52 protein-coding genes and 1 tRNA gene (2 of these 53 only partly in view) are annotated in these 57,671 nt (G+C 69.6%); 15 read left to right on the plus strand and 38 right to left on the minus strand.

All coding sequences use genetic code 11. The features are described from left to right. The 9 genes from LOK44_RS02840 to LOK44_RS02880 all read right to left on the minus strand — a co-directional run. Positions 1-585, minus strand: the 5' portion of a protein-coding gene (locus LOK44_RS02840) for an SDR family oxidoreductase (protein WP_237568550.1). It extends 303 nt beyond the left edge of the window; only the first 585 of its 888 coding nucleotides appear in the window; its start codon is at positions 583-585; its stop codon lies beyond the left edge, outside the window. A 47-nt stretch (positions 586-632) separates the two neighbouring features. Continuing rightward, positions 633-1,871, minus strand: coding sequence for a cysteine--1-D-myo-inosityl 2-amino-2-deoxy-alpha-D-glucopyranoside ligase (gene mshC, locus LOK44_RS02845; protein ID WP_237568551.1), 1,239 nt, complete (start codon positions 1,869-1,871; stop codon positions 633-635). 99 nt (positions 1,872-1,970) lie between these two features. Further along, positions 1,971-2,690, minus strand: a complete 720-nt coding sequence (locus tag LOK44_RS02850; protein WP_237568947.1) for a 3'(2'),5'-bisphosphate nucleotidase CysQ — start codon at positions 2,688-2,690, stop codon at positions 1,971-1,973. A 44-nt stretch (positions 2,691-2,734) separates the two neighbouring features. Continuing rightward, entirely contained in the window at positions 2,735-3,415 is a 681-nt protein-coding gene (locus LOK44_RS02855) for a GNAT family N-acetyltransferase (protein ID WP_237568552.1), read from the minus strand. A 49-nt stretch (positions 3,416-3,464) separates the two neighbouring features. Continuing rightward, positions 3,465-4,292, minus strand: a complete 828-nt coding sequence (locus LOK44_RS02860) for an Rv2133c family protein (protein WP_237568553.1) — start codon at positions 4,290-4,292, stop codon at positions 3,465-3,467. Then, on the minus strand, positions 4,276-4,866 hold the full coding sequence (locus tag LOK44_RS02865) for an Rv2134c family protein (protein WP_237568554.1): 591 nt from the start codon (positions 4,864-4,866) through the stop codon (positions 4,276-4,278). The genes LOK44_RS02860 and LOK44_RS02865 overlap by 17 nt, the downstream gene beginning before the upstream one ends. A gap of 55 nt (positions 4,867-4,921) precedes the next feature. After that, complete coding sequence (locus LOK44_RS02870) at positions 4,922-5,623, minus strand: histidine phosphatase family protein (RefSeq protein ID WP_237568555.1); 702 nt, start codon at positions 5,621-5,623, stop codon at positions 4,922-4,924. 1 nt (position 5,624) lies between these two features. After that, entirely contained in the window at positions 5,625-6,455 is an 831-nt protein-coding gene (locus LOK44_RS02875) for an undecaprenyl-diphosphate phosphatase (protein ID WP_237568948.1), read from the minus strand. A 42-nt stretch (positions 6,456-6,497) separates the two neighbouring features. Continuing rightward, on the minus strand, positions 6,498-6,821 hold the full coding sequence (locus LOK44_RS02880; RefSeq protein ID WP_237568556.1) for a hypothetical protein: 324 nt from the start codon (positions 6,819-6,821) through the stop codon (positions 6,498-6,500). A gap of 121 nt (positions 6,822-6,942) precedes the next feature. Between LOK44_RS02880 and LOK44_RS02885 the strand changes: the two genes are divergently transcribed. The 3 genes from LOK44_RS02885 to LOK44_RS02895 are packed head-to-tail and all read left to right on the plus strand — an operon-like array spanning position 6,943 to position 9,289. After that, positions 6,943-7,971, plus strand: a complete 1,029-nt coding sequence (locus LOK44_RS02885) for a YncE family protein (RefSeq protein ID WP_372481158.1) — start codon at positions 6,943-6,945, stop codon at positions 7,969-7,971. Continuing rightward, complete coding sequence (locus tag LOK44_RS02890) at positions 7,968-8,228, plus strand: DUF5703 family protein (RefSeq protein WP_237568557.1); 261 nt, start codon at positions 7,968-7,970, stop codon at positions 8,226-8,228. Before LOK44_RS02885 ends, LOK44_RS02890 begins: the two co-directional genes overlap by 4 nt. Beyond that, positions 8,228-9,289, plus strand: coding sequence for a quinone-dependent dihydroorotate dehydrogenase (locus LOK44_RS02895; protein ID WP_237568558.1), 1,062 nt, complete (start codon positions 8,228-8,230; stop codon positions 9,287-9,289). The genes LOK44_RS02890 and LOK44_RS02895 overlap by 1 nt, the downstream gene beginning before the upstream one ends. Here LOK44_RS02895 and LOK44_RS02900 read toward each other — a convergent pair. Together LOK44_RS02900 and LOK44_RS02905 are read right to left on the minus strand one after the other, a co-directional pair. Further along, positions 9,286-9,819: a YbhB/YbcL family Raf kinase inhibitor-like protein gene (locus tag LOK44_RS02900; RefSeq protein ID WP_237568559.1), complete on the minus strand. Its 534-nt coding sequence runs from the start codon at positions 9,817-9,819 to the stop codon at positions 9,286-9,288. The genes LOK44_RS02895 and LOK44_RS02900 overlap by 4 nt on opposite strands. Before the next feature lie 26 nt (positions 9,820-9,845). Then, positions 9,846-11,180, minus strand: a complete 1,335-nt coding sequence (locus LOK44_RS02905; RefSeq protein WP_237568560.1) for a M20/M25/M40 family metallo-hydrolase — start codon at positions 11,178-11,180, stop codon at positions 9,846-9,848. A gap of 75 nt (positions 11,181-11,255) precedes the next feature. On the opposite strand from LOK44_RS02905, the gene LOK44_RS02910 reads away from it, so the two are divergent. Continuing rightward, positions 11,256-11,341, plus strand: a tRNA-Leu gene (locus LOK44_RS02910). Here LOK44_RS02910 and LOK44_RS02915 read toward each other — a convergent pair. Further along, positions 11,295-12,587, minus strand: a complete 1,293-nt coding sequence (locus LOK44_RS02915; RefSeq protein WP_308192714.1) for an alpha/beta hydrolase fold domain-containing protein — start codon at positions 12,585-12,587, stop codon at positions 11,295-11,297. The two genes, LOK44_RS02910 and LOK44_RS02915, sit on opposite strands and share 47 nt — an antisense overlap. Here LOK44_RS02915 and LOK44_RS02920 point away from each other — a divergent pair, their 5' ends adjacent. Together LOK44_RS02920 and LOK44_RS02925 are read left to right on the plus strand one after the other, a co-directional pair. Continuing rightward, the gene (locus LOK44_RS02920) at positions 12,588-14,018 is read left to right on the plus strand and encodes an HNH endonuclease signature motif containing protein (RefSeq protein ID WP_237568561.1); all 1,431 of its coding nucleotides are present in this window, start codon (positions 12,588-12,590) and stop codon (positions 14,016-14,018) included. A gap of 78 nt (positions 14,019-14,096) precedes the next feature. Further along, positions 14,097-14,456, plus strand: a complete 360-nt coding sequence (locus LOK44_RS02925; RefSeq protein WP_237568562.1) for a DUF732 domain-containing protein — start codon at positions 14,097-14,099, stop codon at positions 14,454-14,456. A gap of 2 nt (positions 14,457-14,458) precedes the next feature. Here the strand turns inward: LOK44_RS02925 and LOK44_RS02930 are convergent, their stop codons facing one another. Together LOK44_RS02930 and LOK44_RS02935 are read right to left on the minus strand one after the other, a co-directional pair. Beyond that, entirely contained in the window at positions 14,459-18,427 is a 3,969-nt protein-coding gene (locus LOK44_RS02930) for a bifunctional nitrate reductase/sulfite reductase flavoprotein subunit alpha (RefSeq protein WP_237568563.1), read from the minus strand. Beyond that, positions 18,424-19,848, minus strand: a complete 1,425-nt coding sequence (locus tag LOK44_RS02935; protein WP_237568564.1) for a nitrate/nitrite transporter — start codon at positions 19,846-19,848, stop codon at positions 18,424-18,426. The genes LOK44_RS02930 and LOK44_RS02935 overlap by 4 nt, the downstream gene beginning before the upstream one ends. A gap of 162 nt (positions 19,849-20,010) precedes the next feature. Here LOK44_RS02935 and LOK44_RS02940 point away from each other — a divergent pair, with 162 nt between their 5' ends. From LOK44_RS02940 to LOK44_RS02950, 3 genes are read left to right on the plus strand one after another with little or no spacing between them, the layout of a single operon-like run. Further along, a complete protein-coding gene (locus LOK44_RS02940) occupies positions 20,011-20,364 on the plus strand; it encodes a molybdopterin oxidoreductase (protein ID WP_237568565.1) in 354 nt (117 codons plus the stop codon). Further along, positions 20,364-22,826, plus strand: coding sequence for a nitrite reductase large subunit NirB (gene nirB / locus LOK44_RS02945; protein WP_237568566.1), 2,463 nt, complete (start codon positions 20,364-20,366; stop codon positions 22,824-22,826). The genes LOK44_RS02940 and nirB overlap by 1 nt, the downstream gene beginning before the upstream one ends. Next, positions 22,823-23,149: a Rieske (2Fe-2S) protein gene (locus LOK44_RS02950; RefSeq protein WP_237568567.1), complete on the plus strand. Its 327-nt coding sequence runs from the start codon at positions 22,823-22,825 to the stop codon at positions 23,147-23,149. Before nirB ends, LOK44_RS02950 begins: the two co-directional genes overlap by 4 nt. Here LOK44_RS02950 and LOK44_RS02955 read toward each other — a convergent pair. From LOK44_RS02955 to LOK44_RS02980, 6 genes are all read right to left on the minus strand, one after another. After that, positions 23,146-23,922: a DUF1206 domain-containing protein gene (locus LOK44_RS02955; protein WP_237568568.1), complete on the minus strand. Its 777-nt coding sequence runs from the start codon at positions 23,920-23,922 to the stop codon at positions 23,146-23,148. The two genes, LOK44_RS02950 and LOK44_RS02955, sit on opposite strands and share 4 nt — an antisense overlap. Before the next feature lie 109 nt (positions 23,923-24,031). Further along, the gene (locus LOK44_RS02960; RefSeq protein WP_237568569.1) at positions 24,032-26,371 is read right to left on the minus strand and encodes a beta strand repeat-containing protein; all 2,340 of its coding nucleotides are present in this window, start codon (positions 26,369-26,371) and stop codon (positions 24,032-24,034) included. An 844-nt stretch (positions 26,372-27,215) separates the two neighbouring features. Next, the gene (locus tag LOK44_RS02965) at positions 27,216-27,605 is read right to left on the minus strand and encodes a universal stress protein (protein WP_237568570.1); all 390 of its coding nucleotides are present in this window, start codon (positions 27,603-27,605) and stop codon (positions 27,216-27,218) included. Positions 27,606-27,633: 28 nt separating this feature from the next. Beyond that, entirely contained in the window at positions 27,634-29,172 is a 1,539-nt protein-coding gene (locus LOK44_RS02970) for a tripartite tricarboxylate transporter permease (protein ID WP_237568571.1), read from the minus strand. A 1-nt stretch (position 29,173) separates the two neighbouring features. After that, positions 29,174-29,689, minus strand: a complete 516-nt coding sequence (locus tag LOK44_RS02975; protein WP_237568572.1) for a tripartite tricarboxylate transporter TctB family protein — start codon at positions 29,687-29,689, stop codon at positions 29,174-29,176. Then, a complete protein-coding gene (locus tag LOK44_RS02980; RefSeq protein WP_237568950.1) occupies positions 29,686-30,669 on the minus strand; it encodes a Bug family tripartite tricarboxylate transporter substrate binding protein in 984 nt (327 codons plus the stop codon). Before LOK44_RS02980 ends, LOK44_RS02975 begins: the two co-directional genes overlap by 4 nt. 172 nt (positions 30,670-30,841) lie before the next feature. On the opposite strand from LOK44_RS02980, the gene LOK44_RS02985 reads away from it, so the two are divergent. From LOK44_RS02985 to LOK44_RS02995, 3 genes are all read left to right on the plus strand, one after another. Then, positions 30,842-32,416 (plus strand): sensor histidine kinase, encoded by a 1,575-nt coding sequence (locus LOK44_RS02985; RefSeq protein ID WP_237568951.1) that lies wholly within the window; start codon positions 30,842-30,844, stop codon positions 32,414-32,416. Beyond that, on the plus strand, positions 32,409-33,074 hold the full coding sequence (locus LOK44_RS02990) for a response regulator (protein ID WP_237568573.1): 666 nt from the start codon (positions 32,409-32,411) through the stop codon (positions 33,072-33,074). The genes LOK44_RS02985 and LOK44_RS02990 overlap by 8 nt, the downstream gene beginning before the upstream one ends. Positions 33,075-33,313: 239 nt before the next feature. Continuing rightward, positions 33,314-34,459 carry a baeRF3 domain-containing protein gene (locus LOK44_RS02995; RefSeq protein ID WP_237568574.1) on the plus strand — a complete coding sequence of 382 codons (1,146 nt, stop codon included), beginning with the start codon at positions 33,314-33,316 and terminating at the stop codon, positions 34,457-34,459. A 10-nt stretch (positions 34,460-34,469) separates the two neighbouring features. Here LOK44_RS02995 and LOK44_RS03000 read toward each other — a convergent pair whose 3' ends face one another. Then, positions 34,470-36,101 (minus strand): phospholipase D family protein, encoded by a 1,632-nt coding sequence (locus LOK44_RS03000; RefSeq protein WP_249782787.1) that lies wholly within the window; start codon positions 36,099-36,101, stop codon positions 34,470-34,472. 49 nt (positions 36,102-36,150) lie between these two features. Between LOK44_RS03000 and LOK44_RS03005 the strand changes: the two genes are divergently transcribed. Both LOK44_RS03005 and LOK44_RS03010 read left to right on the plus strand, forming a co-directional pair. Beyond that, the gene (locus LOK44_RS03005) at positions 36,151-37,368 is read left to right on the plus strand and encodes a serine hydrolase domain-containing protein (protein WP_237568576.1); all 1,218 of its coding nucleotides are present in this window, start codon (positions 36,151-36,153) and stop codon (positions 37,366-37,368) included. A gap of 9 nt (positions 37,369-37,377) precedes the next feature. Next, positions 37,378-38,091 carry a type 1 glutamine amidotransferase gene (locus LOK44_RS03010; protein ID WP_237568577.1) on the plus strand — a complete coding sequence of 238 codons (714 nt, stop codon included), beginning with the start codon at positions 37,378-37,380 and terminating at the stop codon, positions 38,089-38,091. On the opposite strand, the gene LOK44_RS03015 is transcribed toward LOK44_RS03010, so the two are convergent. Beyond that, entirely contained in the window at positions 38,073-39,425 is a 1,353-nt protein-coding gene (locus LOK44_RS03015) for a TIGR01777 family oxidoreductase (RefSeq protein WP_237568578.1), read from the minus strand. The genes LOK44_RS03010 and LOK44_RS03015 overlap by 19 nt on opposite strands. A 60-nt stretch (positions 39,426-39,485) precedes the next feature. Here LOK44_RS03015 and LOK44_RS03020 point away from each other — a divergent pair, with 60 nt between their 5' ends. Then, the gene (locus LOK44_RS03020) at positions 39,486-40,142 is read left to right on the plus strand and encodes a phosphoribosyltransferase (protein WP_237568952.1); all 657 of its coding nucleotides are present in this window, start codon (positions 39,486-39,488) and stop codon (positions 40,140-40,142) included. On the opposite strand, the gene LOK44_RS03025 is transcribed toward LOK44_RS03020, so the two are convergent. From LOK44_RS03025 to ftsL, 16 genes are all read right to left on the minus strand, one after another. After that, on the minus strand, positions 40,139-40,564 hold the full coding sequence (locus tag LOK44_RS03025; RefSeq protein WP_237568579.1) for a hypothetical protein: 426 nt from the start codon (positions 40,562-40,564) through the stop codon (positions 40,139-40,141). The genes LOK44_RS03020 and LOK44_RS03025 overlap by 4 nt on opposite strands. Positions 40,565-40,580: 16 nt before the next feature. After that, on the minus strand, positions 40,581-41,411 hold the full coding sequence (wag31, locus tag LOK44_RS03030; RefSeq protein WP_163916965.1) for a DivIVA-like cell division protein Wag31: 831 nt from the start codon (positions 41,409-41,411) through the stop codon (positions 40,581-40,583). 179 nt (positions 41,412-41,590) lie between these two features. Next, positions 41,591-41,881: a YggT family protein gene (locus LOK44_RS03035; RefSeq protein WP_163924542.1), complete on the minus strand. Its 291-nt coding sequence runs from the start codon at positions 41,879-41,881 to the stop codon at positions 41,591-41,593. 112 nt (positions 41,882-41,993) lie between these two features. After that, entirely contained in the window at positions 41,994-42,662 is a 669-nt protein-coding gene (locus LOK44_RS03040) for a cell division protein SepF (protein WP_237568580.1), read from the minus strand. Between the two features lie 65 nt (positions 42,663-42,727). Beyond that, positions 42,728-43,480 carry a YggS family pyridoxal phosphate-dependent enzyme gene (locus LOK44_RS03045; RefSeq protein ID WP_237568581.1) on the minus strand — a complete coding sequence of 251 codons (753 nt, stop codon included), beginning with the start codon at positions 43,478-43,480 and terminating at the stop codon, positions 42,728-42,730. Positions 43,481-43,493: 13 nt separating this feature from the next. Beyond that, positions 43,494-44,198 carry a peptidoglycan editing factor PgeF gene (gene pgeF / locus LOK44_RS03050; protein ID WP_237568582.1) on the minus strand — a complete coding sequence of 235 codons (705 nt, stop codon included), beginning with the start codon at positions 44,196-44,198 and terminating at the stop codon, positions 43,494-43,496. Positions 44,199-44,230: 32 nt separating this feature from the next. Next, positions 44,231-45,382 (minus strand): cell division protein FtsZ, encoded by a 1,152-nt coding sequence (gene ftsZ / locus LOK44_RS03055; RefSeq protein ID WP_237568583.1) that lies wholly within the window; start codon positions 45,380-45,382, stop codon positions 44,231-44,233. A 200-nt stretch (positions 45,383-45,582) separates the two neighbouring features. Then, complete coding sequence (locus tag LOK44_RS03060; protein WP_237568584.1) at positions 45,583-46,494, minus strand: cell division protein FtsQ/DivIB; 912 nt, start codon at positions 46,492-46,494, stop codon at positions 45,583-45,585. Continuing rightward, a complete protein-coding gene (gene murC / locus LOK44_RS03065) occupies positions 46,491-47,912 on the minus strand; it encodes a UDP-N-acetylmuramate--L-alanine ligase (RefSeq protein ID WP_237568585.1) in 1,422 nt (473 codons plus the stop codon). The genes LOK44_RS03060 and murC overlap by 4 nt, the downstream gene beginning before the upstream one ends. Then, positions 47,909-49,057: an undecaprenyldiphospho-muramoylpentapeptide beta-N-acetylglucosaminyltransferase gene (murG, locus tag LOK44_RS03070; RefSeq protein WP_237568953.1), complete on the minus strand. Its 1,149-nt coding sequence runs from the start codon at positions 49,055-49,057 to the stop codon at positions 47,909-47,911. Before murG ends, murC begins: the two co-directional genes overlap by 4 nt. Positions 49,058-49,104: 47 nt before the next feature. Then, positions 49,105-50,694 (minus strand): putative lipid II flippase FtsW, encoded by a 1,590-nt coding sequence (ftsW, locus tag LOK44_RS03075; RefSeq protein WP_237568586.1) that lies wholly within the window; start codon positions 50,692-50,694, stop codon positions 49,105-49,107. Between the two features lie 144 nt (positions 50,695-50,838). Continuing rightward, a complete protein-coding gene (mraY, locus tag LOK44_RS03080; protein WP_237568587.1) occupies positions 50,839-51,918 on the minus strand; it encodes a phospho-N-acetylmuramoyl-pentapeptide-transferase in 1,080 nt (359 codons plus the stop codon). Beyond that, the gene (locus tag LOK44_RS03085; RefSeq protein ID WP_237568588.1) at positions 51,915-53,423 is read right to left on the minus strand and encodes a UDP-N-acetylmuramoyl-tripeptide--D-alanyl-D-alanine ligase; all 1,509 of its coding nucleotides are present in this window, start codon (positions 53,421-53,423) and stop codon (positions 51,915-51,917) included. Before LOK44_RS03085 ends, mraY begins: the two co-directional genes overlap by 4 nt. Then, positions 53,420-54,976 carry a UDP-N-acetylmuramoyl-L-alanyl-D-glutamate--2,6-diaminopimelate ligase gene (locus tag LOK44_RS03090; protein WP_237568589.1) on the minus strand — a complete coding sequence of 519 codons (1,557 nt, stop codon included), beginning with the start codon at positions 54,974-54,976 and terminating at the stop codon, positions 53,420-53,422. The genes LOK44_RS03085 and LOK44_RS03090 overlap by 4 nt, the downstream gene beginning before the upstream one ends. 42 nt (positions 54,977-55,018) lie before the next feature. Next, positions 55,019-56,929 (minus strand): peptidoglycan D,D-transpeptidase FtsI family protein, encoded by a 1,911-nt coding sequence (locus tag LOK44_RS03095; RefSeq protein ID WP_237568590.1) that lies wholly within the window; start codon positions 56,927-56,929, stop codon positions 55,019-55,021. Continuing rightward, a protein-coding gene (gene ftsL, locus LOK44_RS03100; RefSeq protein WP_237568591.1) for a cell division protein FtsL crosses the window boundary here: on the minus strand, positions 56,926-57,671 show its 3' portion. Its footprint extends 241 nt past the window's final position; 746 of the gene's 987 nt are visible here — the last part of the coding sequence; its start codon lies off the right edge, out of view; the stop codon is at positions 56,926-56,928. The genes LOK44_RS03095 and ftsL overlap by 4 nt, the downstream gene beginning before the upstream one ends.

The raw sequence follows: 57,671 nt of genomic DNA on the forward strand, positions 1-57,671 counted from the left end.
GTCGCGGACCATCGCGGTGTCGATCCACGACATGTGGGCCGAGCCGACGTCGACGCCGCGGTAGGCGACCTCGAGCCGCAGGGCGTTGGCGAATTGCTCGACGGCCGCCTTGGACGCGTTGTACGGCGCCAGGCCGGGCGCCGCGGCGAACGCGGCGAGCGACGAGACGATCAGCACGTAGCCGCGCCGGTCGATGATCGACGGCAGGGTCGCCCGGACCGTGTGGAAGACGCCGAGCACGTTGATGTCCATCAGCCGCTTGAACGCCTCGGGGTCGACCTGCAGCACCGACCCGTAGCTGGCGATGCCCGCGTTGGCCACCACCACGTCGATGCCACCGAACTTTGCGATCGCCGCGTCGGCCGCGGCCTGCATCGCCGCCAGGTCGCGCACGTCGGCCACGACGGTCAGCACGCGCTCGTTGCCGAGCGCGGTGGCGGTGCGCGCAAGCTGCCGCTCGTCGACGTCGGTCAGGACCACCGTGGCGCCCCTGGCGTGCAATCCGTGCGCCACCTCGGCGCCCACACCCGCTGCTCCACCGGTGATCAGGACTACGCGACCGCTTACGGAGTGACTTCTGGACATGACGCGAAGGGTACGACACCGGCGCACCGCGCCGGCGGGCGATGCGCCTACAGAGCAACCCCGAGCAACGCGTCGACGGCTGTCGCCACCAGCCGCGGGGCATCGGTGTCGTGACCGCCGTAGGTGAGCGCATCGGTGGCCCACGCGTCCAACGCGGCAAGCGCTTTGGGGGTGTCGAGGTCGTCCGCGAGGTACCGGCGCACCCTGGCGATGACATCGCTGGCTTCGGGTCCCGCCGGCAACGCCGTCGCCTCCCGCCACCGACCCAGCCTGGTCCGGGCGTCGTCGAGCACGGCGTCGGTCCAGAACCGGTCGGTGCGGTAGTGCCCGGCGAACAATCCGAGCCGAATGGCCGACGGTTCCACGCCGTCGGCGCGCAGCCGGGAAGCGAGCACCAGGTTGCCGCGGCTCTTGCTCATCTTGTGGCCGTCCCAGCCGATCATGCCGGCGTGAACGTAGTGCCTGGCGAATCTCCGTTCGCCCGTTGCCGATTCGGCGTGCGCGGCGGAGAACTCGTGGTGCGGGAAGATCAGGTCGCTGCCGCCGCCCTGAACGTCGAGGCCGGTACCGATGCGGGTGAGCGCGATCGCCGCGCACTCCACGTGCCAACCCGGCCGCCCGGGCCCGAACGGTGACGGCCAACTCGGCTCGTCAGGGCGCTCCGCACGCCACAGCAGGGCATCGAGCGGATCGGCCTTGCCCGCCCGGTCGGGGTCACCGCCGCGCTCGCCGAAGAGGCGCAGCATGGTGTCGCGGTCGTAGCCCGACTCGTAGCCGAACTGGACCGTGGCGTCGGCGTGGAAGTAGACGTCCGGGTACTGCGGGTCGTCGACGACGTAGGCGGCGCCCGAGGCGATCAGCTTCTCCACGAGTTCGATGACCTCGTCGATCGCGTCGGTGGCTGCCACATAGTCCTGTGGGGGCAGTACCCGCAGTGCGGACATGTCGTCGCGGAACAGCTGGGTCTCCCTGGCGCCGAGGTCGCGCCAGTCGATGCCGTCGCGCGCGGCTCGCTCGAACAGCGGGTCGTCGACGTCGGTGACGTTCTGCACGTAGTGCACCCGGCGACCGGAGTCCAGCCACTGCCGGTAGACCAGGTCGAACGTCAGGTAGGTGGCGGCATGGCCCAGGTGGGTGGCGTCGTACGGGGTGATGCCGCAGACGTACATCGACGCCGTCTCGCCCGTGGACACCGGACGGACCTGCCGGTCGGCACTGTCGTACAGCCGCAGCTCCGGGCCCCGTCCGGGCAGCTCCGGAATGACGGGCGCCGACCACGATTGCATGGCTCCGACTCTAGAGACGATTTCGGGCTCCTCACGTACGGGGGTGTGCTTGAAGAGGGACACCGGAGCCGCCGATTCCATTCCCGGAGGGGTCCACGTCTAGTAGATCGAGCGGATCCCCTCGAGCAGGATCTCGGCGAACTCGGGCCTGCACATCAGCAGGTCCGGAAGGTACGGGTCGGGACGGTTGTAGAGCAGCGGGGACCCGTCGATGCGCGAGGCGTGCAGGCCCGCGGCAGCCACGACGCCTGCCGGCGCGGCCGAATCCCATTCCCACTGCCCGCCCGCGTGGATGTAGGCGTCGACGTCGCCCCGCACGACGGCCATCGCCTTCGCCCCCGCCGAGCCGATGCCGATCAGCTCGATGTCGAGGACGTCGCGCAGCCACCACAGCACGGTCGGTGGCCGGTTGCGGCTGGTGGCGACGCGGATCGGGCCGGGCCTGCGCGGCGGCGGGCCGGTCACCGTGTCCGTGCGGTAGACCTCGCCGCTGGCGGGCAGTCCGACGACGGCGTCGGTGATGCCGCCGTCGCGGCCGCCGTCCGGTGCGCCGCTGCGCTGCCACAGCGCGATGTGCACGGCCCAGTCCACCCGGCCGGGCATCGAGAACTCACGCGTGCCGTCGACCGGGTCGACGATCCACACCCGGTCGGACCGTAGCCGCGCCGGATCGTCGGCCGCCTCCTCGGACAGGATGGCGTCGGCGGGCCGGGCCGCGCGCAACCGGTCCAGGATGAACGTGTTGGCCCGCCGATCGCCGATGTCGCCGAGTTCGTAGGGATCGTAGAACCCGACTTCCTCGCGAAGGTCCACCAGCATCGCGCCGACGTCCTTCGCCACCTGCGCGGCAAGCGCCGCGTCCGTCACGCCGGCGGTGTCGACTGCGGCGTGGCGGCCGGGGCGCGCACCACCATGGCGACGGCCGGGAAGTAGGCCGCCATCTCCGAGCGCGAGCGACGCAGGGCGGCGGTGCCGAAACCGCGGTGCCGGTGGTCGGGGTGAACCCAGATGCGCACGTTGCACTCGCCGTCGACCAGCTCACCGAAGACCATGCCGACCTTCTGGGAGCCCTCCTCGGCGACGAACCAGACCGCTTCCTCGGCGTGCACGCGGCTGACCGCGGAGCGGATCTCGTCGTCGAGGTTGCCTGCCGGGGCGCCCGACCCGTCACCGCTGGCACCGACGTCCTCGGTGCGCGCCGCGAACACGTCTCGGTCCTGTTCGGGGGAGAACGGACGCAGGGTCAGGCCCTCCCCCGAGCTGGCGGGCCGCTCGGCGAAGGTGAACGTGAGCTGCTTGTTGAGGTCGTCCAATTCCTGGGCGATGCGCCTGCGCGAATCCCGGGTGAGGCGGTCGAACTGCATCGCCATCACCGCCTCGCCGCCCAGCTGCGACGTGCCGAGCAGCTTGGCGATGGCCTCGACCGCTGAGGCCTTGTCGTCTGCCTCGACGATCACGTCGAGCACTTCGTGCCTGAGGTCGAGCGCCTTCTGCAGGGCATCGGTGATCTCGCGGCGGGCGGCGGCCCGGTCATGATCGGTCATGACCGCCAGCGTAGAACACGTAGAGGCGTCGAGAGCGGGGTTGCGCCCGTCAGAAGGCGGGCCACGGGATGGGCCGGTGCCGGTCGGGCGTCGGCATCACCGGATCATCAAGCAGCAGAACGGCTCTGGCGTACAGGGCATCGATCTCGCGGTTGGTGATGTGACCGCTGAGCGCGTCGGCGAGGTCGCCGCACAGTGCGTCGCGGAACGCAGCGACGCGAGCCAGGGTGTCGTCGTCGATCGGCTTGCCCGCCCACCCCCACAGCACGGTGCGCAGTTTGTCGTCGCTGTGCAGGCTCACGCCGTGGTCGACTCCGCGCACGCGTCCGTCGACACCTGCCAGGATGTGGCCGCCCTTGCGGTCGGCGTTGTTGATCAGCACGTCGAACACGGCCATCATTCGCAGTCGCGCGTCGTCGGCGTGCACGAGCGTGACCTCGTCGCCGGCGTAGTCGTAGGCCTGCAGGATGGGTAGGTAGCCCTGCGGGACGCGTCCCGCGGGCACGAGGTCGACGAGATCGGGTCCATCGGGTTCGGCGCCGGAGTCGTCGAGTGCGTCGCCGGGCTGGTCGACCCACTGCTGCACCATGCCCGGCCCCGCCGGTCCCTCGCGAACGAGGGTGTGCGGCACGATCTCCCAGCCCAGCGCATCGGAGACCAGGAAGGCGCCGTACTCGCGGCCCGCGAGCGTCCCGTCCGGGAAGTCCCACAGCGGCGCCTCACCGGCGACCGGCTTGTAGACGCAGTGCGCCTGCCGGTCGTCGAGATGCGCCTCGCACAGGAAGGTCGCATTGCTGGCGGATCGGATGCGTCCGATGACGGTCAGTTCACCGCGACTCAGGACCTCTCCGACCGCTGCGTCAGAAGTCGGGCTCATCGTCGTCGGCACCACCGAAGGCGCCGCGCCGGTAGCCGTTGGTCCGCACGCAGATATGGCCTGCGGGATCGAGGGGTTCATCACACAGCGGGCACGGCGGCCGCCCCGCTGAGATGACGCGGTTGGAACGGTTCGCGAACTCGCGCGCCGACTCGGGGGTGAGGAACACCCGCACGGCGTCGGGGCCGTCCTCGGCGTCGTCGAGGACCACCGAGGCGTCGAACTCGGTATCCGACACAGCGAGCAGTTCGACGACGACCGTCTGCGCCTCGGAGTCCCAGCCCAGGCCCATCGTGCCGACCCTGAACTCCGCATCGACGGGCATGACCAGCGGGCTCAGATCCCCAACCTCGTCGGTCTCGGGTGGGATCGGGGTGCCGAACCGGCGGTTGATCTCGAGCAGCAGCGCGGAGATGCGCTCGGCGAGCACGGCGACCTGCTGCTTCTCCAGCATCACCGACACCACCCGCGCGTCGTGGACCGCCTGCAGGTAGAACGTCCGGTTTCCCGGCTGCCCGACGGTCCCGGCCACGAAGCGGTCGGGTGAGCGGAAGACGTGAATCGAGCGGGTCATGGCCCTTCCAAAATACCGGTATCGGCTGAGCTGCCGTAATTCCCACGGCCGTAGGTCACCCGGTGGAACCGCCGACCACCGCGTCGGAGGCGGCGACGGCGCCCTCCTCGGCAGTCTGCGCGGGCTTGGGCACGAGCGCTGACGTGAGGTCTGCGCCGGTGTGGTTGACGTGCAGGACGAACGGGCGCACGGGGGTATAGCGGATGACGCTCATCGACGCCGGGTCCGCGGTGATGCGCTGGAAGCCGTCGAGGTGCACGCCGAGTGCGTCGGCGAGCACCGCCTTGATCACGTCGCCGTGCGTACAGGCGACCCACAGGGCGTCCCCGCCGTGCTCCTCGCCGAGCCTGCGGTCGTGGTCGCGAATCGCGGCAACCGCCCTGGCCTGCACGTTGGCCAGTCCTTCGCCCTCGGGGAACACCGCGGCGCTGGGCTGCTGCTGCACCACCGCCCACAGCGGCTCCTTGACGAGGTCGCCGATCTTCTGGCCGGTCCACTGTCCGTAGTCGACCTCGACCAGCCGATCGTCGACGACGGGGTTCAGACCCAGGGCGTCGGCGAGCGGTTCGACGGTGCGTTCACAGCGCAGCAGCGGCGAGCGGACGATGGCCTTGACCGGCAGGTCGCCCATCCGGGCGACGACGCCGATGGCCTGTTCGCGGCCCTTGTCGTCGAGGTCGACGCCCTCGGACCGGCCGGCCAGGGTATGGGCGGTGTTGGACGTCGAGCGACCGTGGCGCAGCAGGATGACCGTCATGTCAGGAGGCCGCCAGGACGCCGGTGCCGAGCAGGATGAGGACGACCACTCCGAGCAGCACGCGGTAGGCGACGAACCAGTACATGCCGTGCCGAACCAGGAACTTGAGGAACCAGGCCACCGCGGCGTACCCGACGACGAACGCGATGACGATCGACACCAGTAGCTGCGGGCCGGTGGCGCTCATGCCCTCGGTCACCGGGGCGAACGCGTCGGGCAGCGAGAACAGACCAGAGGCCAGCACCGCCGGGATGGCCAGCAGGAACCCGAAGCGCGCGGCCACCTCTCGGTTCTGGCCGAGGAACAGGCCCGCGCTGATCGTGGCTCCGGACCGCGAGACACCGGGGACCAGCGCCATGCACTGCGCCAGCCCGACGATGACGCTGTCCTTCCACGTCAGCTGTTCGACGGTGCGGTTCTGCTTGCCGTAGTACTCCGCGGCGGCGATGACGGCCGAGAACGCGATGAGTGCGATCGCGACGATCCAGAGGTTGCGCACCCCGCCGCGGATCTGGTCCTTGAAGAGCAGACCCAGTACGCAGATCGGGATGGTGCCGATGATCACCCACCAGCCCAGCCAGTAGTCCGACGTGCGCCGCGCAGAGTCGCGCAGACCGCCGAACCAGGCGATCAGGATGCGGCGGATGTCGCCTGCGAAGTAGACCAGGACGGCCAACTCGGTGCCGAGTTGCGTGACGGCGGTGAACGAGGCACCCGCGTCGTCGTCGAAGAACAGCTGGGACGCGATGGCGAGGTGGCCCGAGGACGACACCGGCAGGAACTCGGTGAGCCCCTGCAGTACGGCCAACACCACCACCTGTAGCCAGGACATGGCCTCGACGATCACGCCGAAGACCGTACCGCGCGGGGTGGATCAGCGATTCGAGCGTGGCACCGGGTGGGCGTCGGCCACGGCGTCGCGCACCGCCGCTGCGAGACTGCGCTCGTCGTCGACGTCGATGTTCGCCAGGCTGCGGGTCGACGTGGCGACCACGTCCTCGGCCTGGGGCACCGGGCCGGCGAGACGGGGCCTGTAGACCTCGATGACCAGCGCGTGACGGTCGACCTGGAATTCGACGTGGAAGCTGAACGACCTGCCGTCACCAACGGCGCCGAAGCCGCTGGCGAACAGCCCCGTCGAGATGTCCTCGATGCGGAATCGCTGGTCCACGGCGGACCGATCCGCGGCGAGGGTCATTGACGCACACTAACGCCGGGGCGCGTACCTGGCAGGCCGGACGCGACCGACCGGTGAACGCCGACTTCCCTACACTCGACCTGCGAGTGACCTCTTATCCGCACGCCTCGAGAGCTACCCTTTGCCTTTTCATCGAAACCTGCGACATCACCTATTTCACGCAGCCGTTGCTGGTGTGACGGTCGTCGCCGTCGGGGCGTGCTCGTCGGATCCCGTCGAGGCCCCGCCGCCGACCATCACCCCGGCTGCCGCAGCCGATTCGCCACCAGCGGCCACACCGCCGGCCGGCGAGGTGCGCCCGATCGACGGGCCCGGCCTGACCAGCTTGTTCGACCAGACGACGGGGAGCCTCGTCGTGCTCACCGGAACCGGCGGCAGCGGTTCGAGGCTGGCGGTGATCCCGACGACGGGTGCGGCTCGCACCGTGACCCTGCCCACGCCCGCGAGTTCGCTGGCCGGTGATGGCGACGGCACCGTCTACGCCGCCGTGCGCGGAGGTTACGTTCGCATCGCGCTGGCTGGAGACGTGGTGACGCCGTTCGAGGTCGAGGGCGCCACCGACGTCGACTTCACGGCGATCACGCGGCGGGGCGACGGGCGGCTCGCGCTCGGCACCGCCGACGGCGCGGTCTACACGCTCGGGTCCGACACCGCCGTGGCCGCGCGCCTGCAGATCTTCGCGCGGGTGGACGGGCTCGCCGCCCAGGGAGACACCGTGGTGGTGCTCGACCGCGGCCAGACGTCGGTGACGACCGTCGATCCCTCCGGTGACGACGCAGGACAGGCGCTGCGGGCAGGTGAGGGCGCCACCACCATCGCCGCCGATTCGGCTGAACGCGTGCTGGTCGCCGACACCCGCGGCGGAGCTCTGCTGGTGTTCGGCGCCGATCCGCTGATCCTTCGGCAGCGCTATCCGGTCGGCGGCGCGCCCTACGGACTGGCGGGTTCGGCGCGGCTGGCGTGGGTTTCGGAGACGGCGACGAACACCGTCGTTGGTTACGATCTCGCCACCGGAATACCAGTGGAGAAGGTGCGTTATTCAACCGTTCGGCAACCGAACTCCCTGGCCTTCGACGAGGAGTCCAACACGTTGTTCGTGGTGTCGGGCTCGGGGGCGGGTGTGCAGGTGATCAAGGAGGCGACGCCATGAGCGGTCGAAGCCAGCGCGGTCGGATGCCCGCGGCGTGGGAGGCCGACCTCTCCGATGACTACGAGTGGATTCCGCTGCGGCTGCCCCCGGACGTGACGCGCGTCTCGGCCTCGACGCGACTGTCGATCGAGGCGGAGTACCGCGGGTGGGAACTCACCCGGGTCCGGCTCTACACCGACGGTAGCCGTCGAGTGCTGTTGCGGCGCAGAAAGACTGCGGCCGATCGGCTCGGCGTCGGCGATCTGCCGGGCAGTTGATGTACCTCCTGCTGCGCCGGGTGTTCTTCCTCGTTCCCCCGGAGCGCATCCACACGTGGGTGTTCGCCATCCTGCGCGGCGTCACCGCGGTCGCACCGCTGCGGCGGGCCCTGGCTCGCTGGCTCGCACCGACGGACCCGTTGCTCGCGTCGACGGTCTTCGGGGTCCGGTTTCCCGGACCGCTGGGGCTGGCTGCCGGCTTCGACAAGGACGGCTCGGGCCTGTCGACGTGGGGCGCACTGGGCTTCGGTTACGCCGAGGTCGGAACCGTCACGGCCCACGCGCAGCCGGGTAATCCGAAGCCGCGGATGTTCCGACTCGCCGACGACCGCGCGCTGCTGAACCGGATGGGGTTCAACAACCACGGTGCAGCGGCGCTCGCCGCGCGTCTGGCTCGGCACCGCGCCGACGTCCCGATCGGGGTCAACATCGGCAAGACCAAGGCCACCCCGGCCGAGGAGGCGGTCGGCGACTACGCCTCCAGCGCCCGGCAGGTCGGCCCCTTGGCGGCGTTCGTGGTCGTCAACGTCAGCTCCCCGAACACCCCCGGCCTGCGCGACCTGCAGGCCGTCGAGTCGCTGCGCCCGATCCTCGCGGCCGTACGGGTTCAGACCGATCGGCCCGTGCTGGTCAAGATCGCGCCAGATTTGTCCGACGCCGACGTGGACGCCGTGGCCGACCTCGCCGTCGAATTGGGACTGGCAGGCATCGTCGCCACCAACACCACGATCTCGCGCGAGGGGTTGCGCACACCCGGCGTCGCCGAGTTGGGGGCCGGTGGCGTATCCGGCGCGCCCGTCGCACGCCGGTCGCTGGAGGTACTGCGCCGTCTGCACGGCCGCGTCGGCGATCGGCTGGTGCTGATCAGCGCGGGCGGCATCGAGACCGCCGACGACGCGTGGGAGCGGATCACCGCGGGGGCGTCACTGGTGCAGGGGTACACCGGTTTCGTCTACGGCGGTGGCCTGTGGGCCAAGCACATTCACGACGGCCTGGCCCGACGGCTCCACGAGGGCGGGTTCGCTTCCCTCGCGGACGCCGTCGGCTCGGCGGCCCGCTAGCTCCCCTGCACCTCGTAGGTGCCGTGGATGACGGCGCGCGCGATGGCGTGGCTGAACAGGTTGAAGCCGAGGTATGCGGGCGTCGACCCCTCGGGCAGGTCGAGCTTCTCGACGTCGACGGCATACACGGCGATGAAGTAGCGGTGCGGTCCGTGTCCGGGTGGCGGCGCCGCGCCGATGAAGCGCTTCAGCCCCGCGTCGTTGCTCAATGTCATTGCGTCACCCGGGAACCCGCTGTGGCTGCCGTCGCCGACGCCTTCGGGCAGTTCGGTGACCGTCGCGGGCAGGTTGGCCACCGCCCAATGCCAGAATCCCGATCCGGTCGGTGCGTCGGGGTCGTACATCGTGACCGCGAAGCTTCGCGTCTCCTCGGGGAAGCCGGACCATGCGAGGTCCGGGGAGACGTCGGAGCCACCGGCCCCCATGATTCCGCTGACCTGCTCGTTCCCGAGCGGTTGGCCGTCGGTGACGGCCTTGCTGGTGAGGGTGAAGGTGGGCAACTTCGGTAGCGCGTCGTACGGCGTGCTCATGTGCGTCCTTTCGAGAACGGTCGGGGTTAGCAGTGCAGCAGGAAGTGGTTGAGGACCTCCGTGCCGAACGTCAGCGACTCGACGGGTACCCGTTCGTCGACGCCGTGGAACAGCGCCGCGAAGTCGAGTTCGGGCGGGAGGCGCAGTGGGATGAAACCGAAGCAGCGGATGCCAAGGCGGGCAAAGTGTTTGGCGTCGGTGCCGCCAGACAGCATGTACGGCACGATGCGGGCGTCGGGATCCACGGTCAGCAGCGAGGCGTTCATCGCGTCGACCAGGTCGCCGTCGAACGAGGTCTCATACGCTGGCAGGTCGGTGATCCACTCGCGGGTGACGTTCGGTCCGATGAGTTCGTCGACGGCGGCCTCGAACTCTCTCGCGTGGCCGGGCAGGATTCGGCAGTCGACCACGGCCTCGGCCGAGCCCGGGATCACGTTGGCCTTGTACCCGGCGTTGAGCATCGTCGGGTTCGCCGAGTCCCGCAGCGTCGCACCGACGATGCGTCCGATCGGGCCCAGCTTGGCGACCACGCCGTCCAGGTCCGGCGAGTCGGGATCGAACGAGTGCCCCGTCTCCTCGCCGACGGCCGCGAGGAACTGCGCGACGGTGTCGGTGAGCACGATCGGGAACTGGTGGCGGCCGAGCCGATCCACGGCGCCGGCGAGGGTGGTGACGGCGTTGTCGTCGTGCACGAACGAACCGTGGCCTGCGCGGCCGCGGGCCACCAGGCGCATCCACCGCATGCCCTTCTCGGCCGTCTCGATCAGGTAGAGACGCTTGTCGCCGCCGTCGCGGTGCGGCACGGTCAACGAGAATCCGCCGACCTCCCCGATCGCCTCGGTGACGCCCTCGAACAGGTCCGGACGGTTCTCGACTAGCCAGCCGCAGCCGTACTTGCCGCCAGCCTCCTCGTCGGCGACGAACGCGAAGACGAGGTCTCGGGGTGGGACGACGCCCGAGCGCTTCAGCTGGCGCGCCACGGCGATCATCATGCCGATCATGTTCTTCATGTCGATCGCGCCGCGACCCCACACGTAACCGCCCTCGACCGCACCGGAGAACGGGTGCACGCTCCAGTCGGCCGCCTCCGCGGGCACGACGTCGAGGTGACCGTGGATCAGCAGCGCTCCCCTGCTCGGGTCAGCGCCACGCAACCGGGTGATGACGTTCCCGCGGCCGGGCGCGCCGGATTCCACGTACTCGGTCTCGTAGCCGACCTCCTCGAGCTGGGCGGCTACCCAGCGGGCGCAGTCCGCCTCGCCCTTGGTGGTCGCCAGCTCACCGGTGTTCGACGTGTCGAAGCGAATCAGCTCGCTGACGAGGCCGACGACCTCGCTGGTGGCTTCCGGGGCGTCTGTCACAGTCCCATTCGTACCATCAACCGGGCGGGCTGGTTTGGGTCCGGGGCGGGTGATCCGTTAGCCTTAGGCGCTCTTGTCCGAGTGGCGGAATGGCAGACGCGCTAGCTTGAGGTGCTAGTGCCCTATTAACGGGCGTGGGGGTTCAAGTCCCCCCTCGGACACACTTTTGAACCACCGGCTCGTGCTGTGCGCGAAGGCGACCACGTCGCGCGCCGCCCGGTCGAACAGATCAGGCACTGCCGCTGCGGCCAGCAGCTCCCCGGCGTGACCGACGCCGTTGTACACGTGGCCCGACGCCTGGACGCCTGCCTTCTGCAGCGCGCGCAGATACGCAAGGCCTTCGTCGCGCAGCGGGTCGAGTTCGTCGGTTGTGATGACGTGCGGCGGTAGTCCCACGAGGTCTTCGGCGGTCGCGAAATACGGCCACGCGAGCGGGTCGGTCCCATGGCGTCCTTCTGGGTCGTAGAGCGCCGCCATCAACGTCATGACGCTGGGGCCGATGAAGTACCCCTCGTTCTCGACCAGCGACGGCAGCGCCGGGTCGGGATCGTCGTATCCGCCGAAGATGAACGGCACCTGCGCGTAGACGCCGTCGATGCGGTCGAGCCGGTTCTCCCGCTTCGCCTTCAACGCCGTGGCCAGCGACAGGTTGCCGCCGCCGGATTCACCGGTGACCACGATGGTCGAGATCCCCAACTCGTCGCGGCGGTCGTGCATCCAGTCCAGCGCACTGGCGCAGTCGTTCAGGCCCGCGGGGAACGGGTGCGGACCGAGCGCACCGCCTGCGTTGCGGAACTCCACCCCGACCACGACGCATCCGCGGCCTGCCAGCTGCCTGCGCCAGGCGGCGGCGGTGTCGGCCTGCAGTATCGCCATGCCGCCGCCGTGCAGGTGCAGCAGGCCGGGCAGCCGACCCTGGGTGCCGGACGGCCGGTCGACGTAGAGGGTGATCTGGTTGCCGTCGACACCGGTGATGGTCTCGACGCGGGTGTCCACGCCGTCTGGGTCCGGCACGGCGGACAGCAAGGCCGCGAAGACGCCGGTGAACGCCTGCTCGGCCGCCAAGGCAGCCGCGAGCAGGTCGTCGAGCGGCGATCCCCGGTGAACGGGCAGATCCGCAGCGGTGACGTCGAGCCCGAACGGCGCGAACAGCGCGAGCATCCGCGGATCGGAGCGGGGGTCGGTGCGCAGCTCGAGCGTTGGGTCGCCGAGCCGGCCCGGCAGTGTGACGGTGGCGGAATTGATCATGGGGGCGAAGCTACTCCGCGTCGCCCTACTACCACGGGGGTCCGACGAGAACGGCTGTGTCACAGCCACTTCGGCTCGGGTTATCCACAGTGCCGCATTCATCCCCAGATCAGCCTTGGGGGCTAGCGGGTTGGCCAGCGAGCGAGAAGAATCAAACATGTGTTCGACGAATTCGAGGGCCTCGACGACGGGGCGCTGCTCGCGGTGATGGGTGAATCGCTGCACGCCGAACGCGCCGCTGTCGCCCGCCGCTTGGTTGCGGCCGGGGTGTTCGCCGCCCGCCACGAAGCCGGGCCCGGCTCCGAAACCGAGCGGTGGTGCGTCGAGGACTTCGATGCCGCCGCCGCCCAAGTCGGCGCCGAACTCGGCGTCAGCCGCTTCCGCGCCGGAGCCGACATGTCCCGCGGCCTCACCCTGGTCCAGCGGCTACCCCGGCTGGCCCAGCGGTTCCTGGCCGGCGAGGTGGATCTGCGGGTCATCGCGACCATCGACACCCGCACCACCCTGGTGCGGGACCCGGGTGTCCTCGCCGAGTTGGACGCCAGGCTGGCCGAGGCCGCACCCCGCTGGAACGCCCTGTCCCAGGCGAAGCTCACCGAGGTCGTGGACTGGCTGGTCGTCGAACTCGACCCCGAGGCCAAACGGGTCGCCCGCGACCGGCTCGACGACCGCCACGTCGAGATCACCCCGGGCGAGCACGGTCTCAGCGAGATCCACGGCCGCCTCAGCGCGACCGACGGGGCCGCGTTGGACAAGCGCCTCGACGCGATCGCCGCCACGGTATGCCGCGACGACCCCCGCACCACCGCTCAACGCCGCGTCGACGGACTCGTGGCCCTGTCGGAACGTCGCGAGACCCTGGACTGCCGGTGCGGGCAGAACCAGTGCCCCGCTGCCGGTGAGACCGCTGCCGCTGGAACCAGCGCGCCGACGCAGGTGATCGTGCACGTCCTCGCCGAACAGTCCACCATCGACGGCACCGGCGACACCCCGGCCTACCTGCCCGGGCACGGCCCCGTGCCCGCCGCCACGGTCCGCGAACTCGTCGACACCGGCCGCGCCACGACCCGGCCGCTGATCGTTCCGAGCCCTGACACCCCCGCCGAACCCGGCTACCGGCCCTCCCGCGCACTGCGCGCGTTCCTGATGTTCCGCGACCTCACCTGCCGCTTCCCCGGCTGCAGCCACCCGGCCGAGAAGTGCGACTACGACCACACCGTCCCCTGGCCCCAGGGCCGCACCCACCCGTCGGATCTCAAGGCGTACTGCCGTCACCATCACCTGCTCAAGACGTTCTGGGGCGGCCCCCGCGGATGGAACGACGTCCAACACCCCGACGGCACCATCGAATTCACCTCACCCAGCGGCCGCCGCTACACCACCACCCCACTCGGTGCGTCGTTCTTCCCGCACCTGGCCACCCCCACCGGCGACCACCAACCCCGCGGCGCACCCCCACCCGACACCCCCGCCAAGACATGGGCGATGCCACTACGACGACGCACCCGCGCCGCCGACAAAGCCGCACGCATCGCCCACGAACGCGCGATCAACCGCGCCAATGGCGACGCCAACCCGCCGCCGTTCTGATGCGCACGCTGCGCTCGTCGGCCCCCCGCGATACCGTTCTGAGTAGCGGTCGGGGGGCCGCGCACAGGGGGTGGGGACATGATTCGAATGGCAACCGGGATCGGCTGTTTGGCTGCGACTGGGGCGGCACTGGCGGTCACGCTGGCGCCTCCTGCGGCAGCCGACCCGATCGAGTACGTGATGTTCCTCGACGACGAGGGCGTGTACTACGAGTCGATGACCGACGTCATCGACCTCGGCAAGTTCACCTGCCGCATGTTGCGCTCGGGCGCAGCCGTACCCGCCGCACTGAACAACGTTGCCGATGCGGGGTATGCGCCGTTCGAGACCGGGATCATCGTCTACGCCGCCGGGCTGAAGATGTGCCCCGACGTGCTACCGGTGATCGAGTCGTGGGCGCAGGACGGCACCGGCGCCTCTGCCGTCAGCCACTACTGACCTCAATACACGTCCCGCACATACCGTTTCGTCGCGACCAGTTCGCGCTTGTAGTCGCGCGCCGCGTCCTCGGACAGGCCGCCGTGGCGGCGGATGATGGCGGTCAGGGTGTCGTCGACGTCCTTGGCCATCCGGGTCGCGTCGCCGCACACGTAGAAGTGCGCACCGTCCTCGAGCCAGCGCCACACGTCCGCGCCGTAGTCGGCCATCTTGTGCTGCACGTACACCCGCTCGGGTTGATCGCGGGAGAACGCCAGATCCAGCCGGTTCAGCAGGCCGTCGCGCACCATGTCCTCGAGATCGTCGCGGTAGTAGAAGTTCTGCGCACGGTGCTGGTCACCGAAGAACAACCAGTTGCGGCCGGTATGGCCCAACGCGCGCCGCTCCTGCAGGAATCCCCGGAACGGCGCGATGCCAGTGCCCGGGCCGACCATGATCATCGGCGTCGCTCCGTCCTCGGGCGGACGGAAGTGCGGCGACGGCTGCAGGAAGATCTCGGCGTGCGACGCCCGGTCGGCCAGGAACGTCGACGACACGCCGCCCCGCTCCCCGCCGCGGGGACTGCGATACCTCACTACCGAGACGGTCAGCTGCACCTCGCGCGGACTCACCAGCGGGCTCGATGCGATCGAATACGACCGCGGCGTCAGCCGGACCAGGGCGTCCAGCCACTCGGCCGGTTCGGCGCGCACGCCGAACTCCTCCACCACGTCGAGTCCGTTGCGGCCCGTCAGCCACGCATCGCGGGCAGGGCCGGACTTCCCCAGCGTCTTCGCGGCCGCCTTGTCGCCGCACCGCTGCGCGACGAACGACAACAGGTTCGGCGTCACCCGGCTCACGTCGAAAGACGACGTCAGGGCCTCGCGTAGGTCGACGTCGGCGCCGTCGACGTGCACGGTCTCGGTGCCGGCCAGCCCCGTGGCCGACAGCCACGCATCGACGACGACGGGCGCATTGGTCGCGAAGACGCCGAGCGCGTCACCGACCGAGTACGTCACGTCGTGCTCGGACAGATCGAACCCGAACTGCCTGACCTCCTTGGCCGCCGTGCGAGGCGTCAGCAGTACGTTGCGGGCCAACCGAACCCGGAGCGGCCGGTTGCGCGTGAACGGTGCGGCGACGGGTGCCGAACGCGGCGGTGCGGCCGCTGCGGCTGCACCGTCACCGCCCAGCGCGTCGGCCAGGCGGTCGGTCCACTGCGCCATCGGCTCGTCGTCGTAGGCCTCGCACTCGGCCCGGTCGACGAGCTGGGTCGCACCCAGATCGGTGAATCTGCGGTCCAATGCCTTGGCGTAACCGCAGAAGTCGTCATACGACCGGTCCCCGATGCCAAGCACCGCGAACCGCACGCCGTCGAGCGCCGGAGCGTCCGGCCCCTCGAGCCGGTCCCAGAACTGCGCGCCGTTGTCGGGCGGTCCCCCGTCACCGAACGTGCTCGTCACGATGACCACGTCACGGCGCTCGGTCAGATCCGCGACCGTCGCGTCGTTCATGGCGACGAGCCGCGACCCACCGAGCCGATCGGCCACCGTCGCGGCGAACCCCTCGGCGTTGCCGGTCTGCGATGCCCATAGCACCAGGGGTCCGTCGGTCTGCTCGTCGGCGGTGTCCGCCGCTCTGGAGTACCGCCCGGCGAGCAGGCCGTCGACCCACAGCCGCACGGTGGAGCGGACAGGTGCCATCGCGGGCAGTACCGGGACGCCGGTGACGGTCTCCTCGAGACCACTGAAGAACCCTGCGAGATAAAGCTTCTCGGCATCGTCGAGAGCGGGCGCGGAGGCAGGCAGCCCCGGCACGCCGTCCGACGCGACGGCCGCAAGCCGCACCGCGCACACCTTGAACTCCGGCTGCAGCGACATCGGGTCGACGGCGTCGTTGGTCAGCGCGTTGATCGTGAGGTCTTCGCCGTGCGCGTCGTTCCAGTGGAACGGCACGAAGCAGTTCCCCGGCCGCACCCGGTCGGTGACGACCGCGGGCAGCACGGCCCTGCCGCGACGTGACGTCAGCTCGACCCGGCCACCGTCGACGATGCCGAGCGCTCCGGCATCCTCGGGATGCACCTCGACGAACGGGCCGCCGTTGAGCCGGTTCAACTTCTCGACCTTGCCGGTCTTCGTCATCGTGTGCCACTGATGCTGCAGGCGGCCGGTGTTCAGCACCAGCGGGAACTCGGCGTCGGGCAGCTCGGCGGCGTCGACGTGCGGGCGCGGCAGGAACACCGCGCGTCGGGACGGCGTCGCGAACGCCAACCGGGGCCGACGCCCATCGGCGTCGACGAACTCGTCCTGGCTCACCCCGTCGTTGAGGTAGCGGATCGGGTTGCGGTCCGGCGACTCCGGCGCCACCGGCCACTGCAGCGGCGTCTCGCGCAGACGCTCGTAGCTCGCGCCACGCAGGTCCCAGCCCGTCCTCAGATTGGTGAATCGGCGGATCTCGGCGAAGATCTCCTCGCTCGACTTGTAGTCGAAGTCGTCGCCGAACCCGAGGTGCTCGGCGACGCGGCAGATCAGCTCCCAGTCGGGAATCGTCTGCCCCGGCGCCGGGATGGACTGCGACAGCAGGGTGAGGTTGCGTTCGGAGTTGACCATCACCGCATCGGACTCGGCCCACAGCGTCGCGGGCAGCACGATGTCGGCGTACGCGTTGGTGGCGGTGTCGCGGTAGGCGTCCTGGGTGATCACAAGCTCGGCATTTTGCAGCCCCGCGATGGTGGTCGACCGATTCGGCATCGTGGCAACGGGATTCGTGCAGATGATCCAGCATGCCTTGATCTCGCCTGAGGCGAGCCGTTCGAACATGTCGACCGCGCCGGGACCGAACTCGGTCCTGATCGTGTCGGGCGGCAAGCCCCACTGCTCTTCGACGAACGCCCGGTCCTCGGCCGAGGTGACCGCACGCTGTCCGGGCAGGCCTGGGCCCATGTAGCCCATCTCGCGCCCACCCATCGCGTTGGGCTGGCCGGTCAGCGACATGGGGCCGGTCCCAGGCCTGCAGATGGCACCGGTGGCCAGGTGCAGGTTGCAGATCGTGTTCGTGTTCCAGGTGCCGTGGGTGCTCTGGTTCAGCCCCACCGCCCAGCAGGTCATCCAGTCCCCCGCCTCGGCGATCATCGAGGCGGCCGTGCGGATGTCCGCCTCGGCCAGACCCGTGATCTCGGCGACGGTGGCCGGCGGATAGTCCGCGAGGAACGCGGGCATCGCGTCCCAGCCCTCGGTGTGCGCGGCGATGAAGTCTTCGTCGATGTCGCCATTGGTGACCAGCAGGTGCAGGATGCCGTTCAGCAGAGCCAGATCCGTGCCCGGCTTGATCGGCAGGAAGAGGTCCGCCTTGTCGGCGGTCGCGGTGCGGCGCGGGTCGACCACGATGAGCTTGGCGCCTGCCTTGAGCCGGTCGGCCATGCGCAGGTACAGGATTGGGTGGCAGTCGGCCATGTTGGAGCCGATGACGAAGAACAGGTTCGTGACGTCGAAGTCGATGTAGGACCCCGGCGGGCCGTCGGATCCGAGGGACTGCTTGTATCCGGTTCCGGCGCTGGCCATGCACAGCCTGGAGTTCGACTCCATGTACTTGGTGCGCAGGAAGCCCTTGGCGAGCTTGGTCGCCAGATACTGGGACTCCAGCGACATCTGACCCGACACGTACAGTGCGACGGCGTCGGGACCGTGTTCGTCGACGATGGCGCGCAGGCGACGACCTGCCTCGGCGACCGCGTCGTCGACGGCCACGGTGGTCAGCTCGTCGTCGCGCGAATCCCGTACCAGCGCGGTGGTCAGCCGTCCCTCGTCCGCCCGCATCAGCTCGGCGTGGGTGGCGCCCTTGGTGCACAGCCTGCCGAAATTGGTGGGGTGCAACCGGTCTCCGGAGACCCGTGCGATCACCGGCGCGCCCGTAGCGGGATCGGCGCGGGTCTCCACCGAGATCCCGCAGCCGACCCCGCAATACGAGCAGGCGGTCCGAGTCGTCTGGGTCACCCCGCCCCCACCGGTGCCGCCGCCCGTCCGACGTTCTCGCCGGTGACGGCCTGCACCGACTTCATCCGCAGGAAGACGAACCAGGTGACGATGGCGCAGACGACGTAGAACCCCAGGAAGACCCAGAAGGCGCTCGTCGCGGACTTGTCCGCGCCGGTGTAGGACACTCGCAGCGAGACGTTGATGAACACGCCGCCCAGCGCCCCGACTGCTCCGGCGAACCCGATCAGCGCGCCCGACATGCGGCGCGACCAGGCTGCCTTCTCCTCGGCGCTCCAGCCGTCCTTGTCCTGCGCCTTGGCTTCGAAGATCGACGGAATCATCTTGTAGGTCGAGCCGTTGCCAAGGCCCGAGAGCACGAACAAGATGATGAATCCCACGACGTAGCCGGTCATTTGGGCACCGGTCGGGGCACCCGCGGCGCCGTCGTCCATGGTTCCGGTGCCGACCAGGATGCCCGCGGCGAAGATCATCGCCACGAACGTGTACAGCGTGATCTTGCCGCCGCCGATCCGGTCGGCCAGCTTGCCGCCGAACGGGCGCGAGATGGAGCCGAGCAGCGGCCCGAGGAACGAGATCTGCGCGGCGTGCAGCGCTGCCTGCGCGGGAGTGTCGCCGCCGGCCAGGTAGTTGATCTGCAGCACCTGCCCGAACGCGAACGAGAAGCCGATGAACGACCCGAACGTGCCGATGTAGAGGAAGCTCATCACCCAGGAGTGCTTGTAGCGCAGCGCTTCTGCGAGTGCGCCGAGATTCGACTTCTGGTTGCGCAGGTTGTCCATGAAGAACGCCGAGCCCAGTGCCGCGAGGGCGATCAGCACGAGGTAGATGGCACACACCAGCTCGGGCGCGGTGTTGCCGACCGTGGCGATTACCAGCAGGCCGATCAGCTGGATGACGGGCACGCCGATGTTCCCACCACCGGCGTTCAGACCGAGCGCCCAGCCCTTGAGCCGCTGCGGGTAGAAGGCATTGATGTTGGTCATCGACGACGCGAAGTTGCCGCCACCGAAGCCGGCGAATGCCGCGATCACCATGAACGTGGTGTACGAGGTGCCGGGGTGCTGCATCGCCCACAGCGTGAGCAGCGTGGGGATCAGCAGCAGGAGGGCGCTGACGATCGTCCAGTTCCTGCCGCCGAACTTCGCGGGCGCCACGGTGTACGGAATGCGCATGAAGGCGCCGACGAGAGTTGGCATCGCAACGAGGTAGAACTTGCCGGCGGCGTCGATGCCGTACACGTCCTGCGGCATGAACAGCACCATCACCGACCAGATGGACCAGATCGAGAACCCGACGTGCTCGGCGACGATCGACCAGATCAGGTTGCGCTTCGCGATCTCGTCATTGCCACCGTTCCACGCCTCGACGTCCTCGGCGTCCCAGTGTTCGATGTCACGGTCACGATTGAGCGTCGTCATGGCGATAGTTCTATGGCCAGGCCATGCCGTATCCGTTGCGCCTCCGTGACCGTCATGTCAAGACTGGCTCACACGTCGACTCGTGGGCGAGGTGCGCAACGGTATTCATGGGCGCATCGCGCAGGAAACGAACCCGAAACAATGGCCGCCTATTGGTTAGTCATGACCGACGGAAGCACCCCACGATTCCTGCAGGGCGCCTTCGAATTCGAGGGCAAGGGCCTCGACGAACCGGTTCCGATCGACGGGACGCTGCGTTACGTGGTGCCCGCGGGGGCGGTGTCTCAACCCGTCTACTTCCGCGGCGGCAACTCGTGCGACGAGATGGTCAGCGTCGTCCTGCTCCGCGACGGTGCACCGATGCGCTACTTCCCGATTGCGGCCAAGGGTGCGACGCACGTCGCGCTGCGGGTGGTCGAAGACCTGCTCGGCGACACGGTGCTCGAGTTGGCCATCGCTGCGCCTGCCGACTGCGCGGGCACCGTCGTCGTCGACCTGGGGCTGGTGGAGGTCTGATGCGCAGGCTCGTCGTGGTCGGCAACGGCATGGCAGGCATCCGCGCCATCGAAGAAGTCCTCGCCAGGGGCGGCGGTGAGACGTTCGAGATCACCGTCTTCGGTGACGAGCCCTACGGCAACTACAACCGAATCCTGCTGTCGAACGTCCTCGCCGGCAGCGACGATCCCGCCGAGATCTACCTCAACGCGCTGGACTGGTACTCCGACAACCGGATCGACCTGCGGGCCGGGGTTCGCGTGGTGCGCGTCGACACCTTCGCCCACCTCGTCCACGCCGACGATGGCACCAGCATGCGGTACGACAAGCTCATCCTCGCCACCGGCAGCCGATCGTTCTTCCCCCCGATGAAGGGGCTGTGGGCCGACGACAAGACCCTCGCCGACGGGGTGTACGGGTTCCGGACCCTCGACGACACGTCGGCGATGATCGCCGAGGCAGGCATGCGGACCAAGGCCGTCGTCATCGGCGGCGGCCTGCTCGGGCTGGAGGCCGCGCGGGGCCTGCAGAACCGGGGGCTGACCGTCGACGTGGTGCACGCCGGGCCGGTGCTGATGAACGCCCAGCTCGACGACCTGGCGGGTGCGATCCTGCGAAAGTCGGTGGAGAGCCTCGGAATCGGCGTGCACACGAACATGCGCACCACCGAGGTGTTCGTCGACGACGGGCGCCTCACGGGCATCGCGTTCGCCGACGGGACGCGCCTGGACTGCGACATGCTCGTCATCGCCGCGGGCATCCGACCCAACGTGGGTCTTGCGCAACGGGCAGGGCTGACCGTCGAGCGAGCCATCGTCACCGACGACCACATGCGATCAGTCGACGACGACGACGTCTACGTCGTCGGCGAGTGCGCCCAGCACCGCGGCCAGGTCTACGGCCTGGTCGCTCCGCTGTGGGAGCAGGCCAAGGTGCTCGCCGACCACCTCACCGGCAGTGATCCGGCCGCCGCCTATCACGGCTCCCGCGTCGCGACCAAGCTGAAGGTGGCCGGCGTCGACGTCGCGTCGATGGGGATCAAGGCGCCAGAGCACGACGACGACGAGTTCGTGCAGTACTCCGAACCCAGGCACGGCGTGTACAAGACGATCGTCATCCGCGACGGGAAGCTGGTGGGCGCAACGCTCGTCGGCGACGTCAGCAAGGTGTCGTTCCTGACCCAGGCGTTCGACAGCGGCCTCCCGCTCCCCGACGAGCGGGTGTCGCTGATGTTCGACATCGGCACCCCCGACCTCGGGGTGGGCGTGGCCGAACTGGCCGACGACGCCCAGGTGTGCAACTGCAATGGCGTCTCCAAGGGCGACCTCGTCGGCTGCGTGCGCGGCGGTGTGACGTCCGTGAGCGGCGTGATGGCGAAGACCAGGGCGGGCAAGGGCTGCGGGTCCTGCAAGGAGTTGGTCGGCCAGGTCGTCGAGTGGGCCGCCGATGGATCGGTCACCGAGGATCCGTCGGCGTCGTGGTACGTGCCCGCGATCCCGTACGACAAGCCGACCCTGATGAAGCACGTCCGGGAACTCCAACTGCATTCGGTGTCATCGGTCTTCGCCGCACTGGCACCCGACGGCAAGCCCGACGCCGGTTCCAAGATGGCGCTGGCCTCAATGCTCGACATGATGTGGGCCGACGAGTTCGTCGACGAACGCGATGCCCGGTTCATCAACGACCGCGTGCACGGCAACATCCAGCGCGACGGCACCTTCTCGGTGGTGCCGCAGATGAAGGGCGGCGTCACCGACTCGGCGCAGCTGCGCAAGATCGCCGACGTCGCCGACAAGTACGAGATCCCCATGATCAAGCTGACCGGCGGCCAGCGGATCGACTTGCTGGGCATCCGCAAGGAGGACCTGCCCGCGGTGTGGGCGGACCTGGACATGCCCTCGGGCTACGCCTATGGCAAGAGCTTCCGCACCGTGAAGACCTGTGTCGGGAGCGATTTCTGCCGATTCGGCGTCGGCGACTCGACGGCGTTGGGCATCGCGATCGAGGAGCGCTACCAGGGTCTGGCCAGCCCCGCGAAGATGAAGCTGGCCGTCACCGGATGCCCGCGCAACTGCGCCGAGGCGCTGTGCAAGGACCTCGGCGTCGTCGCGATCGACGGCGGGCGCTGGGAGATGTACGTCGGCGGGGCGGCCGGCGCCCACATCCGCAAGGGCGACCTGCTGGCCACCGTCGACTCACCCGAGGAGGTGATGACGCTGACCGGCAGGTTCCTGCAGTACTACCGCGAGAACGCCAACTGGCTCGAGCGGACGTACGCGTTCGTGCCCCGCATCGGCATCGAACGGCTGCGGGAGATCGTGGTCGACGATGCCGACGGGCTGGCCGAGCAACTCGAGGCCAACATGGCGAAGTCCGTTGCGGCCTACCGCGATCCGTGGCTGGACGGTAGGGAGCCGGCGACCGAGGGTCAGTTCAGGACGTCGTTGCCGTTGTTGCCGCTGCCCCAGGTTCCGGTTCGATGACTACGCAAGTCGCGGTCGGCCACGTCGACGAGATCCCCGTCGGGGAGGGCCGGACGTTCGCGGTCGGCGGCGAGCAGATCGCCGTGTACCGGATGCGGGACGGCTCGGTTCGCGCCTTGAGCGCGGTGTGTCCGCACCGCGGAGGTCCGCTCGCCGACGGGTTGATCGACGATCAGGTCGTCGTCTGCCCTCTGCACGGGCTGAACTACGACCTCGAGACGGGACGCGAGGTCACGGGCAACGGACCCGGCGTGTGCACGCACGAGGCGACGGTCGACGACACCGGGGCGGTTCGCGTCGCGCTCGACTGCGGCCGGGACTAGGACATGTCCGCGTAGCGGCTGCGGATCAGGCTGAAGACGCCGTAAGCCGCGATGCCCAACGCGGCGAGGACGAGGAGGATCCTGCCGAACGGCGCGGTGCCGAGCGTCTTGACCGCGGCGTCGATGCCCGAGGCCTTGGCGGGATCGGACGTCACCGTCGCGACGATGACCAGGATGCCTGCGCCTGCGAGGACGAGGCCCTTGGCGACGTAGCCGATGATGCCTGCCGGCGTGACGATCGATCCCCGCGAGCGCGTCAGGTCCTTCTCGAAGCGCTTGGTGGCGCCCTTGTAGACGTGGTAGCCGCCGACGCCGATCAGGACGAGCGCGACGATGATGAGAAGACCCTTGCCCCACGTGGATTGCATGAGCGCAGCGCTCATGCCGGAGTTCTGCTGGCCGCTCGACTGGCCGCTGCCGGAGGCGAACCGCGCGGCGGATACGGCGAGCGCGATGTTCACCACGCCGACGGCAACGGCCTTCACCTTGTCCTTGACGTCCTCCTCTGCAACCGCCTCCGCGATGTGCCACAGGCCGAGTGCCGCGAGACCGATGGCCGCGAGCCACAGCATGATCGCACCGCCGGTCTGGCTGCCCAGCGCGGCGAGAGCGCCGGATTGGTCCGCGTTTCCTGCGCTGCCGAACGCCAGCCTCAGCACGATCCAGGCGAGGAGCAGGTGCAGGACGCCGCTGGCGATGAAGCCTGCCCGCGCCGCACGTTCGAACCACTGATTGTCGGCAGCATTCGCTACAGCGCCCTTGGTGTCGGTCATGCCGGCGTGTACCCCGGTTGATCATGGGCGCAAACCAGTTATTGACGCGAACGTGGGCCCCCCTTTCGGGAGGCCCACGGCCGTGTCATGCGTTTCGCGTAAAGCGTTCCTAGCTGTCGCCGCCGCCGTCCGAACCGCCGTCGGAGCCACCGCTGTCACCGCCGGAACCGCTGCCGGAGTCGCTCGACGCCTCTCCCGCGGTGCCCTTGGTGTCGGAGTCGTTCGAGCCACCGCCGGTGTTCGAGGACCCGCCGGCCTTGGTGTTCGGTGACACCTTGTTGCCGTCGGTGGTGTCCGTCGCGCCGCCCGCTCCGGTGCTGCCGGTGCTGGATCCGCCCGTACCCGTGCCGCTCGTGCCCGTGCCCGTGCCGCCGGTCTCCGAGCCGCCCGTGTCGGAGCCACTCGTATCGGTGCCGGTGTCGGTGCCGGTGTCGGTGCCGGTGTCGGTGTCGGTGCCCGAGTCCGTGTCGGTGGTGTCGGTCGCCGTCTCGTCGGCAACCGGCGCCTCCTCGACGTCCTCGGCCGGTGTGGACGCGACGCGTGCTGTGATCAGCGTGTCGCCGCCCAACTCCTCGACGGGGGGTGCCGGAGGTGCCGGCGGCGTCGTGGGCCCGGTGATGATGCCGACGGCGTCACCGACCGCATCCTCGAGCGTGTTGCCGACCTGACCCACCGTCTGCACGACCGTGTTGCCTGCGCCGCCGATCGCGCCGATGGCCTGGTTGCCCGCCTGGCCGAAGCCGTTGAGGGCCAGGTTGCCCGCCTGCCCGATACCGCCGACCAGCACGTTGCCTGCCGTACCGACGCCCTGCAGCGACGTGTTGATCGCCGAGCCGATGGTGTTCACGACCGTTTGGATGGCCGCGAAGTAGCTCAACGGGTTCAGCGGGTTGGCGAGGATCGCACCGAGCGCGGCGCCGCCGCCGGCGAGTAGCGTATTGCCGACCGCGCCGATGGTTTGGATGGCCGTGTTGCCCAGTGCGCCAACGGTTGCCAGGCCGATCAGGCCCAGGCCGCCGATGGTGGCGACCGTGGTGACGCCCGCCGCGCCGAGACCACCGATGAGTTGGCCACCTGCCGTGCCGAACCCGACGATGCCCTGGGTGACCGCCGTGCCCGCGCCCTGCAGCAGGACGTCGACGGCCGACCCGATGTCGCCCGGGGTGAGGGCGAGCGTCGAGACGTCACCCGGTGCCGCGAGTGCGGCCAACTGCACGTTCTGCATGACCGGCTGGCCGGTGATGAGACCGAACGCGGTGCCCAGCGCGTTGCCGAGCGTCCCGATCACACCTCCCGTGGTGGCGAGGACGGTGTTGCCGATTCCGCCGACGGTCGAGATCAGCGTGTTGCCAATGGTTCCGATCGTGCCGATGGTGGCGGCGCCCGCGTTGCCGAGGGTCGCGACCAGGGTGGAGCCGGCCAGACCGAGGGTGCCGAGCAGCGTTCCGCCGGTGACGCCCAGGCCGGTTACCAGCAGGTTGCCCGTGGCACCCGCACCGAGGAAGCCCTGGTTGACCGCGGTTCCGACGCCGCTCACCAGCGTGTTGAGCGCGGTGGCGTAGCTGCCCGGGTTCAGCGGGTTGGACAGAATGGTGCCCAGCGCTCCCAGCAACGTGCCCGACAGCGTGTTGCCGACGGCGCCGATGGTTTGAATAGCCGAGTTGCCTACCGCGCCAACGGTATTGATGAACGCGTTGCCGGTGGCACCGAGGCCGCCGATGGTCTGAATGCCTGCCGCGCCGAGACCGCCGATGAGGCCCGCGCCGGCACCGCCGAATCCGGCCAGCGCCTGTACGCCAACCGCACCGATGCCTCCGACGAGCTGGGTTCCGACCGCTCCGATCCCGAGGAATGCGTCGTTGATGGCAGTCGCCGCTCCGGCCGCGAGCACGCCGATCGCAGCCAGGATGTCACCTGGCGCCAGCGAGGCGAGCGCTGCGAGAGCGGCACCGCCGACGAGTTCGTTGCCGATTGCCCCGATGGTCGCGAGCGTGGTGTTGCCGATGGCGCCGAGGGTGGCCAGCGCCTGCTGACCCGCCACGCCCAGACCTGCGATCCCGCCGGTGATCGCCGCGCCGCCGCCCGTGAGCAGCAGTGCCAGCGCTGCCGGGTAGGCCGCCGGGTTCAGCGGATTCGAGGCGATCGTCGCGAGAGCGCCGACCCCCGTGGCACTCAGTGCATTGCCCAATCCGCCGACCGTGGCGATCACGGTGTTGCCGATGCCGCCGATCCCCTGGATGGCCTGGTTGCCCACGGTCCCGACGCCGTTGACCAGTTCGGTGAGGGCGGTCGCAAGGCCGGTCGGCGTGTAGTCCGCGTAGACCGACGAAATGTGCTCTGCCTTGATGGTCAGATCCGGCGCAGGCGGCGCGATCGGACTGAGTGCGATAGCTGTTGCTCCGACCAGCGCAATGCCGGCCGAGAGGGGTGAACGGAGAGCAAGTTGCATGGCAACCCCCTAATTAGAACCAACTCGATTAGCAAAAGTTACCTGACTGCAACGTCGATAACTAGGCATTTGCAATCAGACCTTTCGGACGCTTTGAGAGCGCTCAAGATCGTTTGCCAGAGTTTGCTGCGGCCCCTATTGCCGTTCGCTTGAATTGCGATCTGCTGGCAACTTCATGGCCTTTGCGCGAGAAACATCACGGTGGTGATTCAGCACACGATCGGCTGCCGCGCGCGATCCAGGTCACTGGTGTCGCTGACGGAAGCGGAGATTCGTTCTGAGCACGGACTCTACGGCCATGACGAGTTAGCCAGGCAGCGGATGACGACGGCAAGGTACCCATCGTTGGCAACTACTCATGCCGTCGCCTGCGCAGCCGTCGCATGCCGTCCGGCGCACAAAGAGCGCCGTCAGGACAGTTCGCTGACCTGCTCCCACGCTCACTTCCGCCCGCCCAGGCTTGGCGGATACACCGGAGTGTCGCCCGGGCGGGCCGTCGATCGGGCGTCCGCCGCCCCGCAGCGCCCGGGAGGAACGACCCCCGTTTCGGTGCGTCGCGCCTACTCACGCCACGACTTCGAGCAGCTGCCGCGCGTCCGCCGAAACCCAGGTCCTGCGCCTGGCCAGCAGATCGGACGTTTAGCCTCCCGCGAAGCGGTTACACCGCCGCGCCACTATTTGCGCGTGGTTGCTGCCCGACTTCGGCACGCAGTGTGCTACCGGAGCCATTCGACTGGTGTCCAATTCGGCGTGGCTAACATTTCGCTTTCCGATGCTTTCCTTGCCGGCCCGTCAAAATTGCCATCGGAGGCGATTTGGACCCGAAACTGAACGACGTTGCTTGTTACTCGGCGGGCTTGACCGCGAGCACGGGCTTGGGGCACTCCAGCAGAACCTGCTGGGAGACGCTGCCCATGAGCAGCTTGCCCACCGGGTTCCGGTGCTTGATGCCGATCACCAGCATCTCGGCCGCTGGCCTGTCCATGGCAGTGAGGAGTTCGGTGGCGGCGTCCACGCCGACCGGCTGACTGAACTCGAACGGCACCCCGGACGCACTCAGCCTGGCCTGCAGATCCCGCACGCCATCGGCCTGGGCGAAGGTCGAGTCGGCGTAGGCATCGCCCGCCGTCGAATTGATGACGAGCACCCCGGTGCCCCGCAGCCGTGCCTGTTCGATGCCGTGGTCCAGCGCGGCCTGTCCGAACCGGTCGGCCGTGTATCCGATGACGATCATCTCTGCTCCTCGCGCAAGCGCTCGTCGGTCATGCCTGGGCCTTCTCTCGTTGATCCCTGTCGTCCTCCACGACCAGCAGCGTCTCCTCGTCGCGGTGCATGAGGCGCAGCACCAGCGGCACGATGAGCAGTATCGCCATGAGGACGTAGGTGACGATCGCGACGGGCTCGGTGAACAGGCTGCTCCACTCACCGCCACCCAGCTGCAGGCTCTGGCGCAGCTGACGTTCGATGCGCGGTCCGAGGATCACGCCGATGATCAACGGCAGCACCGGAAGTCCGAAGCGACGCATCATCAGGCCGAGCAGTCCGAACACCAGCAGTAGAGCCAGGTCGAGCGGCTGCACGTTGACCGCGAAGGCACCCAGCGTCGCGAAGAACAGAATGCCGGCATAGAGGTACGGCCGCGGCGTGCGCAGCAGCTTGGCCCACAGCGGAGCCAGTGGCAGGTTGAGCAACAGCAGGAGCAGGTTGCCGATGAACAGGCTCGCGATGAGCGTCCAGATCAGCAGCGGCTCCTTCTCGAACAAGGTGGGGCCGGGCTGAATCCCGTACGACACGAAGGCCGTCAGCATCACCGCTGCGGTCGCGTTCGTCGGCAGGCCGAGCGACAGCATCGGCACCAGCGTGCCCGCAGCCGAGGCATTGTTGGCCGCCTCGGGTCCCGCCACGCCCTCGATGGCGCCCTTGCCGAACTCCTCGGGGTGCTTCGACAGCTTCTTCTCGGTGATGTAACTCAGGAACGTCGGCAGTTCCGCACCGCCGGCAGGCAGCGCACCGAACGGGAACCCGAAGGCGGTGCCGCGCAGCCACGCCTTCCAGGACCGGCGCCAGTCGCTGCGCCCCATCCAGGGACGTCCCACCGGGATGATGTCGGCAGGTCTGCGCCGCAGATGCGCGGCAACCCAGAGCGCTTCGCCGAGGGCGAAGATCGCCACCGCGATCACCACGATGTCGATGCCGTCGGACAGCTGCGCGATGCCGAACGTCGCGCGCGGCTGGCCGGTGAGGAAGTCGATGCCGACGACGCCGATGGCCAGACCCAGGATGAGCGAGATCGCGCCCCGCAGTTTGGAACTGCCCAGCACCGCAGTCACCGCGACTAGGGCGAACAGCATGATGGCCAGGTACGACGGCGCGCCGAGGCTCACGGCGAAGCGAGAGATGGCCGGCGCGAACGCGGCGAGCAGGACGGTACCGATGGTGCCCGCGACGAACGATCCGATGGCCGCGGTGGCGAGCGCCTGCGCGGCTCGGCCCGCCTTGGCCATCTTGTTGCCCTCGATCGCCGTGATCACCGACGACGACTCCCCCGGCGTGTTCAACAGAATCGACGTGGTCGACCCGCCGTACATGCCGCCGTAGAAGATGCCCGCGAACATGATGAACGCGGCGCTTGGGCTGACGTTGTAGGTGATCGGCAGCAGCAGCGCCACCGTCATCGCCGGACCGATGCCCGGCAACACGCCCACGGCGGTACCGAGTAGCACGCCGATCACCGCGTACAGGAGATTCATCGGGGTGGCCGCCTCGGCGAACCCCTGCATGAGCCAGTCGAAGTTGTTCATCTCAGAGGATCCCGTCCAGAATGCCTGCGGGCAGCGGGATGCCGAGCCCGGAGTAGAACGCGTAGAAGCTCGCCAGTGCCAGCAGCACGCCGATCACGATGTTGCGCACGTAGTGCTTGCTGCCCAGTATCGTTGCGGCACAGGCAAAGAAGATCGAACTCATGATGACCCAGCCGAGCGGGTTCACCAGCAGGATCATCGCGACGAACAGCGCCACCAACAGACCGACGGTCCGCCAGTCGCTCGGCATGTCGGGATCGATGTCCTCGCCCGCGTCGGCCTCGCCCTTCGATCCACGCGGGATGGCTACGGCCAGGATGACCGCGAGCAGCAGGGCGGCGATGCCGATGACCATCGGGAAGAACTTCGGCCCAAGCGGATCCACCTTGGCGAAGCCCTCCGCCAGAGTCAACGAACTCACCACCAGGAACCCGCCGACGAGCACGAGAACTGCGACGACGAGGTACTGGGCGTAGTCGACGACGGCCCGAGGACGGTCCTGCTCCGGGGCGCTCACAGCAGCCCCAGCTCGGTCAGCGTCGAAGCGACCCGGTTGTCCTGATCCACCAGGAATCGTTCGAACTGTTCCCCGGTCACGAATGCGTCGGTCCACCCGTTCTTCACCAGCGCGTCCTTCCACTCTTGCGTCGCGTGCATCTCCTCGAGCACGTCGACCATGGCCTGCTTGGCACTGTCGGAGATCTCCGGCGGCGCAAGGACGCCGCGCCAGTTGGCGAAGGTGAGATCGATGCCGGACTCCACGAGGGTCGGCGCGTCGACGCCCTCGACGCGCTCATCACTGGAGACGGCGAGCACCCGCAACTGACCGGCCTCGATCTGGTCGATGAGTTCACCCGGGCTGGACGTGCCGATGGTGATCTTCTTGCCCAGCAGCGCCGTGAGGAGGTCACCGCCGCCGTCGTAGGTGATGAAGTTGACGCTCTTGGGATCCACGCCAACGGCTTTCGCCAATTCCATCGGGAACAGGTGGTCCGGTCCACCGGGTGATGAACCGCCACCGATCGTGACCTTCGAGGGGTCCGCCTTCCACGCGGTGACGAAGTCCTGCACGGTCTTGAACGGCGAGTCGGCGGGCACGAAGATCGCGCCCGGATCCTCGATCAGCTTCGCGATGGCCGTCGCGTCGGAGGCCTTGATCTTCGACCCGTTGGTGTACGTGGCTCCGACGACGCCGAGACCCATCGTCATCATCAGGTCGTCGTTGCCGCGCTCGTTCATCAGCCGCGCCATCGCGACCGTGCCGCCTGCACCGATCACGTTGAACACCTCGACGCGACCGGTGATGTCCCGGTCCTCCATGATCTTCACCGCCGTACGTGCAGTGAGGTCGTAGCCGCCGCCCGGGCTGTTGGGCACCATCATGCGCAGGCGGTGCAGGCCCGACGGATCGTCTCCGCGGGTCACCCCGCATCCGGTGAGGGCCGTTGCGCACAGCAGCGCAAGCGCGAGCCATCTGGTGACTCGCCCCCTCGTCACAGGTCGTGTCGTCACACCGTCGTCCCTTCGTCATGTGATGGTCAGCAATACTGGTGCCTACGAGTGATTCAGGTCACTCTTTAGTAGACAAAGAAGGTTGTGGTCATTGAGTAAGTGGACCGGAAGGAAGCTGACCGCGCGCAGTCTCGCCGGCCAGTTCCTGCTCTTCCAGATGGTCGTGGTCGCGGTGGTACTCGTTGCCGTCGCGGCGGTTTCGGTCGCCCAGTCCTCCCGCGAGTTCCGCGAGGTTCGAGGCCAGCGCATGATCGCGGTCGCGGAGAACCTCGCATCGACGCCGATCGTCCGCGATCGCTACGCCGACCCGCTGGCGGGCCGCGTGCTCGCACCCGATCTCGACCGTGCAATCGCCCTTTCCGGCGCCCGGCTGGTCGAGCTGATCGCACCCGATGGCGTCGTGCGCGCGTCGTCGGACCCGTCGCGCGCCGGTCGGCGTGTCGACTTCGGGCCCAGCCTGGTGGTACAGGGGCGGGCCTGGTCTGGCGACCTGGACATCGATGGGACGCACTCGCTGGTCGGCCAGGTTCCGATCCTGTCCACCGACGGTGCGGTCCTGGCCGTCGTCTCGGTCAGCGAGCCGTATCCCTCGACGTGGCAATTGCTCAGCGGCGCGGGCGAGCGACTGCTGGTGTATCTCGGGCTGGGTGCCGCGCTCGGCGTCGTGGCGTCGTGGCTGCTGTCCCGTCGGATCAAGCGGCACACTCGCGGTCTGGAGGTCGCCGAGATAGCCGGCCTGGCCGATCACCGGGAGGCCCTGCTGCACAGCATCAGAGAGGGCGTGGTCGCCGTCAACACCGGCGGCGTCGTCACGCTGCTCAACGACAGCGCGCGGGACCTGCTCGACGTCGGCGACGACGCCGTGGGTCGCCCCGTCCACGAACTGGGCCTCGACCCCGCCGTCGAGCATTTCCTGCTGTCCGGCGAGGAGGGCCACGACGAGGTGATCACCACGACGACAAGGATTCTCGCGCTCAACCGCCGGTCGGCGAGCACTCGGGGCACACGCATCGGTACCGTCACCACCATGCGTGACAGCACCGAGCTCGCCTCGATGCAGGGCCAGCTGTCGTCGCACAAGAGCGTCACCGACACGCTGCGGGCCCAGACCCACGAGTTCGCCAATCAACTCCACACGATCTCGGGCCTCGTCCAGCTCGGCGAGTACGACGCGGTGCGCGACCTCGTCGGCAGCCTGACCCGTCGACGGGCCGAGATCAGCGACGCCGTCACCCGCCACGTCACCGACCCCGCCGTGGCCGCGCTGCTGATCGCGAAGACCTCGCTCGCCGCCGAGAGCGGGGTTGCCCTGGTGCTCGACGACAGCAGCCACCTGAGCGCGCTCGATCCGGCACTCGCCACCGACGTCATCACGCTGCTCGGCAACCTGATCGACAACGCCGTCGACGTGTCGGAGGGCTCGCCCCGAGCGGTGGTCCGCGTCGCGGTCACCGACGACGACGGGTTGACGATCACCGTGGCCGACTCCGGGCCCGGCGTGCCCGAGCACATGCGCGAGAGCATCTTCGCCCGAGGCGTCACGTCCAAGCCACAGGTCGCCGGTGGGCGCGGCATCGGGCTGGCCCTGGTGCGCCTGGTCAGTGCGCAACTCGGCGGGTCGGTGGACGTGTCGGATGGTGAGGGCGGGGGCGCGGTGTTCGAGGTCCGACTCCCCCGGCTGGCGTCGGCCGAGCGCACGCCGGCCGTTGCGGCAGGGCGCACCGATGCATGACGTCCTGGTCGTCGACGACGACTTCATGGTCGCCGACATCCACCGCCGCTTCGTCGATCGCGTCGACGGGTTCCGGTCGGTCGGCGTGGCGCGCACCGGTGCCGAAGCGCTCGAGCAGGCGGCTGCCCTACGACCCGACCTGCTGCTCCTCGACGTCTACCTCCCGGACATGACGGGGCTCGACGTCCTGCAGCGGCTGCGGTCGGGCGGTGACCGCGTCGGCGTCATCATGATCACCGCGGCGCGCGAACTCGACACCGTGGCAGGTGCACTCGACGGCGGCGCCGCCGACTACCTGATCAAGCCGTTCGAGTTCGACCAGTTCCGCAGCAAGCTCGACGCGTTCGCCGCCCGCGTGGACGCATTGGCCGCTGCGACCGGCGCCGACCAGTCCCTCATCGACACGCTGTTCGGTGGTGCGACCACGGCGCGCACCGGCCAGCTGCCGAAGGGGCTCGGCGCCGAGACCGGCAGGCTCGTGCTCGAGGCGATGCGGTCCGCGGGTGAGGTCTCGGCGGCGGAATGCGCCGAGCTGGTCGGCATTTCGCGCGTCAGCGCGCGTCGCTACCTCGAGCACTACCTCAACGCCGGCGCAGTCGAACTACGCCTGCAGTACGGCGCAGGCCGACCCGAGCGGCGCTACCGCCTGATGGCGTGAGAGATCATCCGCGAGTCACGGTTCCCCTCCGATCACACCGGACACTTGACATACGAATCGAATTTCCGCATTCTGGCTTCAGGGGAGTACCTCTTCGAAGTCCTTCGTCGTCAACACGTCTCGGGCAGATCCCGATCCGGCGGAGGAGCCCACGAGAACGCTTGCGTGGGTGAGGAAGACCGCACGAGCGCCACGCCTGTCCCAGTACAGGCAGGGCGCCGGCAGAGGAGACGTGCCCCGTGAGCCTGACCGACGACAACACCCCCGCCCCGCCACCGACTGACGTGACGACCGCTCTGCGGGCATACCGAGGCGGGCTTCGAACCTCGCTGAGCACCGACGCCGTCACCGTCCTGCAGTCGATGCGCGCCTACCCCAGCATCTCGCTGCTGGCCAACACCCGACCCGGGCGGCGACCAGGCCGCGACGACGTGGCGACCCTACGGAGGCTCGCCGCAGAGGCGGCGACCCGACTGTCCGACGAGCAGATCGAGGACAGGGAGATCCTGGTCGACATGTTGTCCGACATGACGTCCCGGGCCGCCGACGAACCTGCCAACCGCGCCATCGCCTTGTTCGTGAGCCCTTCCCATCAGTGCCGAGTCACCCTTCCGGTCCCGGTCGTCGACCGCTGTGTCATCGATCCCACGTTCGCCACCCGTGATCTGGTCCGCGCGCTGCAGCATGCACCCCGGCACACCGTGCTTCTGCTGTCCTTCGACGAGGCACGGCTGCTGCATGGTCACGGGTCGCGGCTGACGCCGGCTCCCGGCAACGCCTTTCCGGCCTACCGGCGCACCTACGGCGCCCACGGCGGTGCAGCGGCCGAGCGCTATGTCGACTTCCTGCGCGGGGTCGACCGCGCGCTCGGCGCAGCGCTACGACTCAACCCGATGCCGCTGGTCCTGGTGGCCGCCGAACCAACCGGATCGAAGTTCCGCCGCTTGTCGCGCAACATGTCCCGGTTCGCCGGGCTCGTCACCGGCAACCACCTCAAGACTCCGCCCGAGCGCCTCGGCGAACTGGTACGACCAGTGCTCGCCGACTACCTGCGCTCACGCACACTGGAGGCGCTCGACCTGATCGAGCGGCGCGAAAGGGAGAATTGCGTGTTGCGCGACATCGACTCCGCGTGGGCGGCGGCACGCTGGGAACGCCCGGAAATGCTGGCCGTCGAGGAGGATTACTTCTATCCCGCGCGCCTGGCTCCCGACGGTGACGGCCTGATTCCGGCCCACGACGTCGACCACCCCGACGTCATCGACGACGTGGTGGACGAGTTGATCGAGATCGTCCTCGGCAGAGGTGGCTGGATCGCGCTGCTCCCATCGGGGCGGCTTCCCGAGGGCACCCATCTGGCGCTCACGCTGCGCCGCCGGAGGTGAGCCCCGGGAGTCACCACCGGCCCCGCAGGCGGTCACGGTAGGACCGCCCGTCGGGGTCGTAGAAGAAGCGGTACGCAGGTGAGGCCCACAGCTTGGTGAACCGCGACATCTGCTCGGGCCGGTGCGGACGCAACCGACCCGGTGGCCGGGGGCCGACCCGACCGTTGGCATACCAGGCCTCGAGCGCGTCCGCGGTCGCCGTGACCGCATCGACCACCGCACCGGGATCGACGAGGTCGTGATCCTCGCTGCCGTCGGCGGCGCGGTCGAGGTGCTCGCGCAGCAGCTCCAACCGAAGGTTCCTGGCGAATACCCGTGCGCCGTCACCGGTACCCGCGGGGTCGACCGGCTCCCGCTCATCGCGTGTGGAATCAAGCACGGCACAGGACAATTCGCTGTCATGCGTCCACGACCGCCGGTTGAAGTTGTCGCTGCCGACGGATGCCCACACGTCGTCTATCACGCAGGCCTTGGCGTGCACGTAGACGGGCGTGCCCGCGTGGTTCTCCAGGTCGAACACGTGCACCCGCTCGGGCCCCGCCAGCCGGCACACGTCTATCGCCTGCTGCCTGCCGACTTGATTCGGTGGCAGCGCCAGCTTGCCGTCCACGTCGGGATGGCGGGGTACGACGGCGACGAGGTGCAGATCGGGATTCTCCCGCAGCGCCGCGGCGAACAGGTCGGCCACCTGCCGCGACCACAGGTACTGGTCCTCGAGGTAGATGAGCCGGCGCGCCCGCCGGACGGCCTTCGTGTAGCCGCGGGCGATGCTCCGCTCCCCCTCGGAGGCGAACTCGTAGGAGAAGTGCGCGTCGGGGTACGTGCGCAGCACCTGCACCGCGTGCGGGCCGAGCGCAGGCGCCGGCGGCGGCCGCTGCGGCAGCGGATCCGGGGTTAGGTCCGCGCCGCTGAGCTTGTCGCGGACCCAAGCGATCGGGTTGAGCATGTCCAGCGGCGAGGGATCCTCCCACCGCTCGCGGAAGGTCTGATCCAAGACGTCGACGATCGGACCGCGCAGCCGCAGCTGCACGTCGTGCCACGGTGGCCGGTCGCCGTAGGCCTTCGACATCTGGATCGCCTGGGGATCGCCGAGGTGGCGGGCGTCGTCGCGTCGCGAGTGGCACAGGTCGATCCCGCCCGCGAACGCCACGTCGCGCTCGGGATCGCTCGGCCGCCGGATCACGACCAGCTTCTGATGGTGCGAGCCACCGAATCTCACGCGCTGGTCGAGCAGTACCTCACCGCCGGCCTCCTCGATCGCCTCCCCCAGATGCCGGTTCTCCTCCTCGCTGTACTGCAGCTTGTCCAGATGCGACCGCCACACCAGACCCTTGACCACGACACCGCGTTCGGCCGCGTTCGAGAACAGCTCGGCGACCGTCGGACCGTCGTCGCGGACCTTCTCGTCGGGGTCGCCGCGCCAGTCGGTGAAGAACACGTAGTCACCCCGACCGCACGCCTCCACCTCCTTCGCGAGTTCCTCGAAGTAGGTCCTGCCGTGCACCAGGGGCTCGACGACGTTCCCGTCGCGCCAGAACGGCACGTCGGTGTCCGGGTTCCCGCGCTCGGAATCGGTGAGGAACCATCCGCTCGGGTCGGTCACGTCGTCGCCCTCCTGGAGTGTCGGTCGTCGAACCAGCATGCCAGTCCCATTCCCGACCCGCGTGCGAAGCCGTCTGCTTGGATCGGGCATGCCGTCCTTCGTCCGCCTGCTCGCTGCCACGTGCGCCGCCCTGCTCGTGGCGGCCTGCGGAGCCGCGCCCGACGGAGCTGGCGACCCGACCAGTGCGTCAGACGGCGCCACCGCCGACGCCGTCATGCGCATCGTCGATCAGGTCCGCCGCGAGTCGCATCTGCGGGCCGTGATCGTGCGAGTGACCAAGGACGGCAGGGAGATCCTCACCCGGGCCGTCGGCGACTCGATGACCGGCGTCCCCGCCACCCCCGCGATGCACTTCCGCAATGGCGCGGTGGCGATCTCGTACGTGTCCACGCTGCTGCTGCGGCTCGCCGACGAGGGTCGGATCGGCCTCGACGACCGGCTGTCGACGTGGCTGCCCGACGTGCCGCACGCAGGCCGCGTCACGCTGCGCCAGCTCGCCCAAATGACCTCTGGCTATCCGGATTACGTACTGGGCAACGACGCGTTCGACGACGCCATCTACGCCGACCCGTTCCGGCAGTGGGACCCCGACGAACTCCTCGACTTCGCGGTCTCGCGGCCGCTGCTCTACGAGCCGGGCACCAACTGGAACTACGCCCACACCAACTACGTCCTGCTGGGCCTGGCGCTGGAGCGGGCGACCGGCCAGGACATGCCTGCGCTGCTGAAGGAGGAGGTGCTCGAGCCGCTCGGCCTGACCGACACCGCGAATTCGTTCACCCCCGCCATCCCGGCTCCGGTGCTGCACGCGTTCAGCAGCGAGCGGCGCCAAGCCCTGAACATCCCCGCGGGCTTGCCGTTCTACGAGGAGTCGACGTTCTGGAACCCGTCGTGGACACTCACCCGCGGTGCCGTCCAGACCACCACGGTCTACGACATGGAGGCCACCGCGGTCGGGATCGGCACCGGCAGGCTGCTGTCGAAGGACTCGCACGACCTGATGGTCTCGACCGCCCTGCGCGGCAAGACCAGAGCGCAGCCCGGCTGCGCCACGTGCGCCCCGATGACCGAGCGCTACACCTACGGCATGGGCGTGGTCATCTCGGGCGACTGGCTCCTGCAGAACCCCATGTTCGCGGGCGAGGCGGGAGTGGCGGCGTACCTGCCCGACGAACGCATCGCGATCGCCATCGCGACCACGTTCGCCCCCGAGGCCTTCGACGGCGACGGCAACTACGTCAACGCCGCCCAGGCGCTGTTCCGCAGGATCGGTGCCGAACTCGCACCCGGGCACGCGCCACCCTAGGGTGCTCTGGTGGCACCAAGAGTCCTCTTCGTCGTCAACGACCCCGTCGCACCGCCCGCCCTGCTGGGCGACGTCTTCACCGACCTCGGCTACGACACCGCGATATTCGAGGTGGTGCCCGCCGACGCGGTGGACACCCCCGGGCTGACCGTCGAGTTCCCCGACCCGCTGGCCTACGAGGTGATCGTTCCCCTCGGCGCGCGGTGGGCCGCCTACGACGAGGCGCTGCCCTGGATCGCCGACGAGATGACCATGATCCGCGACGCCGACGCAGCCGGTGTCGGCGTGCTGGGCGTGTGCTTCGGCGGACAGGTGGCCGCGCGGGCGCACGGCGGCACCGTGGCGCGCTCGTCCGAGCCCGAGATCGGGTGGTGCCCGGTGGACACCGACGCACCGGACGTGGTGCCAGGCGGGCCCTGGTTCCAATGGCACTTCGACCGCTTCAGCGCACCGGCGGGATCCACCGTCCTGGCCCGAAACGACCGCGCCACACAAGCTTTCACCATCGGCCACACGCTCGGCCTGCAGTTCCACCCCGAACTCGACGGTCCGCTGCTGCAGGCCTGGCTGGCCAACGACGGCGCGGAGGCCGCCGCGCTCGGCATCGACGCGGACGCCCTATACGACCAGACGGCGCGGCTGCAGTCCGACGCCGACCGGCGACTGCACGCCCTGGTCCGCGGCTTCCTCGCCCGTGTCGCGCGTCAGCCGTGCCCCAGCTGATGTGACAGCGCGTCGGCCACCTCGGGCTGGCGGAAGCGGTGACCGACGGCCGCCAGCTTGGCCGGCAGGACGCGCTGGCTCGCCTCGGCCAGTTCGCGGGCCCCCTGTTCGCCGAGGAGCAGCCGGGGACCGAAACCGGGTACGGGCAGGATCGCCGGCCGGTGCATCACCTTGGCCAGCGCCCGGGTGTACTCGTCGTTGCGAACGGGGTTGGGCGCCACGGCATTGACCGCGCCGGAGAGCCGGTCGTCGTAGAGCGCGCGGTAGTACACGTCGAGCAGGTCGTCGAGGCCGATCCAGGACAGCCACTGCCGGCCGCTGCCCAGCCTGCCGCCCAGTCCCGCCGCGAACAGCGGTCGCAGGAGCTTCAGCGTGCCCCCCTCGGCCGACTGCACGATGCCGGTCCGCACCGTCACGACGCGCATGCCGCCGTCGGCGGCAGGAGCGGTGGCGGCCTCCCAGTCGGAGACCACGTCGGCCAGGAACCCGTCGCCGCGACCGGCGTCTTCGGTGAGCGACACGTCGCCCCGGTCGTAGCCGTAGAAGCCGATCGCCGAGGCACTGACGAAGGTGCGCGGCCCGTCGACGGTGCGTGCGGCCACCTCGGCGAGCCTGCGGGTGGGTTCGATGCGACTGTCGACGATGGCGGCCCGGTGGGCATCGGTGAACCGGCCCGCGATCGATTCGCCCGCCAGGTGGATCACCGCGTCGACACCGGCGAGCAGGTCGGCGGCCGGTGCCAGCGGATCCCAATGCCGCTGCCCGGCTCCCGGTGCGCCGCGCACCAACCGGACGACGCGATGTCCTCCGGTGCTGAGCAGTGCGCACAGCGCGGTTCCCACCAGCCCCGACGATCCGGTGACCGCGACCGTCATCGACCCGGCGCCCGCGAGTTCGGCGTCGCGGTGGGCGGCCAGGTCGTCGGCGAGCTGCCGGTGGCGATAGACGAACGTGGAGCGCAGCCCGACGCCAGGAACGGTGGTGTCGACGTGGTCGTGCACCCGGGTGGAGCCCGAGGTGGGGCCCTCGGCGAAGTCGTGGGTGTGGCGCCACCAGCCGATGGCCCGCGGCGGCAGCGAGCGCAAGCCGTCCGACGACAGCACGTCGACGAAGCGGTGCGGCGGGTCGTACTGGGCCGGGTCGTGCTGAGCGATCCAGCGCAGCCCGCCAGGCAGGCCGAGGATCGCCCTGCCGTCGGCCAACGACTCCGTCTCCGCCACCACCTTCATCGGCTGCCACGGCGGCACCAGCCGCCGCATCGCGCCCTGCCTGGTGTGCCAGGCGAAGACCTCGTCCAGGGGATGGTCGACCACGCTCTCGAATTCGATGCCCACGTGTTGATCTTCGTTGCCGAGCGCCGGTCGGATGGCGCTATCGCGGCATACGCTGCTGACATCGCGAACGCGCATAAGAATCGGACGTTCCAGGACCGCCGGGAGGCCGGCCGGGTCCTGGCACGGCACCTGACGGCCTATGGCTCCCGATCCGACGTGGTGGTGCTCGGACTGGCCCGCGGCGGCGTCCCCGTCGGGCGGGAGGTCGCGATTGCGCTGCGGGCGCCGCTGGAGGTGTTCCTGGTGCGCAAGCTCGGCGTGCCCCAGTGGTCCGAGTTGGCGATGGGCGCGATCGCCAGCGGCGGCGGCGTGGTCCTCAACGAGCCGCTGATCGAGAGCCTGCACATCTCGTCGGCCGCACTGGACGAGGCGATCGCACGGGAGTCGGCCGAGCTACAACGCCGGGAATCGGCGTACCGCAGCGGCCGCGAGCCGATGGACCTGCGCGGTCGGGTCGCCATGCTCGTCGACGACGGCATCGCGACCGGGGCCAGCATGAAGGCCGCCGTCGCGGCCGTCCGGTCGCTCGAACCGGCGTCGGTCGTGGTGGCCGTCCCAGTCGGCCCGCGTGCGGTGTGCCGGGACATGCGGTCGATCGCGGACGACGTGGTCTGCGCAGTGGTGCCCGACCGATTCCGTGCCGTCGGCCAGGTGTACGCCGACTTCCATCAGGTCGACGACGACGAGGTGCGCGAGGCTCTCGCGACTGCGAGCTAGTCGCGCTTGACGGCCTCGTCGCGCGTGGTGGGCTCGTCGCTGACGGCAGGATCGTCGATGACGGGCGTCACCTCGGTGCGGTCGTCGACGGCCGGGGCCAGTTCCGTGGGCTCGTCGTCGACGTCGGCGTGGGACTCGTGCGCGACGGTCGAGGTGTCGGAGTCGGTGTCGCCGTCGGCGTAGGTCGGGATCTGCGTCGTGGCGTCGTCCGGGTAGTCCTCGGCCGCGTCGTCGACGGCGTCGTCGCTACGAGCGTCGTCCGAGTCACGCGAACGATCCCGCAGCGCGTCGACGATCAGCAGCAACACGCCGATCACGCTGGCGCCGATGCACACCCAGGCGATCAGCTCGTTGCTGGTGACGACGGCGGTGACCAGTGCCGCCAAGCCGATGATGGCGAGGACGAGCGCAACGATGAGCAAGGGTTCAGCCGATCAGCTAGTTGTTGCCTCGGTTGAACTGGTTGAACCCGCCGCCGTCGTTGTTGGCGGTCGAGTCGACCGGTGCCGCGGAGCCGCGCTGGCCGAGTTCCTCCAGCTGCGATTCCAGGTAGGTCTTGAGGCGGGTGCGGTATTCGCGCTCGAACGTCCGCAGCTGCTCGAGCCGGCCTTCGAGGACCGTGCGCTGCTGGTTGATCGTGCCCATGATCTCCGAGTGCTTGCGCTCGGCGTCGGCCTGCAGGGCGTCGGCCTTCTCCTGCGCCTGACGCAACTGCGACTCCGACCGGGTCTGGGCGTCGAGCAGCAGTGCATCCGCGCGCTGCTTGGCCTCGGACACGGTGGTCTCGGCGGTCTGACGGGCCTCGCTGACCATGAGGTCGGCCTGGGCGCGTGCGTCGGAGAGCAGCTTGTCGGACTCGGCCTTGGCCGTGCCGGTCAGGCGATCCGCGGTGTCCTGGGCCAGCGCCAGCACGCGAGCCGCACGCATGGCCGACTCCTCGCTCTGTGCAGACATCTGCGCCGCGGCGGGGGGCGCCTCGTAGACCGGCGCGGGGGCCGCGACGGGCTCGGGCTCCGGTTCCGGCTCCGGCGCCTGGTACTGCGGGGCGGCCTGCGCGGGCTGCGATCCGCCGCCTGCGCGTGCCGACGCGAGTTCGGAGTCCAGCTCGCTGACCCGCTGGCGCAGGTCGGCGTTCTCCTCGATGAGACGGCTCAGCTCGTTCTCGACCAGATCGAGGAAGGCATCGACTTCGTCCTCGTTGTAGCCGCGCTTGCCGATGGGTGGCTTACTGAACGCGACGTTGTGAACGTCAGCGGGTGTGAGCGGCATCGTCTGCCCCCTAGGAGTCGGGACCGTCAACCGGTCTCAAAGTGTAGAGCCATGTGGAAGTAACTGGCGTCCATCCTGTCACAGGGGACCCGGCGGTTGCATGAGAGGTCCGGAATTAAGAGCGAAACTCAATCTTTCCGAGATCGACCGCTCGCTCTCGCGGACCCCTGCCGGTGGGGTCAGGCCGCTGCGCCGAACGCCAGTTGCATCCCGATGAACGCTACGAGCAGAAGCACCATGATCGACAGGTCGAAGCGGATCGCACCTATCGTGAGCTGCGGAATCAGCCTGCGGAGCAGCTTCACGGGAGGGTCGGTCACGGTCAGGATCAGCTCGAGGACCACCACTGTGAACCCCTTGGGTTGCCAGTCTCGACTGAACGATCGGATGAACTCGACGACGACCCTGGCGATGAGCAACAACCAGAACACGAACAGCGCAAAGCCCAGAATTTCGAAGAACAGCGCCAACTGGGCGACCTCACTAGCGGGAAGATGCGGAAACGGTGCACGTACGCGCGACGTTCAACCGCGCGACGATTCGTCCGCAAGCCTACCCGTCCCGCGGGGGTGCCACGGGTGCCTACTGGTAGGAGTAGAAGCCGGCCTCGGCGATGCGCCTGCGCTCCTCCGCGCTGACGTCGACGTCGGCGGGCGACAGCAGGAACACCTTCGTCGCCACCTTGTCGAACGAGCCGCGAAGTGCGAACGCGAGGCCCGCGGCGAAGTCCACCAGTCGCTTGGCGTCGGCGTTGTCCATCGACACCAGATCCATGATCACCGGGGTGCCGTCGCGGAACCGCTCGCCGATCGTGCGGGCTTCGCTGTAGTCCTTGGGACGCAGGGTCGTGATCTTGGCCAACGGGCTCCCCGCCTCGAACAGTTCCGCCATCCGGCGCGGCTCCATCGCGACCGCTCCGCGGGTGGCCCCGCGCAGGGTGTTGAAGCGCGGCCGGTCGAACTGCGGCCTGCCGCCACGGAAGGCCGGCTCGTCGACGTAGCCGCCGGCACGGTAACCGGCAGGCACGGGATCCATCTCGCGACCGAACTCGCGCTCGAATTCCCTTGCGCCGACTCGCTCTTCGTATCCGCGGCCCTCCATGCGGCCGTACGAATCCTCTTCGAAGCGCTCGTCGCGGCTACGACGCGGGTACGGGCGCGACGCACGGTCGTCGTCCTCGTAGTACTCGTCTTCGTAGTCGTCCATCGGGGCCATACCGAAGTAAGCCTTGACCTTGTGCAGCGTACTCATCTCAGGACCCTTCTGAAGACTGTGATGTGTGTTGTCTGTGATGACGTTGTGACTGGTGTGACTACTCACGGTGACGTTAGTGGGCGTTGCCCCATGAGCGCGGTTCCGACACGCACACACGTGGACCCATGTCGAACCGCCGTCTCGAGGTCCCCCGACATACCTGCTGACAAACCGAGCCGTTGTTGGTAATCCGCCTGTACCCGTTCGCGCTCGGCGGCCAAACGCACGAAGGACTCCTCGGCCGCTGCGCCCAGCGGCGGAATGGCCATCAGTCCCGCGAACCGAAGTCCCTCAGTCGAATTCGCCGCCGCGCAGACCTCGTCCACCAGAGCGGTGTCGCCGACGTCGACGCCGCCCCGCTCGGGGTCACCGTCGAGACTGAGCTGCACGTAGACGAACATCGGCTCGGGCCGCCGGCCGTCGGCCAGCGCCTCGGTCGCACCTCGTCCCAGCGCCCTGATCAGCGCGATGCCGTCGACGGAGTGCGCGGCGTACGCCCAACTCGCGACGGCCTTGGCCTTGTTGCGCTGGATGCGGCCGATCATGTGCCAGCGGATGGCCCCCGGCGTGCCGTCGGCCGCGACGTGCTCGGCGACCTCCGCGGCCTTCCTCGACGCTTCCTGCTCCCGGGACTCGCCGAAGGCTTCGCACCCCAGCCCGCGCAGGAGGATCACGTCGGAGGCGGGAAAGAACTTCGTCACCGGAAGCAGTTCGACGTCGCCCTCGGCCCGGCCCGCGGCTCGAACCGCAGCCCCGACCCGGGCACGCAATGCCTCGAGCGAGGCGCGCAACTCGGCTTCGCGGTCCCCGGTCATCTCGGCCGCACCGTCATTCCATCCACACCAGTGACGCGAGCCTGCCGGTTGGCGCACCCCGGCGGTGGCTGTACAGATTGCGGTCGGCGAACGTGCACCGCGGGTCCACGTCGACCGCCGAGATGCCCAATCCGCGTAGCTGCCCGACGATTCCGGCCCTCAGGTCGAGCCCGGCCGTACCACGCGCGGTGACGGTGCGACTACCCGGAAGCGCTGCCTCCACCTCGGCGGCCATCGCCTCGGGCACCTCGTAGTTGCGGCCGCTGACGGCTGGGCCGAGCAGCACGGAGATGTCCTCGGCGCGGGCACCGCGGCGCACCATCGCCTCGACGGTCCGCACGACGATGCCGTTCTGCGCGCCGACCCGTCCCGCATGCGCCGCACCGATGACCCCGGCACGCGCATCGGAGAGCAGTACCGGAACGCAGTCGGCGGTCACCACGGCCAGGGCCAGCCGCGGTGTCGTCGTCACCATCGCGTCGGCGGCGTCGACCGTGGGGCCCGGGCCGTCCACCTCCACGACACGATCGGAGTGCACCTGGTTCATCCAGCGGACGCCGTCGGCGCCGAGACCCGTCGCGGCGGCGAGACGTCGGCGGTTCTGGGCGACCGCGGCCGGGTCGTCACCGACGTGGTCGCCGAGGTTGAAGGCGTCGAAGGGTGGCCTCGACGCACCACCCCTGCGGGTGGTCGTGACACGGCGGACGCGGCGGCTCACGGTGTCAGTATCCGGGATCGAGCTGAGCGCGCTCAGTGCCGCATGAACGGCGGCACGTCGACGTCGTCGTCGGCGATGCCGTCGTCGCGACCGCCACCGATGCTGACCGTCGCCCCGTTGGTGTGCACCGGGACGGCGGCGGGATCGGTCGACTCCACGAAGGGCGAGGTGACCTTGCCCGCCCGGCCGGGTGCGATTGGCTGGCCGGGGGTGCCGGTGACCGGGGCGCGACTGGGCCCCGCCGCGTCGAATCCGGCCGCGATCACCGTGACCCGGACCTCGTCGCCGAGCGAGTCGTCGATGACGGTTCCGAAGATGATGTTCGCGTCCTGGTGCGCGGAGTCCTGCACCAGCGACGCGGCCTCGTTGATCTCGAAGAGGCCGAGGTCGCTGCCGCCTGCCACCGACAGCAGCACGCCTTGAGCACCCTCCATGGACTGCTCGAGAAGTGGTGAGTTGATGGCGATCTCGGCGGCCTTGAGCGCCCGACCGTCGCCGCGTGCGGACCCGATGCCCATCAGGGCGGTGCCCGCGCCGCTCATGACGCCCTTGACGTCGGCGAAGTCGACGTTGATCAGACCGGGCGTGGTGATCAGGTCGGTGATGCCCTGCACGCCGTTCAGCAGGACCTCGTCGGCGCTGCGGAAGGCGTCCATCAGCGAGACGGCCGCGTCGCCCATCTGCAGCAGGCGGTCGTTGGGGATCACGATGAGCGTGTCGCAGCTCTCGCGCAGCGAGGTGATACCCGATTCCGCCTGGTTGGACCGCCGCTTGCCCTCGAACGAGAACGGCCGGGTGACGACGCCGACGGTCAGCGCACCGAGTTTGCGCGCGATGGTGGCGACGACGGGTGCGCCGCCAGTTCCGGTGCCACCACCCTCGCCAGCGGTGACGAACACCATGTCGGCGCCGCGGAGCAGCTCCTCGATGTCGTCCTTGGCGTCCTCGGCGGCCTTGCGTCCGACCTCGGGGTCGGCGCCGGCGCCGAGACCCCTGGTGGAGTCGCGGCCGACGTCGAGCTTGACGTCGGCATCGCTCATCAACAGCGCCTGGGCGTCGGTGTTGATGGCGATGAACTCGACGCCCTTGAGGCCTTGTTCGATCATGCGGTTGACGGCATTCACGCCGCCGCCACCGATGCCGACCACCTTGATGACGGCGAGATAGTTGTGCGGGGGCGTCATTGCGGTCGCCTTCCTCCTGAATGTGCCTACATGTCCGTCGGTACCCCTCGAGTCAAACCCTCAACCTCAACCACAGGCTTAGAGTTATGTCAAGTAGTGCCGTACGAACAGAACGGTAGGGCTCACTCGGGAACGAACCGCGCAGGCGCGCCGACGTGTTCGTGTGTTTCGCGTCTTTTTCCGGTGCGGGACACGACACGTCACTTGACTGTGGGCAGATCCGGACTCGACACGTCGTAGGTGCGGCCCGGTTGAGTCAGCAGCGCACCGAGCTTGAGCGCCTTCTCCTCCGTGCGGTCGGTGGTCCCCCAGATGACCTCGCGACCGTCGATCAGGGTGAGCGTGATCGAGGCCACCGATGGCGCCGCGATGCGACCGACCTGCCCCGCGACCTCCGGCCGCAGCGCGAGCAGCACCTGCAGGGCGGCCTTGGTCGGCGCGTCGGTGGGGCCAGGGTTGTCGGCATCGAGGTACGGCAGGCCGAGAGGTGGTGTGTCGGTGGCGAAGTCGACGCCATCCCGATCGAACAGGTGCGGCCCGTCGGGGTAGTCCTTGACCGCGACCGGCACCCGCTCCACGATCGTGATTCGCAGTGTCGACGGATACTCGCGCTGCACGCGCGCGCTGGCCACCCTGCGGATGGTGGCGACTCGTTCGGCCACCGCGTCGGTGTCGATCTGCAGCAGTGGGGTGTCGGGCACGACGGCGGCGGCCTGCAGGATCTCCTCCTGGGAGATCGTGTTCAGCCCGACGATCACCGTCGACCTGGCCGCCATGATCGGCGTGAAGTACAGCAGCAGCCCGAGGCCGACGGCGATGACGCTCACCAGCGCCGACCACAGCAGTGCCTTCAATCCGCGGATCAGCCCCCTGGCGGGACGCTTGGCCTGCTCGGGCGGCTTGCCCTCGACCCGGCGCTTCGCCTCGCGGCGCGCGTTCTCGATCGCGGTCGCCCTGTCCTGGGCGGCACGGCGCTCCTCGCGCTCCCTGCGCGCCCGGCGGCGCGGCCCTTCGAAGTCGTCGCCGTCGTCCGCGTCGGGCGCGGGCGGTTCGGGCTCGTCGGCGGGGGCCGGCTCGGGTACCTCGGACGCCTGGTCGTCGGGACCGGTCACGGCTGCCGGGCCCGGTCGGTGAGCGCCGCCAGGATCTCCTGCCCGAGCAGGGTGACGTCGCCCGCGCCCATCGTCACCACGACGTCGCCGGGCCGCGACACACCGGCGACGCGCTCGGCGACCGCGGAGAAGTCCGGCACGTAATGCGTCTTCACAGCGGTGTGTTCGGCGACCGTCGCGCCGCTCACGCCGGGCAGCGGTTGCTCCCGCGCGGCGTAGACGTCCAGCACGAAGACCTCGTCGGCAAGGCTCAGCGCCTCGCCGAACTCGCGGGCGAACGCCTCGGTCCGCGAGTACAGGTGCGGCTGGAACACGACGATCGACCGCGCGTCGCCCACAACGGCGCGCACGGCGTCGAGCGTCGCGCGCACCTCGGTGGGATGGTGCGCGTAGTCGTCGAAGACGCGGACCCCCGCGGCGGTGCCCACGGCCTCGAAGCGGCGCCGGACGCCCTCGAACCCGGCCAGACCGTCGAGCACGGTCCCGACGGCGGCCCCGGCCTCCCGCGCGGCGAGCAGTGCGCCGAGCGCGTTCAGGGCCATGTGCCTGCCGGGCACCGCGAGCCGCATGCCGCGCGGCTGAGCCTCGCCGGCCAGCTGGATCGTCGCGACGCCACCGGTCCCCTGCTGCGTCCAGTCCAGCAGCGTGGCGGCGAGATCGGATCCGGCGCTGCCGTAGGTCAGCACCCGCACGCCGAGCGCACGGGACCGTTCGGCCAGCGCGGCGGCGCCAGGGTCGTCGGCGCAGGCCACCAGCACGCCGCCGGGAACGATGCGCGCGACGAAGTCGTCGAACACCCGGGAGTACGCCTCCTCGGTGCCGAAGAAGTCGAGGTGGTCGGCCTCGACGTTGGTCACGACGGCCACGTCGGGGGCGTACTGCAGCAGGGAACCATCGCTCTCGTCGGCCTCGGCGACGAAGACGTCCCCGCTGCCGTGATGGGCGTTGGTGCCGGCCTGACCGAGATCGCCGCCCACCGCGAACGACGGATCGAACCCGCCGCGCTGCAACGCCACGATCACCATCGACGTCGTGGTGGTCTTGCCGTGCGTGCCGCTGACCAGGACCGTGGTGTAGCCGTCCATCAGCCGGGCCAGCACCGCGGGCCGCATGATCACCGGGATACCGCGGCGCCGAGCCTCGACGAGTTCGGGATTGTCCTTGGGGATCGCCGCGTGCGTGCTGACCAGCGCGGTCGGCCCGCCTTCGAGCATGTCGAGCGCAGCCGCGTCGTGACCCACCCGGACCAGCGCTCCCCTGGCCCGCAGCGCGGCCAGACCCCGCGACTCCTTGGCGTCCGAACCCGACACCTGGCCACCGCGGTCCAACAGGATCCGCGCGATGCCCGACATGCCCGCGCCGCCGATGCCGACCATGTGCACGCGCCGCAACTCCGGAGGTAGCTCCCGGGCGGTCACCGCGCGGCCGCCCTGGTCTCGCGCGCAATCGCCAGCGCGACCTCGGCCACGCGCTGCGCGGCGTCCCGGTGCCCGGCCAGCGCGGCCGCCGACGTCATCGCGGCCAGCCGCTGGTCGTCGGACATCAGGCCGGAGACCGTGGAGGCGACGAACGCCGGGGTCAGGTCGGCGTCGTCGACCACCAGCCCGCCGCCCGCCTCGACCACCGGCAGGGCGTTGAGCCGCTGCTCGCCGTTACCGATCGGCAGCGGGACGTAGATGGCGGGCAGCCCGACGGCGCTCACCTCGGCCACGGTCATCGCGCCGGACCGGCAGATCGCCAGGTCGGCAGCGGCATACGCCAGGTCCATTCGGCTCAGGTACGGGACCGCCACGTACGGCGGGGTGCCCGGCGCGGACGGTGCGAGGTCGAGCACGTTCTTGGGCCCGTGGGCGTGCAGCACCGAAATCCCGGCTGCGGCAAGGGCTTCGGCCGCACCAGAGACCGCCCGGTTGATCGACTGGGCGCCCTGGGACCCGCCGAACACCAGCAGCACCCGGTCGTCGTCGGAGAATCCGAAGTGCGCGCGGGCCTCGCTGCGCAACGCGGCGCGGTCGAGCGTGGTGATCGCATGACGGACCGGCACCCCGACCACCTCGACGCGGCCCAGCCCCGGATCGGGAACGGCCGAGAGCACCCGCCGCGCGGTCCGTGCGCCCACCCGGTTGGCCCAGCCCGCGGTCGCGTTCGCCTCGTGGATGACGACGGGGACGGCGCGGCGACGGCCGCCTCGAGCGCCGGAGCCGCGGCGGGCGGCCAGGTAGGCGGGCAGTGCGACGTAGCCGCCGAAGCCGATCACCACGTCGGCGCCGACACCGTCGAGCACGGCGCGGGTCTCGCGGACGGCCTGTTGCACGCGCAGTGGCAGGCGCAGCAGATCACCGGTCGGCTTGCGCGGGAACGGCACCGGGGTGATCAGCCGCAGGTCAAAGCCGCGCTCGGGGACGAGCTTGGTCTCGAGACCGCGGTGAGTGCCCAGCGCCGTGATCCTGACGTCGGGGTCCAGCGCGACCAGGGCGTCGGCGACGGCCATCGCGGGTTCGATGTGTCCCGCGGTGCCGCCACCGGCGAGCACGACTGATATCCCCCGGTCGCTACCGTCCATCCGCGCTGTCGCGGACTGCTCCCGGGGGCCGGGAGTGGCGGGTCCGTTCACCCGTAACGCTGGCCTTCCAATGGGCGAGCCCGACGGCTCGGTTGGCGTTGACGGCCTCCACTATGCACTGCGCCGCCGTCGCGTCGGTCAGCCGCCTGCGCGGTTCGTCTGCGGTCGTCGCGAGCCGGCTTGTCCCGCGTGCCCGCCCTCGCCTTCGCCTTCGCTGCCTTGGCGGCCTTGGCGGACTTCGGCTTGACCTTCGGCTGTGCCTTGGCCACGCGCTTCGCTGGCGCCTTGGGCGGCTTCGGCTTCGTGCGCAGGCGGTCGCGGACCGCCTCGATGCGGCTGGGCACGTACGGCTCGGGCAACGGCAGCCGCAGCATCCGGTTCATCCGGTCGTCGCGGCCGGCCCGCAACGCAGCACACGCCTCGGGTTCGTGTCGCGCGGCGTTGGCGATGAAGCCGATCATGAACAGCGTCGTGGCCGTCGATGTGCCGCCCGCTGAGATCAGTGGCAGCTGCAGACCGGTGACCGGGAGCAGGCCGACGACGTAGCCGATGTTGATGAACGCCTGCCCGAGGACCCACAGGGTGGTCGTCGCGGTGAGCAGGCGCAGGAAGGGGTCGGCCGAGCGGCGGGCGATGCGCATGCCGGTGTAGGCGAACAGGCCGAACAGCAGCAGCAGGCCGCCCGCGCCGACGAAGCCGAGTTCCTCGCCGATGATGGCGAAGATGAAGTCGTTGTGGGCGTTGGGCAGGTAGTTCCACTTCGCGGTGCCCTGCCCGAGGCCGTCACCGAAGAAGCCACCGTTGGCCAGCGCGAACCGCGCCTGCCGTGACTGGTAACCGGCGCCCTGGCCGTCCGCGGTGGGATTCAGCCACGACTGCACGCGCGCCGATCGGTAGCCGGCCGACATCGCCAGGACTCCTGCCGCGACGACGACCGCGCCGAGCGAACTCAGGAACACCCGCAGCGGCAGGCCCGCGTACCAGAGCAGGCCGAGCAGGATGATGCCCAGCGACACCGTCTGCCCGAGGTCGGGCTGCAGCACGATCAGCAGCAGCGCGAGCACGGCGCCGGGCACCAGCGGGAACAGCATCTCCTTGAGCGACGCGCGTTCCATGCGACGACTGGCCAGCAGGTGTGCGCCCCAGATCGCGAACGCAATCTTCGCCAGCTCCGACGGTTGCATCGAGAAACCCGCGACGACGAACCACCCGCGGGAGCCGTTCGACAACGTACCGATGCCGGGAATGAGCACCAGAATCAGCAGGATGATCGTGAAGACGAAGCCCGGGAAGGCCAGTCGCCGCATCAAGCTGATCGGCATCCGGAGTGCGATGTAGAACGCGACGAGGCCGACGCACGTCCACAGCACCTGCTTGCCGAAGATCGCCCACGGCGTGCCGTCCTCGTCGTAGGAGTGCACCCCGGACGCGGACAGCACCATGATCAGCCCGAGCGTGACCAGCAGGGCCGCCACCGCGATGATCAGGTGAAACGACGTCATGGGTCGTTCCAGCCAGGCGCCGAACCGAGTCCGCGGCGCCTGCGGAGCCGATTCGGCCCGCGCGGTGACGCTGCCCGCGTTGGCGGTCGCATCCGGCGTCCGGCGCAGCTTCAGCCGGGTCAGGAGAGCTGTCACGACCACCCCGTCGGCCGTGCGACTCGAGTCACACCTGCATCACATGACTCATCTGTCGCAAGCACCCCAAAATCCTCCCCTGTCACACGCTCGTTGGGTCGGACATCCGGCGCGTGTCGCGAAAGCGGGTCCGGTTCGCTGCGGTCAGCCCCCGACGGCAGTCAGCCATTCGCTGTAGAACAGCGCGACGCCCAGACCGCACGCAATCGCGGTGAGCAGCCAGAACCGGATGATGACCGTGGTCTCTGCCCACCCGACCAGCTCGAAGTGATGGTGGAACGGTGCCATCCGGAACACCCGGCGCCCGGTCGTGCGGAAGGCCAGGATCTGCACGACCACCGACGTCACCTCCGCGACGAACAGCGCGCCCAGCACGATCGCGAGCGTCTCGGTACGGCTGGTGACCGACAGCCCGGCGATGATGCCGCCCAGCGCCAGCGACCCCGTGTCACCCATGAAGATCTTGGCGGGCGCGGCGTTCCACCAGAGGAATCCGATGCACGCGCCCGCGGTTGCCGCCGCCACCAGCGCCAGGTCCAGCGGATCGCGCACGTTGTAGCAACCCAGCCCGGGGCTGGTGGCGCACGCGTTGCGGAACTGCCAGAAGGTGATGATCACGTAGGCCGCGGTGACCATCGCCATCGCGCCGGCCGCCAGACCATCGAGCCCGTCGGTGAAGTTCACGGCATTCGACCACGCACTGACCAGGACCACCACGAACAGCACGAACAGCGCCGGGGCCAGCGTCACGGTTGCGATCTCGCGAACGTACGAGAGTTCGGGGCTGCCGGGCGTCACGCCGTCGGCGTTGCGGAACTGCAGGCAGAGCACGCCGAACAGCACCGCCGCGACCAGCTGGCCGACGGTCTTGGCGGTCTTGTTCAGGCCGAGGTTGCGCGAGCGCCGGATCTTGATCAGGTCGTCGAGAAAGCCCACCGCACCCAGCGCCGTGGCCAGACCGAGGACGAGCATGCCCGACGCCGACGGGCCCCGTCCGTCGAGCGCGAGCCCGACCAGGTGCGTTCCCAGGTAGCCCGCCCAGATGCCCGCGAGGATGGCGACGCCACCCATCGACGGCGTGCCGCGCTTCTTGTGGTGGCTCGGCGGGCCGTCCTCGCGGATCTCGTGGCCGAAGCCCTGCCGCGTGAACAACCGGATCAGCACGGGCGTCAAGAGGATCGACACCGCCAGCGCGATGCCGACGGCGATCAGGATCTGCCTCATGCGGTGCCAATTCCCCCGTCGCTCGCCAGCGCATCGGCCAGCACGCCAAGGCCCGCGGAGTTGGAGGCCTTCACCAGCACCACGTCACCCTCGCGCAACTCGTCGCGCAGCAGCTCGAGCGCGGAATCGGCGTCGTCGACCATGACCGACTCACTGCCCCACGATCCCTCCATGACGGCCCCGTGATGCATGGCGCTCATCGATCTCCCGGTTCCCACGACGACGAGTCGTGACACATCCAACCGCACGGCCAGTCGTCCGATGCTGTCATGTTCGCCGATCGCGTCGTCACCGAGTTCGGCCATCTCGCCGAGCACGGCCCAGCTCCGGCGCCGCTCGCCTCCCCCGTCCGCACCCGACTTCGCCATCCAGGCCAGCGCCTTGAGACCGGCGCGCATCGAGTCCGGGTTCGCGTTGTAGGCGTCGTTGACGATCGTCACGCCGTCGGGGCGGGTGGTCACCTGCATGCGGCGCTGCGACACCGGGCCCGCACCCGCGAGCGCCGCCGCAACCTGCTCGAGGTCGGCCCCGCACTCCAGCGCGACCGCCGCGGCGCACAGCGCGTTGGACACCTGATGGTCACCGTGGACGGCGAGACGCACGGGCACCGACCCGGCGGCGGAGTGCATCGTGAACCGCGGTCGGGCCAGGTCGTCGAGCACGACGTCGTCGGCCCACAGATCCGCGCCGGGCTGACGGGCGATACGCACCACGCGGGCGGGCGTGACGTCGGCCATCGCGGCCACCGCCTTGTCGTCGGCGTTGAGGATGACCACGCCAGACGCCGGAACCGCCTGTGGCAGTTCCGATTTCGTCGCCGCAATCGCCTCGCGCGAGCCGAACTCGCCGAGGTGCGCGGTGCCAACGTTCAGCACCACGGCGATCGACGGCGGTGCGATCGCGGCCAGTGCGGCGATGTTGCCGGGATGGCGCGCCGACATCTCGAGAATCAGGTAGTCGGTGTCGGTGGTGGCGCGCAGCACCGTCCACGGATGGCCGAGTTCGTTGTTGAACGACCCCGGCGGGGCGACCACCTGCCCGAGCGGCTCGAGCACGGCGGCCAGCAGGTCCTTGGTCGACGTCTTGCCCGAGGACCCCGTCACGCCGATGATCGTCAAGCCGCCCTCGACGAGCCTGGCGGCGACGGCGGCCGCGAGCCTGCCCAGGGCACCGAGCACCGCGGCACCCGAGCCATCGGTGTCGTGTTCCAGGACCCCGGAGTCCGGATCCCCCGATGCCGCGCTGGGCCGGACCACGATCGCGGGCACGCCGACGGGGCGCGCGGCGAGCACCGCCACCGCACCGGCAGCCACCGCACCCGCGGCGAAGTCGTGGCCGTCGGCGCGCGCTCCGGGCAGCGCGAGGAACAGCCCGCCCGGTGCGACGGCGCGCGAGTCGAATTCGACGGTGCCCGTGATTCGCAGGCGGCGGGCCTCGTCAGGCGACACGTCGGCGAGTTCCCCACCCACGATGTCGGCGATCTCCGCGACGGTCAGCTCGATCACGGCCGTACTCCGATCGACTCGAGCGCGCCGGCGAGTTCGTCGCGATCGTCGAACGGCTTCGTCACGCCGGCCGCGGTCTGCCCGGCCTCGTGCCCCTTGCCGGCGACCAGAACCGCGTCTCCGGCGCGTGCCCATGCGACGGCATGGTCGATCGCCGCCCGGCGGTCACCCAGCTCGACAACGTCGGTCCCGGGGCCCGCGGCCGCACGCGCGGCCGAGACGATCGTGGCCCGGATGGTCGCCGGGTCCTCATCGCGCGGGTTGTCGTCGGTCACGACGACGAGGTCGGCCAGTTCGGCCGCCACCCGGCCCATCGGATCGCGCTTGCCGGCATCGCGGTTGCCGCCCGCACCGAAGACCACCGCGACTCTGCCTGTGCAATCCCCCGTGTCGCTGCGCTCCTGCCCGCCGCGAACCTGCTGGCGCAGCGTCTCGAGCACCGCCTGCAGCGCACCGGGCTTGTGGGCGTAGTCCACCACGGCGAGGAAGTCCTGACCGCGGTCGATGGGTTCCAGCCGACCGGGCACGGCTGCGTTGCGCAGTCCCGGCGCCGCCTGGTCCGGCGACACGTCGACCGCGTCGAGCAGCGCGGTCGCGAGCAGACAGTTCGCGACGTTGTAGCGGCCGGGCAACCCGATCCGCAGGCCATGGTGGACGCCGGCCGGGTCGACGGCGACGAACTCCTGGCCGCCGTGCCCCACTGGCCGGATCGACTCGGCACGCCAGTCGGCGGCCCCGTCGATGCCGACCGTGATCGGGTTCTTCGCCCGCCCGGCGATGACGCGGCCCGCGTCGTCATCGATGCACACCACGGAAACGTCTGCGTGGGTGGCGGATTCGGGGTCGAAGAGCCGGGCCTTGGCGTTCAGGTAGTCCTCCATCGTGGAGTGGAAGTCGAGGTGGTCGCGGGACAGGTTGGTGAAGCCGCCGACCGCGAAGTGCACCGCGTCGACGCGGCCAAGGGTCAGCGCGTGGCTGGAGACCTCCATGACGACGGTGTCGACGCCCCGCTCGAGCATCACCGCGAGCAGGGCCTGCAGGTCGGGCGCCTCGGGGGTGGTCAACGCACTCGGCTCGTCGACGCCGTCGATCCGGATGCCGACGGTCCCGATCAGACCCGCGACCCGGCCTGCGGCCCGCAGCCCGGCCTCGACCAGGTAGGTCGTCGTGGTCTTGCCCGACGTTCCCGTCACCCCGACGACGCGCAGCCGCTCCGACGGGTGGCCGTACACGGTGGCAGCGACCTCGCCGAGCACCGAGCGCGGGCTGTCGTGGACCAGCAGCGGGACGCCGACGCCCTGGAGTTGAGCTGCGCCGTCCCGATCGGTCAGCACGGCGACCGCGCCGCGGGCCAGCGCGTCGTCGACGAACCGGGCGCCGTGCGCGGATGCGCCTGGCAGTGCCGCAAAGAGGTCACCGGGGCGGGCGGCCCCGCTGCGCAGCGTGACGCCCGATACGCGCAGGTCGCCCTCCCGCGGCACGAGCGTGGCGCCCACGTGCGACGCCAGGTGCTCGAGGTCGGCACCCACCGGGTGCGAAGGACGCGAATTCATGGCGTTGACACAGTACCGACCCGCCGAGGGTGGCCCTGTTCTCTAGCCCTGCAGCACCAGTGGCGGTCCGGGATCCGGCGACAGCGGCACGTTCTCGCGCTGCAGCAGCCACGACGCGATGTTGTGGAACAGCGGGGCCGACGTCGTGCCCGGCTGACCGTCGGCGGTGCGACTCGGGTGGTCCATCATCACGCCGACGACGTAGCGGGGGTCGTCCGAGGGCACCATGCCGGCGAAGGTGATCCAGTAGACGTCGCTGTAGTAGCACCCGCAGGCCGGGTTGATCTGCTGCGCCGTGCCCGTCTTGCCCGCGATCTGGTAACCCTCGACCGCGGCTTGGGAGCCGGTGCCCTGCTGGATGCCGCGGGGGTCGCGCTGGACGGTGGCGCGCAACATGTTCCGCACCGTGCGCGCGGTCTCGGCGGACACCACCCGCACCGGCTCGGGACGCGGCTCGTCGGCGCGCGTGCCGTCGTCGGCGATGATCGACTTGATGACCCGCGGCGGGACGCGCATGCCGTCGTTGGCGATGGCCTGGTACATGCCGGTCATCTGCAGCAGCGTCATCGAAAGGCCCTGTCCGATGGGCAGGTTGGCGAACGAGCTGCCGGACCACTGGTCGATGGGCGGCACCAGGCCGGAACTCTCGCCGGGCAGTCCGACGCCGGAGCGCTGGCCCAGGCCGAACTTGTCGGCCATCTCGGCCCACTTCTCCGGCCCCACGCGCTGCGCCAGCATCAGCGTGCCGACGTTTGAGGACTTACCGAACACTCCGGTGGTGGTGTAGGGCATCACGCCGTGGGCCCATGCGTCGCCGACGGTGACGCCGCCCATGTCGATCGACCCGGGCACCTGCAGCACCTCGTCGGGATTGGTCAGCCCCAGTTCGATGGCGGTGGCGGCGGTGATGATCTTGTTGACCGATCCCGGTTCGAAGGGCGAGGTGACCGACAGGTTGCCCATCTCGCGATCCTCTTGCCTGCCGAGGTCCTGCGATGGGTCGAAGGTGTTGTCGTTCGACATGGCGAGCACCTCGCCGGTCTTCGCGTCGAGGACGACGGCGGAGACGTTCTTGGCACCCGAGAGGTTCTTGGCCTGCTGCACCTGCTGCTGCACGTAGAACTGGATGTCGTCGTCGATGGTGAGCTGGACGGTCGAGCCGTCGACGGCGTCGTGCCGGTTGCGGTAACTGCCAGGGATGACGACGCCGTCCGAGCCGCGGTCGTAGGTCACCGAGCCGTCGGTGCCTGCCAGCTTCGAGTCCAGCGAGTCCTCGAGCCCGAGCAGGCCGTGGCCGTCCCAGTCGATGCCGCCGACGATGTTCGCGGCCAGCGAGCCACCGGGGTACTGCCTGATGTCCTGCCGTTCGTAGCCGACCTCGGGGTACTTGGTCGTGATGGCGTCGGCGACGGCCGGGTCGACTGCGCGCGCCAGGTAGACGAAGGTCTCCTTGCCGGAGAGCTTCTTCAGCAGCGTCGACCGGTCCGGCTTGCCCTCGAGCAGGCCCGAGACGCCACCGGCGATCTCGGCGAGCCGCTTGGCTGGATCGGGTGCCGACGGGTCGGCGGCCTTGGCGTCGGCGAGCTGCTTCTGCACCTTCACCGGCTGGAAGGTCAGTGCCCTGGCCTCGATGGTGAAGGCGAGCTTGTCGGCGTTGCGATCGACGATGCTGCCGCGCACGGCCTTGTCGACGTCGGTCACCTTGAGCTGTCCGGCGGCCTCGGCCCGCAGGCCCTCCGCGCGGGGCACCTGCAGGCTGAAGAGCTGGGTGCCCGCCACGACGAGCAGTAGCGCGATGACGGCGTTGCCCGCGCGGTGCCGGAACACGAACGTCGAGCTGCGCGGCCCCGTGTCGGGGATCGGCTCGCGGACGCGACGGGTCCTGGCCGAGTGCGGCTGGTCGGTGCGGCCCTTGGTGACCGGGACCGGGCGGCGCTTCCTACCCCAACTCATGCCGGCGCTCCGGGAACGGGTGCTGCGGCAGGGTCGACCGGAGCGAGCGGCGGGACGTCCAGTGCGGGTGGGGCGGCCTCCACGGCGGGACCGGGCAGTGCGGGTGCCTCGGGAATCGGGAGGTGCGCCGCGTCGGAAGCGCCATTCACTCCGGCGACACCGCCGGGCAACGGTGCGGTGGCGGCGGTCGGGACCTCCGGGTTGGCGGCGGTCGGGGTGCGGGCCGGGATCCGAACGGCCAGCTCACGCGGTTCGACGACGCGGGGTGCGGGCGCCGGCGGCGGGGCCGGTGGGCCGGGTTCGGGGATCGGGGCGTTGAGCGGTGGGGGCTGAACGCCCTCGGCCGGCTTCGGCGTGCCGACCACGATCCAGGCACCCGTCGGGTCCTGGACCAGGTGCGCGGTATCGCGCGACGGGATCATGCCGAGCTGGCGCGCCGACTCGGCGAGCGCCGGGGCGGCCTGGGCTTCGAGCACGTCGCGCTCGAGCGCTTCCTTCTGTTGCAGCAGCGCCTGGTTCGTCTCCCGGGCGTGGCCGAGTTCATAGGACCGCTCGGCCGCGTCGGTCGACAGCCACAGCGTGACGCCGAGACCGAGGCCGAGTGCGCCGATCACCAGCACCACGAACGGAACCCGGCTGACCAGGTGACGTGGGTTGAACTCGATGGCGGAGAGCCTGATCAGGATCCGCTCGCGCAGCGGCGGCCGGACGATCTTCGGCGCCTTCGCCTTTCGCGCCTTGG

This window comes from Mycolicibacterium lacusdiani, assembly GCF_021916785.1.
Lineage (GTDB): Bacteria > Actinomycetota > Actinomycetes > Mycobacteriales > Mycobacteriaceae > Mycobacterium > Mycobacterium lacusdiani.

Bases quoted from the DNA above. Each gene is read 5' to 3' on its own strand.
- mshC (WP_237568551.1), bottom strand. From the start codon at position 1,871: ATGCAATCGTGGTCGGCGCCCGTCATTCCGGAGCTGCCCGGACGGGGC.
- LOK44_RS02850 (WP_237568947.1), bottom strand. From the start codon at position 2,690: ATGCTGGTGGACCTTCGCGAGGAAGTCGGGTTCTACGATCCCTACGAA.
- LOK44_RS02855 (WP_237568552.1), bottom strand. From the start codon at position 3,415: ATGACCGATCATGACCGGGCCGCCGCCCGCCGCGAGATCACCGATGCC.
- LOK44_RS02860 (WP_237568553.1), bottom strand. From the start codon at position 4,292: ATGAGCCCGACTTCTGACGCAGCGGTCGGAGAGGTCCTGAGTCGCGGT.
- LOK44_RS02865 (WP_237568554.1), bottom strand. From the start codon at position 4,866: ATGACCCGCTCGATTCACGTCTTCCGCTCACCCGACCGCTTCGTGGCC.
- LOK44_RS02870 (WP_237568555.1), bottom strand. From the start codon at position 5,623: ATGACGGTCATCCTGCTGCGCCACGGTCGCTCGACGTCCAACACCGCC.
- LOK44_RS02875 (WP_237568948.1), bottom strand. From the start codon at position 6,455: ATGTCCTGGCTACAGGTGGTGGTGTTGGCCGTACTGCAGGGGCTCACC.
- LOK44_RS02880 (WP_237568556.1), bottom strand. From the start codon at position 6,821: ATGACCCTCGCCGCGGATCGGTCCGCCGTGGACCAGCGATTCCGCATC.
- LOK44_RS02890 (WP_237568557.1), top strand. From the start codon at position 7,968: ATGAGCGGTCGAAGCCAGCGCGGTCGGATGCCCGCGGCGTGGGAGGCC.
- LOK44_RS02895 (WP_237568558.1), top strand. From the start codon at position 8,228: ATGTACCTCCTGCTGCGCCGGGTGTTCTTCCTCGTTCCCCCGGAGCGC.
- LOK44_RS02900 (WP_237568559.1), bottom strand. From the start codon at position 9,819: ATGAGCACGCCGTACGACGCGCTACCGAAGTTGCCCACCTTCACCCTC.
- LOK44_RS02915 (WP_308192714.1), bottom strand. From the start codon at position 12,587: ATGTTTGATTCTTCTCGCTCGCTGGCCAACCCGCTAGCCCCCAAGGCT.
- LOK44_RS02925 (WP_237568562.1), top strand. From the start codon at position 14,097: ATGATTCGAATGGCAACCGGGATCGGCTGTTTGGCTGCGACTGGGGCG.
- LOK44_RS02935 (WP_237568564.1), bottom strand. From the start codon at position 19,848: ATGACGACGCTCAATCGTGACCGTGACATCGAACACTGGGACGCCGAG.
- LOK44_RS02940 (WP_237568565.1), top strand. From the start codon at position 20,011: ATGACCGACGGAAGCACCCCACGATTCCTGCAGGGCGCCTTCGAATTC.
- nirB (WP_237568566.1), top strand. From the start codon at position 20,364: ATGCGCAGGCTCGTCGTGGTCGGCAACGGCATGGCAGGCATCCGCGCC.
- LOK44_RS02950 (WP_237568567.1), top strand. From the start codon at position 22,823: ATGACTACGCAAGTCGCGGTCGGCCACGTCGACGAGATCCCCGTCGGG.
- LOK44_RS02955 (WP_237568568.1), bottom strand. From the start codon at position 23,922: ATGACCGACACCAAGGGCGCTGTAGCGAATGCTGCCGACAATCAGTGG.
- LOK44_RS02960 (WP_237568569.1), bottom strand. From the start codon at position 26,371: ATGCAACTTGCTCTCCGTTCACCCCTCTCGGCCGGCATTGCGCTGGTC.
- LOK44_RS02965 (WP_237568570.1), bottom strand. From the start codon at position 27,605: ATGATCGTCATCGGATACACGGCCGACCGGTTCGGACAGGCCGCGCTG.
- LOK44_RS02970 (WP_237568571.1), bottom strand. From the start codon at position 29,172: ATGAACAACTTCGACTGGCTCATGCAGGGGTTCGCCGAGGCGGCCACC.
- LOK44_RS02985 (WP_237568951.1), top strand. From the start codon at position 30,842: ATGGTCGTGGTCGCGGTGGTACTCGTTGCCGTCGCGGCGGTTTCGGTC.
- LOK44_RS02990 (WP_237568573.1), top strand. From the start codon at position 32,409: ATGCATGACGTCCTGGTCGTCGACGACGACTTCATGGTCGCCGACATC.
- LOK44_RS03000 (WP_249782787.1), bottom strand. From the start codon at position 36,101: ATGCTGGTTCGACGACCGACACTCCAGGAGGGCGACGACGTGACCGAC.
- LOK44_RS03005 (WP_237568576.1), top strand. From the start codon at position 36,151: ATGCCGTCCTTCGTCCGCCTGCTCGCTGCCACGTGCGCCGCCCTGCTC.
- wag31 (WP_163916965.1), bottom strand. From the start codon at position 41,411: ATGCCGCTCACACCCGCTGACGTTCACAACGTCGCGTTCAGTAAGCCA.
- LOK44_RS03040 (WP_237568580.1), bottom strand. From the start codon at position 42,662: ATGAGTACGCTGCACAAGGTCAAGGCTTACTTCGGTATGGCCCCGATG.
- LOK44_RS03045 (WP_237568581.1), bottom strand. From the start codon at position 43,480: ATGACCGGGGACCGCGAAGCCGAGTTGCGCGCCTCGCTCGAGGCATTG.
- ftsZ (WP_237568583.1), bottom strand. From the start codon at position 45,382: ATGACGCCCCCGCACAACTATCTCGCCGTCATCAAGGTGGTCGGCATC.
- murG (WP_237568953.1), bottom strand. From the start codon at position 49,057: ATGGACGGTAGCGACCGGGGGATATCAGTCGTGCTCGCCGGTGGCGGC.
- mraY (WP_237568587.1), bottom strand. From the start codon at position 51,918: ATGAGGCAGATCCTGATCGCCGTCGGCATCGCGCTGGCGGTGTCGATC.
- LOK44_RS03090 (WP_237568589.1), bottom strand. From the start codon at position 54,976: ATGAATTCGCGTCCTTCGCACCCGGTGGGTGCCGACCTCGAGCACCTG.
- LOK44_RS03095 (WP_237568590.1), bottom strand. From the start codon at position 56,929: ATGAGTTGGGGTAGGAAGCGCCGCCCGGTCCCGGTCACCAAGGGCCGC.